The following is a 57,026-nucleotide window of genomic DNA, read 5'->3' on the forward strand; positions in this document are numbered from 1 at the left end:
CACTGTGTGACGGGTATGCTGCCATCTTACATCAGGTGATCCAATATTCTGCATCAGGTTATTTATCGGGTGAGTTGAAGGAAGTGGGTGAGTTGATGCTTTCAAAACGCAGTATTTATCATCTTATGGCGCGATATGATGCCATTATTGGGCTTAAGCAAAGTCTCAAACGGTCAAATCTAAATCCCGTTATGCAGCTCACATACGAATTAAATCAGTGGTAACAAATATATGTTGATCGACACTCATTGTCATTTAGATAAACTAGATCTCACTCCTTATGACGGAGAAGTACGCGGCGCCTTGGTTGCAGCGGCAAAAAACGATGTTAAACAAGTCTTAACGATTTCAGTGGATTTGGAATCGTTTGATACTGTGAATGAATTCACTCAAATACAGGGTGTGTTTTCAAGTTGTGGGGTACACCCCTTACATACTGAAGGCCTTTTAAGCGTACCAGATAAACTTATAGAGTTGGCCTCGCAAGATAAGGTTGTAGCAATCGGAGAGACTGGGCTTGATTATTTTTATGACAAAGATCAAGAGAACCATGCTAAACAGCAACGAAGCTTTGTTGCGCATCTTGAGAGTGCGTCTTTTCTTGGGTTGCCTGTAATTGTTCATACTCGTGACGCGAAAGAAGATACAATCGAGCTTATTCGTGAATATGGTGATCCGAACTTTGGTGGCGTTTTGCACTGTTTCACTGAAAGCTACGATATGGCAGTAAGAGCGATGGAGGAGAACTACCTAATCTCTATTTCAGGAATCGTAACGTTTAAAAATGCAGAGGCGCTTCGAGAAACGGTCAAGAGGTTACCGCTTGATCGGTTGCTCGTTGAGACAGATTCACCTTACTTAGCGCCTATTCCCCATAGAGGACAAAAAAACCAACCTAAATATGTAAAAGATGTTGCTCAGTTTGTCGCGGATATAAAAGGTATTCGTTATGAGGAGTTATTGGAAATTACAGCACAAAACTTCCACGATAAGTTTAAGAAAGTGATTCGTAATGAAACGTTGAGTGAATCTTATTGATTTACATGAATAAAACGAAAAAAGAAGCGATTTTGATAGGATTTTACTTAGTCATGCATTACGCTTCTTAATATAACTTAAACAAATTACCCCTCCTAATCTCTAGAGCGAGTAAATCCACCTAAAAAATTAAGCGTGTTTTGAAAGAATTTCGCACTGATATTAGGAGTTGCTAGTTGCATAGCGTTGCTTGTAACTGGTCTACATATAAGGACCTTCATGATGTCAAAAACGGTTCAGCCTCTTAAGAAGTCCGCGTTATACGCGACAGTCTCTCCCGACAATCTTCCTTTTAAAAAATTAAGCGATATAGAGCCGCTAAGTGGCATTCTAGGCCAGGAGCGAGCGGTGGAAGCGATTCAGTTTGGTGTCGCTATGCAGCGCCCAGGGTACAATATTTATGTTATGGGCGATTCTGGAACAGGCCGTTCTTCGTATGTAACAAACTATCTAAAAAGCGAAGCAAAGCGTAAAACAGCACCCAACGAGTGGGCCTATGTAAACAACTTTACAGATACACGCGCGCCTAAAGCGATCGAATTTACACCGGGTGAATCGTCTATTTTTGAGAAGGAAATTCGCTCTTTAATAGATGCAGTTATGGCGACTTTTCCAGCGGCATTTGAAAATCCAACTTACCAACAGTATAAGAGTGCGATTGATCGAGCTTTCAATGAAAAGTACGAGGGTGCGATTAATTTGGTCGAGCGAATGGCGCTGCGTATTAATGTCGCAATGTTCCGTGATGCTTCTTCCGTAAGCTTTGCTCCAATGCGCGATGGAAAGGCGCTAGAAGAGGCTGACTTCGCAGGTCTTACTGACGACGAGAGAGATGCATTTCAGGCGGCTGTATCTGAGCTTGAAACACAGCTAAACAATGAGCTGCTAGGGTTGCCTCAATGGAAGCGAGCCTCCTACGAGGAGCTAAGAGAGCTCAATCTCGAAACCATCAAAGAAGCACTTGATCCTCTCATGGCTCCTTTGTTTGAGAAGTATTCTGATAACGGAGCAATCACCTCGCATTTAAAAGAGATGCGTGAGGATTTAGATAAAGTACTCATTGATCAAATTTCAGACGAACGAGCGGCTGAAAGTCGAGATGAAGTTAGCCGACGTACCATGTACGAGGAGTTTTATCTTCCAAACATTGCGGTGACACATGAGCCAGATGGCGGAATGCCTGTAGTGTATGAGCCTCATCCAACATATCGAAATCTTTTCGGGCAAGTTGAGTACAGCAGCGATCAAGGGATGCTGATTACAAGTTATCGCTTAATCCGCTCGGGAAGTCTTCATGCTGCTAATGGCGGTTATTTGATTCTTGATGCTGAGAAGTTGCTTACTGATCATTACTTGTGGGAAGCGTTGAAGCGAGCACTGAAGAGCAAAACTTTGCGTATAGAGCATCCGTACGCGGATATGGGGATGATGAATACGACAACCTTGTCGCCGGAAGACCTTCCGTTACAGGTAAAAGTGATCTTAATTGGTTCTCGTGAAATTTATTACCTTCTTCAAGATGCTGATCCCGACTTTCAAGAAATGTTCAGAGTTTTGGTGGATTTTGATGACACACTAAAACGTGGGAAGGAATCTGAACACGCATTTGCACGACTGTTAAAGGATCGCGTTGATCAAGAAGGGTATGCAGATGTTACTCGCGACGGTGTCGCACGTCTAATTGAATACAGCAGTCGTTTGGCTGAGCATCAAAAAGAAATGGTTGCTCGAATCGGAGACGTATTTGAGTTGCTTAGTGAAGCAGACTTTGTTCGTGACATGGCGAAAGACGATGTTATTTCAGAAGAGCACGTCAAACGCGCGTTACTTGCGAAAAAGCATCGTACTGGGCGTGTAAGTGAAAAGATAATAGAAGAAATTCTTGAAGGTACTGTTCTGCTCGAAAGTGATGGACAGGCGATCGGTAAAATTAACGGCCTAACTGTCATGCAGATCGGCGATAGCAGCTTTGGTGCGCCAGCTCGTATTTCAACAACCGTGTATCCGGGTGGAAAGGGCATCATCGATATCGAGAGAGAGTCTAACCTTGGGCAAAATATTCACTCAAAAGGTGTATTGATTCTTTCGGGCTATTTAGGTAATAAATACGCACAGAAATACCCTCTAGACATCTCTGCATCCATTGCTATGGAGCAAAGTTACGGCTATGTCGACGGAGACAGTGCTTCGACAGCAGAGCTGTGTTGTCTTCTGTCTGCACTTATTCAAGTGCCTTTACGTCAGGACCTTGCGATCACTGGATCATTGAATCAATACGGTGAAGTTCAGGCGATCGGTGGTGTAAACGAAAAGATCGAAGGTTTCTTCAGTGTTTGTAAGGCGCGGGGCTTGACTGGAACTCAGGGTGTTCTCATTCCAAAATCGAATTCAAACAATTTGATGTTAAATGATGATGTTCTAGAAGCTGTCGAGAAAGGCGAGTTCCATATATATGCCATTGAGACAGCGGATCAAGCGCTAGAATTGCTCACAGGTAAAGAGGCTGGGCAAGCTGATAGTGATGGAAACTACCCAGAAGGGTCTTTGTCTTCGATGGTTATTTTGCGTTTGGAAGGGATTTCCAAGCTGGGTGATGAAGAAGAAAAAGACGATAGTAAAGAAGAAACGGCTGGAAAAGAAAATTAAGGTCTGATCGATGTGCACAGGCAGTAAAATGGTTTTCTATTGCCTGTGTGCTCTTTTGCTCAAATTGTATTAACTGTGTTCCCAAGAAACGTAGGTAGATCGGAAGTTTCTAGCGATAAAGATCAGTATTTCCCTTGAGTGCGTTTAATCATGTGAGCAGAACACTCATTACTCACGAGTGTATAAACCGTATAATATAAGTCTCCGGCTTTGATATGGCTGGCAACTTCCTTTCTTTTGCTTGGGTGATGACGTTTCAAAACCTTTGCTCGTTTAAATACCTCACCGTTCATCAGTGCTTCACTGTATTTATCGGACGCTTCCATTGAATCTCTATCTGAACATTCGGCCCCACTTACGGCATAGGCGTGCAATAAAAGTGCTGCTAGGCATGTTTTTACCAAGAGTTTCAATATCATATGTTAAAGGTCACCTGCAGAAAGTTACGGTAGCTCGTCTTATGTATTTTAGACAAATGTAATAGTGGTATCTACCGTTGATACAAATAAACGAAATAGGTAGTTCGTCTCGATTTTTATTTAGACATTTAAAGAGCTTGCAGCTTGAATTAAGCCCCGACATTTTATATAAACAGTTTTTATAATAACCGAAGTACGTAGTTTGGAAATGTAGATCACAAGCTTTACAATTTAGATAGTGTCACGAAAGATGATCTGGAATATCATTTATTCTTAAGCTAGGTTTTGTGGTAAGACCTAGAATTAATGTTGAAGCTCCAAAGAGGTGTCTATGAAGTTAGTAAATATGATTGCTGCAATGGGTATGATTGCTGTTTCTTCGGTAAGTTTTGCTCATGGGCATGGTGCTTGTTCTAAAACAGATCTTCATGGTCAGATGATGTCGATTAAAAAAGAGCTTAGGGCGCTTTCACAAGACGTTAAATCCGATAACCTAAAAGGGGCGGGTGAACACGTTGATAAACTGATTGGACTTTTTGAAGCCTCTAAAGCGGAAACGCCGTATTTGTTCCATGAACAAAATTTACAAGGCGATGCTCTGATGTCTGCTCGTACAGAGTATGAAGCCGTGTTTGATAGCGCTATCGAAAAACTACAAGTAATAGATGCTGAAATCGCTAACGGTAATTCCAGTAAGATTGGCTCTGCCGTACGAGAGTTGGGTAAATACCGTAAAATCGGACACAGTAAGTTTAAAGCGGATTGCTAGTATACGAATGTGTCTCAAGGAAAAGAGATTGGTACTAAGGGATCTGGTCTAACGCTTTGGGACATGGTTTCGCCATCAATGTTGCTTTTTTTTCAATGGTCGCATTTTTAAAAACTGGATAGATTGGCGTGTCAGTACCTTTTATTCGTCTTATTGGCCGCTTTCTTCAAAAATTGTCTTAGTCTTCTACTTGATGAAGTATTGTATGAAGATTGATACAATGGCGTATCAATTAGAGGTAGTTATGGCACGAGTTAAAAAATCCAGAAGTATGAAGAGCCGATTAGGGCGTGATGCAAAAACAGGCTCAAAAGAAATGCTCAAAGAGCAAAATAAAGCCCGCAAAGCTTCAAAGCCGAATAAGTTCCAAACTAAAAAGTCGAAAGAACGAAAAGAACAAGCGCATAAAAAGCTTGTGCGCCTAGGTTTAGCGCCAAAAGAAGAGGCCGCGTCACAAGCACCTCGTCCTCGTAGATTTACGATGCCGGTTCGTGAAGAAGACAAGGTTGCAAAGGTTGAAGTAGAGGTAAAGGAAGACAGCAACGAGCTTATCGCCAATGATTTGCTTGATGCGTTTACCGAAACAGACCAATAGAGTTCAATTAGAAATAACAAAAAGGCTGCATATGCAGCCTTTTTTGACGACAATAAAAATAAAGAACTAAAAGGGACTGTGTTATGAATGCAAAAGCATCTGTACCGATGTCGAGTGTGCGATTCCTATTGGAGGCAGTTAAAGCCAAAGGCCATTGCATCCCTACATTGCTTGAAAGTCTTGATATTGACCCTTCATTTATTGATAAAAATGACACATTCCCCGCTTATGAATATGGCATGCTTTATCAAAAAATCATATGGTTAGAGCAGGACGAATCCTTCGCTATGCTAAGTGGCGGTAAAATGCCAAATGGCACGTTTCGTATGATGTGCTTATGCATTATACATGCGCGCAGTCTTTCTAAGGCTCTCTATCGATGTAGCGATTTTTTTGAAGTGTGCCGAAGCCCGACCATTAAGCCAGTTCTCATAAAAAAAGGGCGTTATGCCTTGGTGACGTTTGCGCCAGTCGATATTATCGCCAATGATTTTACCGAAGACATGATGGCAAATGAGCCGATTGAAAAAATCAGAACGACCATGTCTATATGGCACCATTTTATCAGTTGGCTAATTGGGCGTCGGTTAGTGTTGAAAGCCGCGTATTTTATGGCTAACAGGCCGAGTGATGTAGAATATTACAAGACACTTTTCCAATCTGAAGTTAAATTTTCTCAGCATGCCAATGCGCTCGTATTTCCCGCAACTTATCTCGATATGCCAATTGTCCAAACAGAAGAAACCCTTAGAGGGTTCTTAAAAACAGCGCCGTACCAACTCCTCGTAATGGTTGAAAATGACAATAGCTTGAAGTCACAAGTAATGGCTCTGATCGGTAAGGACTTTTCTCGTGAATTACCGAGTGCCGATGAGGTTGCTTCAACACTCAACATGAGTGTGTCTACCTTGCGTCGTCGATTGAGCGATGAAAGTACGTCATATCAGCAAATTAAGGATGAATGTCGCAAAGAAGCTGCCATCACCTATATGAATGTTCCTCGGCTTTCGATCAATGATATCGCCTCACTGATGGGGTTTGATGAACCGAGTGCATTTTTTCGTTCGTTTAAAAAATGGACTGGAATGACGCCCGGAGAATATCGAAAAAGTGAGCAATATGTCCGATTCGAAAAGTCTCTGAACGAGCGAATTTCAAACTAGCTAAGTGACCGATGATTGGTTTTGTTATTAATTTAGCCTCCTAATGTTATTGCTGAAACAGGATCTGTTTACCATTCTATAACGATAGAATAACGCTCGAAAAAATCGTCGGAGAATAAGAATATGAGCGACTATCGTTATCCATATAAAGATGTATTGTTTTCATTAAACCAAGCGGGCATCTCAGATCGATTAAATGATTTTCTTGAAGAGCCTTTAACGGTGGATTTGGTTGAGGCCATTTTAACTGAATCCGCAAAGCTCAGTGAGCAGGTTATTGCTCCTCTTAATTGGAGTGGAGATCAAGAAGGCGCTAGACTTGAAAGCGGTGATGTCTACGAGGCTAAAGGGTTCAAAGACGCTTTCAGTGCCTATGTCGAAGGGGGGTGGCCATCTCTGGATGGGCATGTCGATCACGGCGGACAAGGTTTGCCATCAACATTAGCAACGGCGGTTAATGAAGGTATCCAGTCTGCAAACCTCGCTTTTTCATTATGCCCGTTACTTTCAAGTGGCGCGATCGAAGCGCTTGAACGATACGGTTCTCCCTCTTTAAAAAATACTTTTCTTAGTAAACTTGTAAGTGGCGAGTGGACTGGCACCATGAATCTAACGGAGCCAAACGCAGGCTCTGATTTGGCAGCAATTAGCGCCAAAGCGGTACCGGAAGGCGAGCATTTCCTAATACAAGGCCAGAAAATATTCATTACGTGGGGCGACCATCAGATGAGTGACAATATCATTCATTTAGTGCTTGCCCGTCTGCCTGATGCTCCAGAAGGAGTAAAGGGGATTTCTCTTTTTCTTGTGCCTAAATATCTTGTGGCTGAAAGCGGTGAGCTTGGTGCTCGAAATGATGTATGTGTTGCATCATTGGAACATAAGATGGGCATTCACGCATCACCAACTTGTGTCATGGCGTTTGGTGAAAATTACGGAGCAGTGGGTTACTTAGTTGGCGAGCCAAATCAAGGGCTCAAAGCGATGTTTGCTATGATGAACAATGCCAGACAAGGTGTTGGGCTACAAGGGCTTGCCATCGCAGAACGCGCTTATCAGCAGGCTACAGATTACGCAAAAGAGCGCAAACAAGGTTATGACGCTGCTAGAAAGAACCGAGTCGCCATAATAGAACATCCTGATGTAAAAAGGATGTTATTAACAATGAAGGCGCTGATCGATGCATCTCGCGCTTTGATATATACCGCAGCGGTAGAAAACGATGTGTCTAAGTTAGCAAACGGGGCAGAGGCGTCTGCGGCGTCCGCTCGTACTGCACTGTACACGCCTGTTGTTAAAGGATGGATCACCGAAATAGCGCAAGAAGTCACCTCGCTTGCTGTACAGGTGCATGGCGGCATGGGCTTCATAGAAGAAACAGGTGTTGCGCAGCATGCAAGAGATGCTCGAATTTTGCCGATATATGAAGGCACAAATGGCATTCAGGCGATCGATCTTATTGGGCGAAAGTTACAAGGAGATAACGGCATTGCTTTGAGTCGGTTGATTGACGAAATCATCAGTGATGTTGGTTTGTCCAAATCAAAATATGCAGAGCAAGTTAAGACTGAGACCGTGTTTTTTCAGCAAACAACGGACTTGTGCTTGTCTTCAATGAAAGAAGATCCTTTATTAGGAACTTATCATGCTTACGCCTATATGATGCAATTTGGTTATGTCGTTGGTGCTTGGTTGATGCTGAAAGCAGAAGATCAAATGAACGAAAATTCAGAGTTTGATGACCTTCGGTCTGCGTCGATTGAATTCTACTGCCGTCAAATTCTGCCAAGGGCGCGGATGTATGGTGACATGATAACCGCCGGCACGTCGACAGTAGACAGCGCAGTCTTTTTCGATAAATAAAATAAAAAATATACACATAAAAATCGAACCCGCTTCTAAGGGATATTCAATATGATAGAAAGAGAAATAATGGAGTTTGATGTCGTTGTCGTAGGGGGTGGACCATCCGGTCTTGCTGCGGCTTGCAGGTTAATGCAAAAAGCGAATGAGTCTAATCAAGAGCTTACAGTATGCGTTGTCGAAAAAGGCTCGGAAATCGGTGCTCATATTGTTTCTGGTGCTGTCGTTGACCCTAAGGCGCTAACTGAATTGTTTCCCAATTGGAAAGAAGACGGCGCCCCGTTGCTTTCTGAAGTTGGCCGAGACGAAGTGCATTGGCTAGAGAGCGAATCTAGCTCCAGAAAAATACCAAACTGGATGGTTCCCAAATCCCTGCATAATGATGGAAATTATGTCATAAGTTTAGGCAATCTTTGTCGTTGGTTAGCGGAACAAGCGGAATCGTTAGGCGTTGAGATTTTTCCGGGTTTTGCTGCCTATGATGTTGCCTACGACGATACTGGGCGAGTTGAAGGCATTAATACGGGTGATATGGGAGTCGCATCAGACGGTTCAGAAAAAGACGGTTATATGCAAGGGATGCTTTTGAAAGCGAAGCAGACTGTGTTTGCTGAAGGGTGTCGAGGTCACTTAGGGAAATCATTAATCGATCAGTTTGGTTTAAGTGAGGGTCGTTCACCACAGCATTATGGCCTTGGCATTAAGGAGCTATGGGATGTTCCTGACTCCGTTAGTGAGCCAGGTACTGTTATTCATACCGCAGGTTGGCCTCTTAATTCGGATGCGGGTGGAGGAGGATTTTTATATCATCTTGAAAACAATCAGGTCGTGGTGGGTTTAATTGTCGATTTAAACTATAAAAACCCCTATTTAAGCCCTTATGAAGAGTTTCAAAAATATAAACATCACCCACTCATTGCGGAGGTGCTTAAGCAAGGCAAGCGAGTGTCCTACGGTGCGAGGGCGATTGCAAAGGGTGGATTAAACTCGTTACCTCAGATGGCAGTAAATGGTGGGGTCTTGGTCGGATGCGATGCCGGCACACTCAATCCAGCAAAAATAAAAGGCACGCATACCGCAATGAAAAGCGGAATGATTGCGGCGGATTGTATCGTGGAACTGCTAGCAAACGACCCGTCATATGGACAAAAACTACACGAATTTGATCACCGTATTAAGCAATCTTGGCTTGGTGACGAACTCGCCCAATCGAAAAACTTTGTGCCAGTTATGCATTCTCTTGGAACGTTTTGGGGTGGAGCATTTAATTGGCTCGATCAGAATCTATTTAATGGGAAACTGCCGTTTACATTTAGGGATGAAATACCTGACAGCGCAGCGTTAGAGCTCGCGAAGCAACATACTAAAATCCAATATGATAAGCCAGATGGCGTGCTCAGTTTTGATCGACTTTCTTCAGTGTTTTTGTCGAATACAAACCATGAAGAAGATCAGCCATGTCATCTACAGCTATTGAATGATGAAGTACCAACCAAGCACAATTTACCCATGTATGATGAACCTGCTCAGCGGTACTGTCCTGCGGGTGTTTACGAAATGGTTGAAAATGAAATAGGTACGGCGCTGCAAATTAACGCTCAAAACTGCATTCATTGTAAAACGTGTGACATCAAGGATCCTTCGCAAAACATAAGATGGGTAACACCGGAAGGAGCAGGAGGGCCAAATTACCCAAATATGTAGCGCTTAGTCATCGTTAACTTTCTTGCCAATACACTCAATGTTGGGAGGCGTAACTTATTCCCGAATAAAGTAGCGTTATCTACATATAGAAGCGGGTGGACTTGTTAACACCTTCTCTAGGCTTTTATAGGGAAGATAACTGATTTTTATAAAGTTATGCTTGCAGGGCTTCCCTGTAACACTGTTTAATAATAGCCCTGATAATTAAAGGGGAATTATATGCGTATTTGGGTTGACGCTGATGCCTGTCCAAACGTCGTTAAACAAATATTGTTTCGAGCAGCAGAGCGTGTTCAAATCAAATGCATATTGGTAGCAAATCAGGCGATCAGTATGCCTCCTTCCAAATGGATAGAACGCAAAGTAGTACAATCTGGTTTTGATGAAGCGGATAACTACATTGTAGATAACCTTACTCCTGAAGATCTTGTGATAACGGCAGACATTCCTTTGGCTTCTGATTGTGTTGAAAAAGGAGCGATGGTGATTAACCCAAGGGGTGAAGAGTACACTCGAGAAAACATTCGACAACGATTGAATATGCGTGATTTTATGGAGCAAATGCGTTCCAGCGGTGTTCAAACGGACGGACCGCAAGCTTTTAATCAGCAAGACAGAATGGCTTTCGCAAACTCATTAGATAGAATCTTAGCGAGAAAGCTGGCTTAGTTATACGCAATCTCAGCTCGCTTCGTGCGAGCTTTCGTGTTCAGTTCTATATCAATGTTGAACGCTCAGACAGTGTGAATTATTCGCTAAGAGTTGATCTTTATGTAGCCAAAGGTCAGGGCTTAGCAAATAGTTTAAATTTGCGGGAACAATAATATGAAGAAAATTGTCGTTGTGGGCGGCGGAGCGGGTGGCTTAGAGTTAGTTACGAAGCTAGGGCACGCCTTTGGAAAAAAACGTCAAGCAGACATAACGTTAGTGGACCGTAGTCAAACGCACATATGGAAGCCTCTTTTACATGAAGTGGCAACGGGGTCGTTAGATATAAATACGGACGGTGTGAATTACCGCGCTCATGCCGCGAAGCACCATTACTCATTTCAGCTTGGTAATGTTACTGCTGTTGACCCGAATGCGAAGACAATTACTCTGGAACCTATTCAAGATGATAAAGGGCACGTTGTATTGCCTGAGCGAGATGTTGCCTTCGACATCTTGGTTATGGCTGTTGGCAGTGTCAGTAATGACTTCGGTACACCTGGTGTTTCGGATCATTGTTATTTTCTTGATTCTCATCGTCAAGCCGATCGCTTTCAACAGGCGTTGTTAAATCAGTTTTTGCGAATTCATCAAGCAGGCGATGATACCAAACTAAAAATCGCCATAGTCGGCGGTGGGGCGACAGGTGTTGAGTTGTCAGCAGAGCTATTCCATGTTGCAGACCTGCTTAAAGCCTACGGTATGCCCGAAATGTCAGGTCGTCGTGTGCAGGTTGAACTCATAGAGGCTGGCCCACGTATATTGCCAGCACTTCCCGAGCGAATCGCTGCGCTTGCATCAAAAGAACTTCAACGTTTAGGTGTTTCAATCAAAGAGAATACTCGCGTTACAGAAGCGTTCGATGGCGGTATGAAAACGTTTGAAGGCGACGATGTAAACGCAGATTTGATGATTTGGGCGGCTGGGGTGAAAGCACCTGAATTTATAAAAGGTATTGAGGGTTTTGAAACCACTCGTAACAACCAAATTAAAGTTCAGCGGACGTTGCAAGTTCCGAGCTTTGAAAATGTTTTTGTTATTGGCGATTGTTGTGCTTGTGAACAAGATGATGGCTCGCTTGTTCCACCGAGAGCTCAATCAGCGCATCAAATGGCATCACTGGTGTTTGATAACATTAAAGCGACGTTCCGTAGTGAAACTCTCAAAGAATATTCCTACAAAGATCATGGATCTTTGGTCAACTTGAGCCGTTACAGTACGGTTGGTAGTTTGATGGGGAATTTGGGCGGTGGCTCAATGTTCGTTGAAGGGCGGATCGCGAGATTTGTGTATATCTCGTTGTATCGACTGCATTTGATCGCGATTCACGGATGGTTGAAAGCTACGATTATTATGTCAGCACAAAAAATTGGCAAAGTGGTTAAGCCGAAGCTTAAGTTACATTGATTTTCGGGTAAGTAAGTGCAAATAAATTAGTTGAATCTGATTGGAAAAAAGGGCGTATTAACGCCCTTTTTTTATTGTTATACCTGTAATTTTGGGCTTACAGTGAATTCAAATGCTCACTTTACCAATATAAATCGAATAGGCCTGCAGCATGATTTTCCCTTCCTTTACGGTGCCTTTGTTAATGGATTTTGGAATCTCAATGTCTTCAAGCTTATTTTTGATGAGTGTTTTCGGTAGTTTGAGAACGGTTGTCTCAGCGCTGGTGTTCAAGGCAACAAGTAATTTCTCATCATCTGATTGGCGCGTAAAAATGAGTGAGTGCTCGTCGTCGTGAAAGAATTCGATAGCGCCTGACACAAGTGCGTTATGGTGTTTTCTAAATTGTAGAAAGGCTTTATAGGCGTGAAAAATCGAGTTTGGGTCGTCTTCCTGCAATTCAGCAGAGTAGGGCAGGTGCGAATCCACTACTGGAAGCCAAGGCTTTCCATCTGTGAATCCGCCATTGTCAGAATTTGACCATGGCATTGGGGTTCTGCATCCATCTCGACCTTTAAAATCGGGCCAAAACTCGATACCAAATGGGTCTACGAGCTGATCATAGGTTAATTCCGCTTCAGGAAGCCCTAACTCTTCTCCTTGATAGAGGCAGACGCTACCGCGCATGGATAACAGCATGGCCATGTGGATTTTACTGCGTTCATGGTTTATCAAGCCTTCTTTTTCTGTCCAACGAGAAGCAACCCTTTCTACATCATGATTCCCTATCGACCAGCATGGCCAGCCATCGCCTAAACCGTCTTCGATTTCTTCCATTGTGGTACGAATGTGCTTCATGCTGGAATCATGGGTAAGAAGGTCAAACGAGTAACACATGTGCAATTTGTCGCCACCTTGTGTGTACTTCGCCATTGTTTCTAACGCAAAATCACAGCCGACTTCGCCTACAGTGGTTGTTTGAGGGTACTCATCCATCAGAGCGCGTAGTTGTTTTAAGAACGGGATGTTTTCAGGTCGTGACTTATCAAACTCATGGAATTGATAGGCATATGGGTTGTCGGCGCGTACGCCAATACTGCCTTCTTCAACTTCTTCTTTTGGTGCGTTGTTGCGTAGCTCAATGTCATGAAAGAAGTAGTTCGCGGTATCGAAACGAAATCCATCTACTCCGCGATCTAGCCAGAATCGAACTGCATCTAAAACAGCCTCAATAACTTCTGGGTTATGGAAGTTTAAATCGGGTTGGCTGGATAAAAAATTATGTAAATAATATTGGCGACGACGGCTGTGCCATTGCCATGCAGGCCCACCAAAAACCGACAGCCAATTGTTTGGGATGGTACCGTCAGGGTTTGGATCGACCCAAACATACCAATCTGATTTTGGGTTGTCGAGGCTGCTTGATGATTCTTTGAACCAAGGGTGCTGATCTGATGTATGATTTAATACTTGGTCTATTAATATTTTTAGTCCGTGCTTATGCGCTATTTCAATTACGTTATCAAAATCGGATAATGTTCCAAAGATTGGATCAACATCACAGTAATCCGAGACATCATATCCAAAATCTTTCATGGGCGATGTGAAAAAAGGAGAAATCCATATGGCGTCAACGCCAAGAGAGGCTATATAAGGAATTTTGGCCGCCAATCCCGGTAGATCGCCAATGCCATCTCCATTTGAGTCAAAAAAGCTACGTGGGTATACCTGATAGATGACACAGCCTCGCCACCACGGTGAGTTTTGATTTTCGGACATTGGCAATTCCTTGTAAGTTTAAATTATCAGTTTTATTAGCGTTTGGTCGATGGATGCACATACGTATTTCACATATTTATATGTATTACTAATATCCGAAAGGACTAATTACAAGTATTTATTTAGTAGGAGCTAACTATTATGTTTGACAAGAGATCGCTTCCGGTTGCTGCTCCTTTGTTTGCATATTTCTTTTTTTATTGTGCGGCAATCGGCATTTTGATGCCTTATATGTCGATTTACTACAGCTCGATTGGTTTGAACGGATCACAAATTGGGCGACTCATGTCAACGTTCACCCTTGCGTCGATAGTCGTTCCTCATTTTTGGGGATGGTTAACAACAAAGTTCGGATTGCCAAAAAAAGTAATGCAAATCTGTATGTTGGGAACGTTATTGTCTTTTATTCCATTTAATTTTTCGACGACCTTCGATACGCTTTTTATCCTTACCTGCATACTGGCTTTGTTCTATTCAGCTTTAATGCCTCTTGCTGATGGGCTCGCGGTTATGAGTATTCAAAATACCCGCATACCCTATACGCGTATTCGTGTTGGAGGATCGCTCGGCTACATCGTTTCAGTCTCGTTAATTGGTTACGCCATAAAACTGCTGGGTGTAGGCGTCATTATTCCGTCTATTTGTGTCTGTCTTGCTCTGGCTTTTCTAACCAGTATGTTTATTAAAGAAAAGCCGTATAAAGCGTCTTCTTCTCATGTAGAGGGTAACTTCAAAGAGTTGCTGTTTCGCAAAGAAGTTGCGTTGTTTTTTGGTCTTGCGTTTTTGTCGTATATGGCTCACGCGCCTTTTAACATATTTTTCGCGGTTCACTTATCCAGTGCAGGCTATTCCGGCTCTGAAATAGGGCTTCTGCTTAGTTTTGGTGTTGTGATCGAAGTCCTGCTGTTTTTATACTGCGGGCATTTCGTACAGCGGTATTATGCGATCCATTTATTGTTACTTTGCTTTGCCTGCGGTGTCGTTCGGTGGGGGCTTTTAGCGTGGTTTTCGTCGTCGTTGCTGGTGGTGCTGTTCACACAGCTAATGCACTGCATTACGTTCGCATTATTTCATATGGTATCGATCGATCAGGTGAGAAGGCTCTTTCCGGGGCGATTTGGCAGTCAGGGGCAATCAACTTACAGTGCATTTTCTGTTGGGCTGGGAAGTGGCATAGGGATGATCTTAGCGGGTTACAGTTGGGACATCATAGGAGGAAACTGGACTTTTACCGTATCGTCTTTAATGTCCGTAGCGGCAATAATTTGCTTGGTTAAAAGTCAAAAACAGTGATTCCCGACCTTACTCATTAGATTAAGGTTGCCGCTTTCACTGTTTAGTTTAATAAAGAATTCTCTTTTTGGAGCATATCAATAAAAGTACGCGCCGCTCTGCTTAGCGTTCTTCGGTTGTGATGTATTACGCCAAGTTTTCGTTCTACATTAAAGGCGGGTAAGTCTAATACTTTCAATTGGCTATCGACTAAAGTGGAAGGTAGTAAAGACCAACCCCAACCAATGGTGACTAACATAGCGAGCGTTTCGAGATTATTGGTGTTCATCCTCACGTTTGGTTTTACCTGATGTGACGCGAACACGGTTTCTGCAATTTGCCGAGTGAACGTATTTTCATTTGGCAGAACACATTGGTGTTTTGACAGCTCTAGAATGTCCACTTGTGATTCGTGTGCTAAAGGGTGATCTCTGCTCACAACACACTTCAATGGATCTGACCATATTGGAATGGACATCATATGTTCATCAGGAGAGCTGTTGAGCGTAATGATTCCAAGCTCCACATCTCCTTGAATAACCTTTCGGTATGCTTCTTCGGATTGCGTGAATTCAATGTCAATTTGTGCGTTAGGGTAGGTGTGCTGAAACTGTTTTAACAGTTTGGGTAATCTATGTAATCCAATATGATGGCTTGTCGATATTCTCAAAAGGCCGCTAATGTCGTCCATCTGCAATGTCATACTTCGTTTAATATCGTCGAGGTCGTTTGATACTTTTCGTGCTTTAGGCAGTAGACGTTCTCCTGCTTCAGTAAGCTGAACTTTTCTTCCTATACGGTCAAACAATTTTACGCCTAGCGTCGACTCTAAAGAGGCAATTCTTTTGCTGATTGCAGGTTGAGTGAGAAAGAGCTTTTCGGCAGCCTCAGAAAACGATTCTAATTCCGCGACTCGTATAAAGGTAATCAGTTCGCCAATTTCCATGATTCCTGCCAGTAATCCAATTTATAAAAATTATGAATTTGAGTAATTTAAAGGAAGCGTATAGGATTGTCCACAAGTCAGCTTAGGAGAGAGAAAAATGGCAGGCAAAACCTTATACGATAAGTTGTGGAACAGTCACTTGGTTCAACAACGAAATGATGGCAGTGCGTTAATCTACATCGATTTACAACTTTTACATGAAGTCACTTCGCCTCAAGCATTTGAAGGCCTTCGTTTAGCAGGACGTAAGCCCTGGAGAACATCTGCAAGTTTGGCGACGCCAGATCATAACGTCCCTACGACAGCCGAAGAACGTAAAAGCGGTGTTAATGGTATCGAAGACCCCGTTTCTAAAATTCAGGTTACAACTCTGGATGAGAACTGTGATGAGTTCGGTATCACCGAATTTAACATGATGGATGTTCGTCAAGGCATCGTACACGTTGTTGGGCCAGAACAAGGTGCGACTCTTCCAGGAATGACAGTTGTATGCGGTGATTCTCATACATCGACACACGGTGCTTTTGGTGCATTAGCTCATGGCATCGGGACGTCGGAAGTTGAGCATGTATTAGCGACACAGTGTCTAGTGGCTAAAAAGATGCGCAATATGTTGGTTCGTGTAGACGGTCAATTGTCTCCATGGGTTACCGCGAAAGATGTTGTATTAGCGATCATTGGTAAAATTGGAACGGCAGGCGGTACAGGCTTTGCGATCGAATTCGGTGGTGAGGCGATTCAATCACTTTCCATGGAAGGGCGTATGACGGTTTGTAACATGGCAATTGAAGCGGGCGCACGCGTTGGCTTGATCGCTGTTGATGATACAACAATTGATTACGTTAAAGGGCGTCCATATGCTCCAAAACCAGAGCAATGGGATATGGCTGTTGAATCTTGGAAAGAGCTTGTATCTGATGACGACGCAGAATTTGATGAAGTTGTTGTTTTGCAAGCAAAAGATATAAAGCCACAAGTAACTTGGGGAACCTCTCCAGAGATGGTTATCCCTGTTGATGACTTTATTCCAAAGCCTGAAGATCAGCAAGATCCAGTTCAACGTGAAGGTTATGCCCGCGCATGGAAGTACATGGGGCTTGAAGGAAAAGAAAAGCTTTCCGACATTACCCTAGATAAGGTCTTTATCGGCTCATGTACTAACTCCCGTATAGAAGACCTAAGAGCTGCGGCTGACGTAGTAAAAGGCCGAAAAGTGGCGAATACCATCAAAGAAGCCATTGTTGTTCCAGGTTCTGGATTAGTAAAAGCCCAAGCGGAAGATGAAGGTTTGGATAAAATCTTTACTGAAGCAGGTTTGCAGTGGCGTGAGCCTGGTTGTTCTATGTGTCTTGCAATGAACGCTGACAAGCTGGGTGCCGGCGAGCATTGTGCTTCTACTTCGAACCGAAACTTTGAAGGTCGTCAAGGGTTCGGCGGACGTACTCATTTGGTAAGCCCTGCGATGGCGGCGGCTGCGGCTATTGCTGGTCATTTTATTGATGTTAACGAGTTGGTAAAACACTAAGGAGACAAAGATGCGTCCATTTACAGTACACACAGGTGTCGCGGCTCCTTTAGATTTAGCCAATGTCGACACTGACATGATTATTCCAAAGCAGTTTTTGAAGTCAATTAAGCGTACAGGGTTTGGTAAAAACCTATTTGACGAATTGCGTTATGAAGATGAAGGGCAGCCAGACCAAGACTGCGAAGGTCGTCCATTACGCGAAGATTTTGTTCTAAATCAAACGCGTTATCAAGGTACAAGCGTATTGCTTGCACGAAATAACTTTGGCTGTGGTTCAAGTCGAGAGCACGCTCCATGGGCATTGGACGACTACGGTATTCGTGCAGTGATCGCGCCAAGCTTTGCAGACATCTTTTTCAATAACTGTTTTAAAAATGGTCTTCTTCCAATTGTCTTGGATGAAGAAGAAGTCGACGAACTTTTCAAGGCCGTTGAAAGTACAGAAGGTTACGAGTTAACGGTTGATCTTGACGCTCAAATTGTCAAAACACCGGAAGGTAAAGAATATTCTTTCCTTGTTGACTCATTTCGTAAACATTGCTTGTTAAATGGTCTCGATGACATTGGCCTAACATTACAAGAAGCCGATAGCATTAAAGCATACGAAGAAAAGCGCATACAACAAGCTCCATGGTTGTTCGCTGAACGCACTCTTTAAGGAATATAACATGACTAAAAATGTATTGATTTTGCCTGGTGATGGCATCGGCCCTGAAATTGTAGAGCAAGCTGTTCGTGTATTGGATCAAGTTAATACGGCGTTTTCTTTAAACGTTGAGCATGAAAGCGCACTAGTGGGCGGTTCTGCATACGATGAAACAGGATCTCCATTGCCGGAAGTGACATTGGCTAAGGCAAAAGCAGCTGACGCTATTCTATTAGGCGCAGTAGGTGGCCCTAAGTGGGATGGACTTGATATGTCTGTTCGCCCTGAAAAAGGCTTGCTAGGACTGCGTTCTAACTTAGAGCTGTTTGCAAATCTACGTCCCGCTATTTTGTATCCTCAGCTTGCTGATGCATCAAGCTTAAAGCCTGAAATCGTCGCAGGTCTGGATATCTTGATTGTTCGCGAATTAACGGGCGGTATTTATTTTGGTCAGCCGCGCGGTATCCGCACGTTGGAGAACGGCGAACGCCAAGGTTATAATACGTATGTATATTCTGAATCTGAGATTCGTCGAATCGCTCGTTCTGCGTTTGAAGCGGCGCGTCAACGCGGTAAACGAGTATGCTCTATCGATAAATCCAATGTTTTGGAAGTGACCGTACTTTGGAAAGAAGTTATGGAAGAGGTCGCTAAAGAATATCCAGACGTTGAGCTTAGCCATATGCTTGTAGATAATGCGGCGATGCAGCTAGTACGAGCGCCTAAACAATTCGATGTTATGGTGACAGGCAACATGTTTGGCGATATTCTTTCCGATGCAGCTGCAATGCTTACAGGTTCTATCGGCATGTTACCTTCAGCATCACTAAATGCTGAAGGTCGTGGCATGTACGAGCCGTGCCATGGCTCTGCTCCTGATATTGCAGGTCAAGGTAAAGCAAACCCATTGGCTACGATCCTTTCTGTTGCTATGATGTTGCGTTATTCGCTTGATTCAAAAGAAGCAGCGGATGCAATTGAAGCGGCAGTAAGTAATGTTCTCGACCAAGGTCTAAGAACAGCTGATATCGCATCAGAAGGTTGTACAACAGTAAGCACTGCTCAAATGGGTGATGCAGTACTTGCTGCTTTAAAGGCCTAGTGAACTATAGAATGATAGTCACAGGTGATCATTAGGGATACTGCTCTTGGTATGAGTAGACCCACACTAAAAAAGGTATAAAGACCATGTCAAAACAAACTGTAGGTATAGTCGGATGGCGCGGAATGGTTGGTTCCGTGTTAATGCAACGTATGCGAGAAGAACGAGATTTTGATCACATTGATCCTGTCTTCTTCTCAACATCGCAAACGGGTCAGAAGGGCCCAGAGATAGGTAAAGAGATCCCTCTGCTTCAAGACGCAAATGATATTGAGTCTTTGAAGAAAATGGAGATCATTATTACCTGTCAAGGCGGTGATTATACAAAGGCGATTTATCCTAAGTTACGTGAGGCTGGTTGGAAAGGTTACTGGATCGACGCAGCATCTTCATTGCGTATGGATAAAGACGCAATCATTGTGCTTGATCCGGTTAACCAAAACGTCATCAAGCAAGGCTTGAAAGATGGCGTTAAAACCTTTGCTGGTGGTAACTGTACTGTATCACTTATGTTGCTTGCATTAGGCGGCCTATTTGAGAAAGGTTACGTCGAATGGATGACTTCAATGACCTATCAAGCTGCGTCTGGTGGCGGTGCCCGCCATATGCGCGAGCTTATAAATCAAATGGGTTTGTTAAACGGTACAGTCGCTTCAGAGTTGGCTGATCCTGCGAGTGCAATTCTTGATATCGACCGCAAGGTTGCTGAGAAAATGCGCTCATCGGATATGCCTGTCGACCAGTTTGGTGTACCTCTAGCTGGCTCATTGATCCCTTATATAGACAGTCAATTGGATAATGGTCAGAGCCGAGAAGAGTGGAAAGCGCAGGCTGAAACGAACAAAATTCTAGGAAACATGGGATCACCGATTCCAGTAGATGGATTATGTGTTCGCGTTGGCGCAATGCGTTGCCACAGTCAGGCATTCACGATCAAATTGAATAAAGACATTCCGGTTGCGGATATCGAAGGGCTTTTAGCTCAACATAACGATTGGGTTGATGTTGTGCCAAATGATAAGCAGGCATCTATGGAGCGACTGACTCCAACAGTTGCGACAGGTACTTTGAATATTCCTGTAGGTAGAATTCGTAAGCTGAACATGGGACCTGAATACATTAGCGCGTTTAGCGTAGGTGATCAGCTTCTATGGGGTGCTGCTGAGCCTCTACGTCGTATGTTGAGAATACTGCTCGACGACTGATTGTTGACTCAGATCTAACAAAACCGCCTAAGGGCGGTTTTTTCGTTTCTATTGATCTATGTAATGATTCGTATGGAAAAGTGATTTTAGGCTTGAATTTAATCGATAAACCCTTAAGTTATTAATTAAGGCTAACAACAAAGGAGATATAAAACAGAGTTTTCCATCAACCAAGAATAATAAGGAAAGTTTGCTTATGTATAAACTGAACATTAGCGGCCATCACGTTCACTCCGGTGAAGAAGTACAACAAACAGTTAAAGAAAAGCTAGATCACCTTGTAAGGGTGAATAATCATATTACGACCATCAATGTCATCTTAAATGCTGAAAAGCATAAAGCACACGAGCTTATTGTCGAGGCGAGTGTTCACATCCCAAATCACGATCTTTTCGCAACCGTAAAAACTGATAAACAACTTAAGCCTGCATTAGATATGTTGGTCGCCAAACTTGAAAAACAGTTACTCAAGTTCAAATCTAAACATGAAGGTAGAAAACACCATCCCGACTCACGTGATGTAGAAAGTAATCTAGAGCGTGAAAAGCAGGATGAATTCAACGAGCTAGCAGAGCGAAGTGTTCTATAGTCATGGACAAATAGGTCGAAGCTTAACGATGGCTTTTGCAGCCTAATTGTAAAATTCTAAATCAAAAATATGTTTGCCCTTGATTATCATCGAATTAAGTTCAAGGGCAAACTCAAAATTCTGTATTTAAAACCACTTTAACGCGCAAACGATTACGGGTACTGTATATCAATAGATTGGTTTACTGGGATTTAAGCTATGGATCTAAGGCGCGTATTCTTCATCGGTAATATCGTTTTGTTAGGTATTGCTCCTTCCTTTACTTACGCATTCTCTTCATCAAGTCTTGATGATTTTCTAGATCAACTTGATGAAGACATCCAAGATGAAGTCGATGATATAGAGCAGCAGATCGAAGATTTGGAGGAGGGGCAAACACCTTCTGAAGCACTTCAAGAGCAAATTGATCAAAATGCTCAAACCATAACCAGCCTCGCCAATAATGTTAGTCAAAACGCGGATAGTGAGTTAGAAAAGGAGCTGCTTGACGTTAATAATGAAGCAGACCGTGCGGTGCTATCACTTGAAGATGCGATTGGTCAATATGATGATAAGGCTGTCTACTACGCAAAGCTTGCTGCAGATGCGAAAGAGCAGGGGCTGACTTCGCTAGAAAATGCATATACAGCAATGTCAGAAGCTTGGCGTGAAATGATGAATAAATACGAGAGCGAACTTCAAGTGCAGTATGAGGATATTTTGTCAGATATCACGGCATCGGAAGATTCTAGTTTTGTTCTTGTTGGTCAAGAAGCTCAGTTTGAAAATGTTTCAGAATCCGATGAAACTGTCCCTGAGCTATTTCCTTCTTCTTCAATTGGGTTTAACTCTTCTTCAAAGGGGTTCTCTATCCCGTTAAGTTTTACCGTGTCTGACTGGAGCCGAGTCTCTGTCGTTACACCATATTCTAAAGGCAGTTTTAGAAGCCCTTTGCTGACATTAGGGCTGTTCACGAACGATGTTTTGTTCGACTATATTGGTATTCGTAGTCAATTATTGCTTGATGACGATTTACGCTACGGTTACGGCATAAAAGTAAAAGAGCGCATAGGTTCATTAGCCTTATTGGTTGATTATTCCTTAGGCCAAACGAATTATGACTACGATTACATGAGCTGGCATTATGGAGTTGGTTGGCAATTTGATGATGCAATGGTGTATGGAATTTACAACCAAACAGAAATTGAACCAGAGACCACATCAACAAGACTTTCTTCGAATGATATAACGTTTGGTGTTCAGTCAAAAATAACGTTATTTGGAATTTATCCTCCAGGGATTAACCTAAACGTAAGCGTAATTACACCTCAGAAAAATGAAATGCGTTTTAGAGAAGAAACAAAAGAGCTAGACGGAGAAGGGTGGCGTTATCAATTTGGGATGAGTGCCGCGTTTTAATTAGCCCGATTTTTTGTTTTATTTCTCTCATAAAAAAGCCCGCAAAATGCGGGCTTTTTACTATGTATCGCTTTTAAGTATGTATAAAGAGATAGTTAGTTGCTGCTAACAGCAATCAATTCTGGCTCAATTGTCATATCTTCTACTGGAGGCGCGAAGGATGTCAGGTCAATCCCTTCTACAGCTGACATGTATTCATCCATTGTTGGGAATCGTCCAAGAACGGTTGAAAGAACAACTAGAGGCGTTGAGCCTAATAGAGATTCACCTTTCTTCTCTGCAGAGTCGGCTACAACACGGCCTTGGAAAAGACGGGTTGATGTTGCAATAACAGTGTCGCCAGGTGCTGCTTTTTCTTGGTTACCCATACATAGGTTACACCCAGGGCGTTCTAAGTAGAGAATATTCTCATAAGAAGTACGCGCAGCATTTTTTGGATTAGTATCATCGAACTCGAAACCAGCGTATTTCGCTAGGATGTCCCAGTCGCCCTCTGCTTTCAATTCATCGACAATGTTGTAAGTAGGGGCTGCAACAACAAGAGGTGCCTTGAATGACACGCTACCTTGCTTAGATTCAATATTGCGTAGCATCTGAGCAATGATCTGAATGTCACCTTTGTGAACCATGCAAGATCCCACAAAGCCTAGGTCTACAGGTTTATCATTGTAGAATGAAACAGGACGAATGACGTCGTGAGTATAGCGTTTTGAAACATCGTCATTGTTAACGTCTGGATCGGCAACCATAGGTTCAGCAATTTCATCCAGGTCTACAACAACTTCCGCATGGTATTTGGCGTTGTTGTCTGGAGCTAGTGCAGGTTGTTCTCCAGACTTGATGCCAGCTATGCGCTTATCAGCAAGGTCGATTAACCCTTGTAGTGTTTTAGCTGTGTTTTCCATGCCTTTATTGATCATGATTTGAATGCGGCTTTTCGCCAATTCAAGCGATTCAATCAAGGTATCATCCGTCGAAATACAGATTGAGGCTTTTGCCTTCATTTCTGCAGTCCAGTCTGTAAAGGTGAAGGCTTGGTCAGCAAGCAATGTTCCAATGTGTACTTCGATGATACGACCTTGGAATACGTTTTCTCCGCCAAACTGTTTTAGCATCTGTGCTTGTGTTGCGTGAACAACATCGCGGAAGTCCATGTGGCTCTTCATGTTGCCTTTGAACGTGACTTTCACTGAATCAGGGATTGGCATTGCAGCCTCACCTGTTGCAAGTGCTAGAGCCACTGTGCCGGAGTCTGCACCGAATGCTACACCTTTAGACATACGTGTATGAGAGTCACCGCCAATGATAATTGCGCGGTCATCAATCGTAATGTCATTCAATACTTTGTGAATAACGTCGGTCATAGGTGGGTAAACACCTTTTGGATCACGAGCAGTGATAAGACCGAATTTGTTCATAAAGCTCATAAGCTTAGGGATGTTCGCTTTCGCTTTATTATCCCAAACAGAAGCGGTATGACAGCCTGATTGGTAAGCACCGTCTACAATCGGCGAAATAACAGAGGCTGCCATTGCTTCAAGTTCCTGAGCCGTCATTGGTCCAGTTGTATCTTGAGAGCCTACAATGTTGACTTTGACACGAACGTCAGAGCCTGCATGCAATGGTGTTTCAGAAGTAACGCCAACTGCATTATTGTTGAAGATTTTCTCAACAGCGGTTAGGCCTTGACCTTCAAGAGAGATTTCTTTTGAAGGTGCATACACTTGAGGAGCCGCAACACCCAGTGTTTCAGCTGCGAAAGTCTGTAGTTTTTTACCGAATACTACGGCATATGAGCCGCCAGCCTTCATGAATTCAACTTTTTGTGGACTAAAAGAATCAGAAACGTCCGCCAGCTCTTGATCACCGTTGTTAAGTGTTTTACGTTTTGTGTCGATTGTCAGAACAGTGCCTGTCGCGACAGAGTACGCTTCTTCTAGGACTGGGTCACCGTTTGCATCTAAAACGGCGTTGCCTTGTGCATCAACTTTCTTAACCCAGTTTTTAAGGTCGATACCAATACCGCCCGTAACACCAACAGTCGTCAAGAAAATAGGAGAGATACCATTCGTACCTGCAACAACAGGAGCGATGTTAATGAAAGGAACGTAAGGGCTAGCTTGCTTACCTGCCCATAGTGCAACGTTGTTAACGCCAGACATGCGTGAGGAGCCCACGCCCATAGTGCCTTTTTCTGCGATAAGCATGACTTTGGCATTTGGGTGCTTTTTCTGAAGCTCTACAATTTCTTGTTGTGCTTCTGGAGTGATCATGCATTTTCCGTGTAGTTCACGGTCTGCACGAGAGTGAGCTTGATTGCCTGGAGACAATAAGTCAGTTGAAATATCGCCTTCACCGGCAATATACGTAACAACTTCAATGCTTTCGTCGATTTCAGGAAGCTTAGTGAAAAACTCTGCTTTTGAATAACTTTCAAGAATGTCTTTAGCGATGCCGTTACCAGCGTTGTATGCATCCGCCAAACGAGCCATGTCTGCGTCGTACAAAAATACTTGTGTTTTTAAAACGTCAGCAGCAGAAGAAGCAACAGTGACATCATCAGCAAGTGCTAGGTCAATCAGCGCTTCTACAGATGGACCGCCTTTCATGTGTGAAAGGTACTCAAAAGCAAGCTCAGTAGAGATTTCGTTAACAGATGCTTCGCCTAAAATGATTTCTTTTAGGAATTGCGCTTTTACTGCAGCAGCAGATGTAGTGCCTGGTAGTGTGTTATAAACAAAAAAGTTTAAAGAATCTTCTCTGTGCTTGTGTTCAGTGTCTTTGATTTGTTCGATGATTTCAGAAAGTAACTCACCGCCATCGATTGGCTTAGGGTTTAGCCCTTCAGCTTTGCGGTCTTCAATTTCGTTTAAGTATTCTTGATACAGGCTCATTTAACACCTCTAAACTTTTAATAGCGAAAATAGTGCGGGTATAACAGGATCTGACAAGAGATCGACTTTTATAACGAAGGGAGCTTCCCTAAGGAAACATAGGGTACTAATGTGAAGCTCCCACGGCACTCTATATTTTTAACGTGAATATAGTATAGGAAAAAGCGGTCTAAAAGTGCATTCTCACCATAACAATATCGAATAGGGGACATTTAGCCAAATTATTCTACATTATCTAAAGTCTTGTTTTTGTTAATGATTCTCACTAACCTAAACCCCCAGTTACTTGCTCTCATCGAAGGTTCAGCGGGATATCGTGTCGCGCTTCTTCCCACCGTGGGTTCGTCGAACCATGATCCTCCGCGTAGAACACGTTGTTCGCATTGATTGGATAACCAAATACTGTTCGTGGACGGCGCATCGTTATAATTGTCATGGTAGCAATCTTCTACCCATTCTGCGACGTTACCGTGCATGTCAAATAGCCCGAAAGGGTTGCTTGCTTGTGAACCAACGGGGGCGCTGGAAACGCTGTCCCATTGTGTGCCGCACGTTTCACATACGCTGAATCCTTCTTGCAGGTTGTCGCCGTACCAATACGCCGTTTTGGAGCCAGAACGTGCAGAGTATTCCCACTCAATTTCAGTAGGCAGGCGATAAGTTTCGCCCGTTTGTTGTGAAACCCAAGCAGCATAAGCTTTTGCGTCATACCAAGATACATTCATTACCGGGCGATTGTTGCGCCCCCAGCCATTATCGGGAGGAAGAGCACGCCCGGTTGCGTTAGCGAAGCGATCATATTGAGCGAATGTCACTTCGTATTTACTCAAATAGAAACCAACCGGGATGTTAACTTCATGGACGGGGACTTCGTTTTCATAGCCGAGGCCGTTTAGGTCGCCCATTTCAAATATAGAAGGTTCGATTTTTTCGATTTTTGGTGCTGTCCCTCCATCTTTAAGCGGTTCTTCTAATGTTTGGGGTAACGATTCAAAGCTAGTTTGTTTGCTTTCAGTGTCTTGTTCATCGCTAGGGAAGCTAACCAGACCAAGAAACAACGGCAACGCAATGGCTGCCGTTGTTACAGAAACAGCGGGTATGCCGATTTTTAACCAACGAGTAATATTGCTATTACTTGGTCTAGGTTTGGCTTTCTTGGGTCTCACTGTTCCGTTAGATGCTGTGCTTTCGTACAAATCGGCACGCAAAATTCTCATGACTTCAATCAGAGATTTCGGTCGGTGTCTCAATGCGGGTCGGCACCACCCTTTAACTTTATTCCATGCGTCTATGCTGAGGGCATCGATTTCTTTCGGTAAGTTGTTAGTTGATCGGTCTAATATCGATTCGCCGAGTAACGCAGCAAGTAACAGCCTCATGAACATGTATCTGTCTATTGAAGGATTCAAAGACTGATGTCGTTTTTTATATTCGGGTGGGAAAAAGCGAACATCCAGCTCGTTTTTGGTTATTTTGTTCATCCAATTTAACGCGCCGAATCCGGTCATAACGCCGCTGCCGTTTACGACATGAACGCTATTAAGGTCGAGCATGCCATGAACAAGTTCTCGTTCGTGAACTTGATCCAAGGCTTTCGCCATGGAATCGAATACACTTAGAACAACATTGAGTGGAGCGCCATCTGGATATTTCCCTAAAAAACTAAATAAGCGTTCACCACCGCAGACGGCGGAACATGAGAACACCCATAAATTAGAATAAAATGGCGGGTAGTTCGGAGATATCGACGAATGTTTTATCTGCGTGTACTTTCTTGCGTTGGATAAAAAATCTTCTAGCTCGCCGCGTTGTTGTTCGTAAAAGCGTAATACGAACGAGCGGCCGCCTTGATCCGCAACCCAGGCGGTCTTGCTGTCATTCAGTGGGTAGTTGAGGGTATATGGATCTACCTCCATCCCAACATGTTGACCAATTCTTAAATTATTTGGGTCGTAATACTGCTTCATGTGTGACTTGATATCCAAATCAATATCTATGGAGCCTTAATGATGCCAAAGTTAGCTCACAAAGCTATGCATGAGATGCATTTTTCTTTGTAAAGACTGAAACTTAGGTCAACGATTTGCGGCTTCCATTAATGCGTGGTTGCTCATTCCAGAGTATAATCCCGTTTTTTAAAAGAAAAAGGTAGAGAAATGTTATCCGCGTATCCAGAGTTGGTTGAATTTCTTCCATGTACTTCTCCTGAAGCTTGGGTGAAATGGGCTGTAGAGAATGAGACCACACTGTTAGTTGATCACGCTCACTGTGAAAAAAAGGCCGCTTCAACTGCGATGAGCCTTATGTATCGCTATGTGGACCGTGACAATTTGCTGCATAAAATGTCGCAGTTGGCTCGTGAAGAGCTGTTGCATTTTGAGCAAGTTCATAAAATTATGCGTGATCGTGGTGTTGTTTATGAGCATATGACAGCCTCTCGTTACGCAGATGGCTTGCGCAAGCATATTCGTACCCATGAACCGGCTCGTTTAGTCGATACAATGATTATTGGGGCGTTTGTTGAAGCGCGTTCATGCGAGCGTTTTGCAGTGTTGATTCCCCACTTGGACGATACTTTAGCCAAATTTTATCGATCTTTATTGAAATCTGAGGCTCGTCATTTTAAAGATTATCTCTCACTTGCCGAAGAGTATGCAGGAGAGTCTATCGATGAGCGTGTACAGTTCTTTCGTGAGATCGAGCATCAGCTGATCATCGATCCTGATGATGAGTTTCGTGTACACAGTGGTCCACCGAAGGCTGCATAACGCCACATTACGTTACCTAAAGATTACAAGGCGTTGCAGTTTTTAGCTCGCGGCAACGGAAGATGCTGCTAGACTCTTCATTACTACTCATAAAACTGGGGAGGTTGTGATGAGCAAGCACACTACTGAACAGTTGCCAGAAGTGACCTATTGGTTGGCACTGCAAATAGCGAAAAGCAAGCCGTCAATCGATCTGGAGAAAGTCTATGAGGGAACGATAGAGCTTGATTATTTATACCAAGTTTTGACTAATAAGGCGCAACAGCACTGGTGGTCATCTTTCGGGGTTGAATTGAATCCTGTCACGGTAAACAATGCTTTTTTTAGGGCGATCGCAATTTTGCATGATCGTAATCTTGAATATAAACGGTCGAGAGGTGGTAAAGAAACCGTCTGGGTGAAAGAGCTTTTGCACCTTTAAAAACTAGCATCGTATGTTGTGACGCTAGTTTTCTATATGCACTCAAATAATCTTGTACGCCTGTGATCGACAGGTGTATGAGAATATTTTAGAGCTATGCAGAGTAAAAATCACAGGAATGCTGAACCGTTAGAGCGTTCATGCCTTCATTACAAAAAACGTCCACTTTTGCGCATGACTGCGTGAGGGAGTCGTTGTCATCAAGTTTTGCAATCCACACAAACTCATCCCAATCACCTAGCACTAGGCGTTTGCCAAATGGGTGTTGATGTAGTTTTGGACGGTGCGTGTGACCATGGATGAGTATTGATGCGTTTTGATCTGTTATTGCAGTTTCTATTGCGCTTGGATTGACATCCATTATGCTTATGTCTTTATCTGCAGACATTGATTTGCTGTCATTTCTAAGTTTTTGAGCAAATGCAATTCTTTGCTCTATTGGCATGGCCAGAATACTCTCTTGCCATTTCTCTGTGCGAGCGGTTGAGCGAAATGCTTGGTATTCAACGTCATCAATGCAAAATTCGTCGCCATGAGCTAACAGTAAGCATAAGTCGTTGTGCTCTAGAAGAGTGAGTTCATCAAGTAAATGAACGCCTGTCCGCTGGCTCCACATTTGTTTCACTAGGAAATCGCGGTTTCCATGAGTGAAGTTCACCTTGTGTCCAGATTGGATAAGTGAATGGAGGGCGTTTTCAATGGCCTTATTCCACTCAGGCTGATAATCATCCCCAATCCATGCTTCATAGAAATCTCCTAAAATATACAGCGTACTGGGAGGGGATTTCTTGATTTCATCAGTCAACACAATAAACGCCCGGATAAGATCCGGGCGTTTATCATACAGATGCAAGTCTGATATAAAAAAACAGGGCATGCTGAATTATTCTGCGATCAGCTCAGCTGACTCAATAACAACGTCTTCAGCAGGAACGTCTTGATGACCTGCTTTCATTGTTGTAGCGACTTCTTTGATCTTGTTTACGATGTCCATACCCGCTGTTACTTTACCAAATACCGCGTAACCCCAGCCATCTGGTGTTTTAGAGCGGTGGTTTAGGAAGCTGTTGTCTGCAACGTTAATGAAGAATTGAGCAGAGGCAGAGTGAGGATCCATAGTACGTGCCATAGCAAGGGTGCCAGTGACGTTCTCAAGTCCGTTGTCGGCTTCGTTTTCGATAGGTGCGCGCGTTTCTTTTTGTTTCATGTCAGCATCAAAACCGCCGCCTTGAACCATGAAACCATTGATTACACGGTGAAAAATAACACCATTGTAATGACCTGAAGTAACGTACTCTTCGAAGTTTTTAGCGGACTTAGGTGCTTTTTCGTAGTCTAGTTCAATCGTGATATCACCAAAGTTTGTATGTAGAACGATCATGATCAGGTCCTTATAATTTACGTTTTAATCTGTGTTTACGTTATATGTTTAGAGTAACTCTTAGTCGATGTTGAGCATTTTATGCGTTTGTAAGCTTAGACGCCACAAAGGATTTTCCAAGCAGTATTTCAACGTAGAGCTTTGTGTATCGCTTACGATGACATTACTTTGCGGCACGGCACTTAAATCCATTGGTTGGAGGTAGAAGTGCTCAAATTCAAGGTCTTCGTAATCTTTTGGATGTAAATTTATTTGCGGATACACAAATTTCAGCTCGTTACCTGAGTTTACGACAAGGGGCTCTGTTGTTTTTGGACTCACGCAGACCCAATCGATGCCGTTTGGTAATTCAAGTGTGCCGTTTGTTTCTATTGCAATCGTGAATCCACGATTTTTCATTGAAGTTATTAGTGCTTCATCAAGTTGCAGAGCGGGTTCGCCACCGGTAAAAACAACATATTTGTTGCCTTGGTTAGTCGGCCATTGCGCAGCGATGTGTTCGGCGAGTGCGTCTGCTGTTTGAAAGCGGCCACCATTTTGGCCATCAACGCCATTAAAATCCGTATCGCAAAATTGGCAGGATGCGCTCAGTCGATGTTTCTCTTTACCGCTCCAAAGATTGCATCCTGTAAAGCGACAAAAAATGGCAGGGCGGCCTGCATGGGCGCCTTCCCCTTGAAGGGAGTAGAAAGATTCTTTTATGTTATACATGGTTATTTATTCAATCACTCGAATACAGTCGAGGCTGGGTCATAACAACGGATACGCGATAACAAAGCGAGATCCAATTTTAATGTCGATCATCTGTGGAACAGAAGCCGATCTTTTAGCTTTTTATATTCTGGTCTTCACACTGTGGCGTTAAGTTTATTTACACTTCATACAACAATGGGTCTGTTGCTTGTTGCTCTGAGAATGCTTCTAAACGTTCAGTACAAGCACCGCATTTACCGCAAGCCTTTTCACGACCGTTATAACAAGTCCAAGTATTCTCGTAATTCAGCCCCATTTCCAAGCCTGCTTTGAGGATATCTCCTTTTGAGCTGCTCAAGAATGGCGTGACGATTTCTACAGACTGATAATTGGCAATTTTAGAAACATTGTTCATTGCGTTAACAAATTCAGGGCGGCAATCTGGGTATATATGATGGTCGCCAGAATGCGCGCCATAATACACTTCTGGCGCTTCCAAAGATACTGCGTAAGCGATCGCCATAGAAAGCAGTACCATGTTTCTATTAGGAACGACGGTTGATTTCATGCTGTCTTCAGCGTAGTGACCTTCAGGGATGTCGATAGCATCGGTTAAAGACGAACCTGCCATTAGCTCATTTATCGCGGAAATATCGACTACTTTATGAGGCACGCCTAAATCTTTGCAGACGCTGGCTGCAACAATGAGCTCTTTACTGTGCTTTTGCCCATAGTTAAAGGACAGTGCGTATACTTCTTTCCCTTCTCGAACAGCTTTGTTCAATACTGTGAAGGAATCCATACCTCCGGAGTAAACTACGACGGCTTTTGACGTCATTTACGATAACCTCATTTTCTGTTCTAAAAAATTTGAGAGATTGTAGCAGAAGCTGGGTTGTCCATACAGTCAGATTGCTACTTTGTCTAATCTTATTAACATCCTTGCTTCTTTCAAAAAAAGATTGCTTTAATCTTTGTATTATTTGATTGTGTAACCAGTTACGCAATTAAGTGAGGGAGAGGTATTGTGGAGCAGTTTGGTGTGTTGGCGCTTGGCAGTCGAATGAAGAGGCTAAGTGATTTTTTGTTTAGTGAGGTGCAGGCAGTATATAACCAAGCGAGTACCCAGATTTCGGCGACTTATTTTCCAATTCTTAGACTGCTTAATGGCAGTAGTGGGCTTGGTATCGTTGATATCTCTATGGAGCTGGGGCTAAGTCATCCTGCTATCAGTAAGCAGGTTAATAAAATGATAAAGGACGGGTTGTTGGTAAAAGTAGCTTCGGAAAAGGATCAAAGAAAATCTGTTGTATGTTTGTCAGAAGAAGCAATGCTAAGTATGTCCGAAGTTGAGCCAATTCTAAAAGCTATTGGTTCAGAAGTGACCTTGTTGCTAGAGGCGCAACCTATTAAAACAACGTTTATAGAATCGTTTTCAAATGTTGAGCGTGAGATATTGCATCTAGGGCTTACCAAGCAAGTCGTCACTCAATGTAAGTATGACAATCAGCTCTTTTTGGAACCCTATTCAAGCCGTCATGGAACCTGCTTTTATGATTTAAATATGGCGTGGCTAGAAAGTCATTTTATGAATCAGATTGAACCGCAAGATTTTCATAGTCTTGGAAATCCGGAAAAAGTTGTCGAAGAAGGTGGCGAAGTTTGGTGTGCCGTAGATCGAAGGAAAGGGCATGAGGATGCTCAGGTTATTGGAGTGTTTGCTTTAAAGCCCCGGGATAAATTAACGAAAGATTCTATTGAATTGTCCAAGATGACGGTGACACCCTCTGAACAAGGGAACGGAGTAGGGCGTTATATGTTGACTCATGCTTTTAGAAGAGCTAGAGCGTTAGACTATAAAACACTTTGTTTAGAAAGCGCTAGGAAACTTAAATCGGCCATTCATTTATATGACAGCTTTGGTTTCAAGGAAGTGAATGTCGATAAGTTCTCCTATCACCGAACAGATGTCTACATGGCTCTAGACATACAAAATCCACATAAAAGAGGTTTTCAATGAGAGCGTCGTTTCCCTTTATTAAAAAAGGCGTTGTTGCTTCAATTCCGATGATTGTGGGGGGAATGCCATTTGGTCTTTTGTTTGGCTCTCTTGTAGCAGCAAATGACTTGCCTATTTGGTTGGCGCTCATTATGTCATCGATGGTGTTTGCAGGTTCTGCTCAGTTTGTTGCTATAGGGCTGATTGCACTTGGCGCACCCATTTGGGTGATTGTGCTAACAACCTTTATTGTTAATTTGCGCCACCTCCTATACAGCGCAGATATGGTGAAATATGTAAAACATCTGCCTTTGAAAACTCGATTGATAATGGGTTTTGGTTTGATTGATGAGACATATGCGGCTGTTCGCCCACTCTATGAGCAAGATGGGTTTAAAGAGCATGGGCATAAAGCGTATTTTGGGTCTTTCTTTTCATTTTACCTAATGTGGAATGTTACTACGCTTGTGGGAGTTGTAGCGGGGGAGCTGATCCCTGGCATGAGTGACTGGGGGTTAGAGTTTGCGATGGTCGCGACTTTTATAGGGATTATCTCTCCTTATTTGACGTCTTTTCCGTACTTTTTTGCTTTTGCGGGTGCGGGCGTTACATCAGTGGTCTTAAATGGACTTCCGAATCAACTTGGTTTGATTGTCGCAGCGATTGTTGGTGTTATGTTGGGTGCTCTGGGAGAACGCAGGGAGAATAAATTAAAACGTATTGAAGAGGTGCAAAATGAGTTCATCTAGTTTGCTAGTAACCGTTTTGGGAATGTTTTGTGTGACATATTTCATCCGTGTCGGTTTGTTCATCACAGCACAAAAAGCCACTATGCCTGTTTGGCTTGAGTCCGCCTTAAAGTATGTTCCTGTTGCAGTGTTGACAGCCATTATCATGCCAATGATGGTACTTCAGTCTGGGCAGTTGGCTGTCTCGTTGGAAAACCCATGGCTGCTTGGAGGCCTAGTATCATTTTTCGTCGGATTAGTGATAAAGAATCAGCTGCTTACAATCGTTTTTGGCGTGTTTGCTTTTTTTGCTGCGAAGTTCCTGCTCGGTTAATGGAAAAGTCTTGATAGAAAAGTGCTGGATCAGTATCGCGCAGTGTATCAAATCAGATATACTAGCCGCTTAATTTGAAAGAACATAATCGGGACACTTACAAAATATGTCTGAGACGTCTAAGACTGGGAATTTCATTACCCAAATCATTGATAAAGATAACGAAACCGGAAAGCATGGTGGCAAGGTTTTAACACGTTTTCCACCTGAGCCAAATGGCTATCTTCACATAGGCCATGCTAAATCCATATGTTTGAATTTTGGTGTAGCGCAACGTTATCAGGGTCAATGTAACTTACGTTTCGATGATACTAATCCTGAAAAAGAAAGCGTTGAGTACATTGAATCCATCAAACGTGATGTAAGCTGGCTTGGCTTTGAATGGAAAGAAGAGCCGAAATTTGCATCTGACTATTTTGACGCATTATTTGACTTTGCCTGCGATTTAATTAACAAAGGCAAAGCGTATGTTTGTGATCTAACTCCAGACGAGATGAGAGAGTATCGCGGCACATTAAAAGAGCCAGGAAAAGACAGTCCTTATCGTAATCGCTCCGCAGAAGAGAACTTGACGCTGTTTAAAGAAATGCGTGACGGCAAGTACGCTGATGGCGAGAAAGTACTTCGTGCAAAGATTGATATGAGCAGTCCGAACATTAATCTACGTGATCCTATTATCTACCGTGTGCGCCATGTCCACCATCATCAAACGGGTGATAAATGGTGTGTTTACCCTATGTACGACTTTACGCATGGGTTGTCTGATGCAATTGAAGGTGTGACGCACTCGATTTGTACGCTAGAGTTCCAAGATCACCGTCCACTGTATGATTGGATGTTGGAAGCGCTGGAAACCTTCCACCCTCAACAAATCGAATTCGCTCGACTTAATCTTAATTACACCGTTACAAGTAAGCGTAAGTTGAAGCAGTTGGTGGATGAACAGCATGTGAATGGCTGGGATGACCCTCGTATGCCAACCATTTCGGGAATGCGTCGTCGCGGATATACAGCTCAATCGATTAGAAACTTCTGTGAGCGCATAGGTGTTACTAAGTCGGACAGTATCGTAGATGTTGGTATGTTAGAGCATGCAGTTCGCGAAGATTTGGATGCTAATGCCAATCGCGCGATGGTGGTTCTGAACCCAATCAAAGTGACGCTAACAAACTACCCAGAAGGTAAAGAAGAAATCTTCACGGTTTCGAATCATCCTAAGAATGAAGCAGTAGGTACGCGTGAAGTACCTTTTGGTAAACATCTTTACGTTGATCAAGCTGATTTTGCAGAGGTGCCTCCTCGTAAATGGAAACGTATGACGCCAGGTGCCGCAGTAAGATTGCGAGGCGGATATGTGATTACTTGTGATGAAGCCATTAAAGATGAAGAAGGTAACGTTGTTGAGCTTCTTTGTCGTTATGATGAAAATACACTCGGCGTAAACCCTGAAGGGTATAAACCTAAAGGTGTTATTCATTGGGTTAGTGCTGAACACGCACTAAGTGCTGAGGTGAATTTATACGATCGTTTGTTCAGCCATGAATCACCGGATGCGAAGCACGAAGACAAAACCTTCTTGGACTTTATTAACCCTGAGGCGTTGACTGTCGCGCAAAATGCAAAATTAGAACCGTCACTTTTAAATGCAGAGCCGGGTGTTGGCTATCAGTTTGAAAGGGAAGGGTACTTCTGTCGCGATTTAACCACTGATAAATTGGTGTTTAATCGTACCGTAACCCTAAGAGACTCTTGGGCAAAAATTGAAGCAAAAGGAAAATAGTGAGCGCGCAATGCTAAAAATCTACAATACGTTAAGCGGCCAAAAAGAAGTTTTTAAACCTATTGTCGAAGGAAAAATCGGCATGTATGTGTGTGGTAACACGGTTTATGATTTCTGTCATATTGGTCACGCGCGTGCCATGATTTCCTTTGATGTAATCAGTCGTGTTTTGCGAAATTTAGGTTACGATTTGACCTATGTTCGCAATATTACCGATGTTGACGATAAAATTATTAAACGCGCAGCTGAAAATAATGAGCTGCCGAGCGATTTGACCGAGCGCATGATTGCAGCGCAGCAAGAAGATGAGAAAGCGTTAGGGAATCTATCTCCAGATCGTGAGCCGAAGGCGACCGAGTTTATGCAAGAAATTATCGACATGATACAAAGTCTTGTTGATAAAGGTTATGCATATCAAGGAGATAATGGCGATGTTTATTATCGAGCTTCCAAGTTTGCGGATTACGGTAAATTAAATAATCGTAAACTCGAAGAAATGCTTGCGGGTGCGCGTATCGAGGTTACTGAATCTAAAGAGCATCCCGCGGATTTCGTGCTTTGGAAGCCCGTTAAAGCAGGTGAGGTTCATTGGGATTCCCCTTGGGGTAAAGGTCGACCAGGTTGGCACATTGAGTGTTCTGCAATGTCTACAAACTGCCTAGGGGATCATTTTGATATTCATGGTGGTGGCCCTGATCTTAAGTTCCCTCATCATGAAAATGAAATAGCTCAATCAGAAGCGGCAACAGGCAAAGAGTACGTGAACTACTGGATGCATTGTGGTGCGGTTCGCGTTAATAATGAAAAAATGTCTAAATCACTGGGCAATTTTTTCACAATACGCGAAGTGTTGAAGCTTTATAATCCCGAAGTATTGCGTTACTTGATGGTGTCTAGCCATTATCGTAGTCCAATTGACTATTCTGATCAGAGCTTGAACGACGCTAAAGTAGCGCTTGAGCGCTTATATAACGCTTTACGTGGTCAGGCTTTGTCAACGGCTCCTGAGAGTAGCGATTATCGTGTTCGCTTCGAAAAAGCGCTTCGTGATGATTTTAATACTCCTGTTGCACTGTCGGTTTTGTTTGATTTAGTGCGAGATCTAAATAAAGCAAAAACAGAGTCACCGGAATTGGCTGAGTCATTGGCTGCTGAGTTATCTGCGCTGGCCTCTGTGTTAGGACTTTTGTATCAAGATGCGGATTATTTTCTTAAAAATAGTCTGGTAAGCAGTGAAGGGATGAATTCGGACGACATCGAGGCGCTGATTGAAGAGCGAACGCTTGCACGTAAGAATAAAGACTTTGCTCGAAGCGATGAAATTCGTGATTTGCTCGCTGACAATGGTATTGAACTATTGGATAGTCGTGAGGGTACGAGTTGGACTAGAAAATAAGAAAATTTCATTTCTTATTTTTGTTGTTGATTGACGTTGAAACGCAAAAAAAGGGAAGCAAACGCTTCCCTTTTTATCGAGCTAAAGCTATTTGTCTTTGTTTGTTACTTTGACCGCCAATACATCACACGGTGAGCCGTGTAAGACGCCATTTGATGTTGAGCCCAAAAGCAGTGCTAATCCATGCTTGCAATGACTGCCAACAACGATTAAATCAGCATTTTTCTCCTCGGCGATTCGATGTATTTCGCTTTCAATGCCGCCCTGAGTGATTTGATAACTTTTATTAGGTGTATCGAGTTGATCCAAAAGAAGTGACATTTTGTCTTCTGCTGTTTGTCTAAGCTGATTTTGAATGTCTGTGATATCAATTGGAACATCACCACCATAAGCGTAATTTAATGACTCAATCACATGTACAACATGTAATTCAGCGCTAAAGCCGTTGCACAGAGCAACAGCTTTGTTTGCAACTTTGATGCTTTCGTCAGTAAGGTCGACAGCTAGAATGATACTCTTATACAGTATAAATAACTCCTAATCTGGCTCCATATGTACCAGTTTAGTTTACTTTTAAAAAGAGGCACTATATGACAGCTTTAATTGTGATCTTAATCACAGTCTCTCTCATGGGGTCGGCACTTTGGGTTATGCCGTCCAAGCGAGAACGGCAAAAAATGGCACTGCGTATGCACGCTCGCAAGTGTCAACTTACCGTTCAGCTTACCTCATTAGATCTTCCTGACAAGTGGGATAAAGTAACAAACAGTCAAAAAACATGTGCTTATCGTTATATTCGCCCGAAAAAACTGAAGAATTTTGGGGATACTATTCTTATAACACCCTATGAAGTGTGGAAATATGTATCGATAAACCCAAGCTGGTGGGTTTCCAGAAATATTCCAATGACTGATGCTGTTTTGAATGGGCTCGACGTTATTGATGGTGCGGCTATCGCAGTGGAGGTGACGGATTCAGTGGTAAGTGTTTATTGGAATGAGAAAGGCGATGAAAAGACCGTTGAATCTATATCAGAGCTATTACGGTCTTTAAGTACTATCCAATAAATTTCAAGCCGGTAAGTAGAAAACGAACCGGCTTGAAATTTTGAATTTAATTTTTGCTTTCAGGGCTTTCGCCTAATAGCTCGTCGTCAGGCGTTTCGCCTAGTTCAAGAAACAGTTCTTCTATTACCTCTTCAGGGTTTTCAGCATTTTGTAGTGCCATGATTTGCGGTGCTACAATTTCTTTCATTCTGTCTTGAATGAATGCCTCTAGCTGATGTTTTTCTGCGCGATCTATCGTGTTGGATTTAAGGTTTGATAAAATTACGCCGTAAAGGGTTTGGGCGACGCGCATATCTCCGCCGTGGTAATTTTTATTGGCCTGTACAAGTTGGCGATTCAGTTGTAGCCAAAGATTTAGCCAGCGTAAATAATCGTAACAAAGCTTATAGTGGGTGTGGCTAATACGACCTTTTCTACGCATATACAGCAGCATTTTTGCGGTTTTCGTTAGGCGTTCTTTATAGGTTGATTTTTCTTGAAAGCTCAGTTCTTCAGGCTCTCCGGTAAAAGGTTGTGGGTCTGCTGCGCGCTCTTCTTCTGCCTTGGCAATTGACTCTTCTATCTTTTCAGGACTGTCAGAATAGTCTATAAGTTCTTTCAAACAATCGATATAAAAACTATACAAAGCATCAGTTGCTATGTTATCGGTGTTAATAGGAAGAATTCCTCTAACATGTTGTTCAACACGTTCAGCTCTATTGGATAGCTGAAGCTGTTTGAACTTCCGTTCGGTTGCTTCTCTTTCTTTTTGTTGGGCTCTTGTTCCAACCACGACAGAAACAATGACAATGATAAAAAGGATCGTAATTGTTAAGATTTGGAGCGTTGCCATGATTGTCCTTGCGTTACTAATTCAGTATGGTAAACGAAATTAACATACTTATTGTGATAAATATGCGAAACAATACCTTGATAGCTTGTCATATAAAAGGTGTTTGCTTAATATCTGCGACCCGAAACACTAATCTGCATACATGCGCAGCTTTTTCGACGTTTTAATATAAGGCTCATACAGTTCAATGGGAAAATCACTGGTTATCGTGGAGTCGCCTGCAAAGGCCAAAACCATCAACAAATACTTGGGTAATGATTATGTTGTTAAATCAAGTGTAGGTCATATTCGAGACCTTCCGACAGGTACAACATCTACATCAACGCCACAGGAACGTGCAAAACAGGCTGCGCTAACGCGTAAAATGAGTCCTGACGAAAAAGCCGTATACAAAAGTAAAAAAGCACGCCAACAGCTTATCTCAAGAATGGGGGTGAACCCGGAAAGCAATTGGGAAGCCCACTATGAAGTGCTACCAGGTAAAGAGAAAGTCGTTGATGAACTGAAACGTCTTGCTAAAAATGCCGACACTATTTATCTCGCGACCGATTTGGACCGCGAAGGGGAAGCAATAGCTTGGCACCTTAGAGAATCAATAGGTGGTGATGAAAGCCGCTATAAACGTGTAGTTTTCAATGAGATCACGAAAAACGCTATCAAGTCGGCGTTTGATGAGCCATCTGATCTAGACATGAATCGCGTTAATGCTCAACAAGCAAGACGATTTCTTGATCGTGTGGTTGGTTTCATGGTTTCGCCGTTACTTTGGTCAAAAGTAGCGCGAGGTTTGTCTGCCGGACGTGTTCAGTCCGTTGCAGTGAGATTAATTGTTGAGCGCGAAAAAGATATTCGAGCGTTTATCCCAGAAGAATTTTGGGAGTTGGATGCACTGTTGTCTACGTCGACGAAAGAGCAGATTAAGTTCGAGGCCTTAAAGTATTTGGGTAACGAATATCGTCCCTCTTCTCAAGAAGAGTCCGACGGCCATGTTTCCCGTATTCAACAGTCTGATTTTATTGTCAGCAATCGAGAAGACAAACCAACTCGATCTAAGCCGTCGGCACCTTTTATAACGTCCACTTTACAGCAAGCTGCAAGTACTCGTCTTAGCTACGGCGTTAAGAAAACAATGATGTTGGCCCAACGCTTGTACGAAGGTGGCTACATCACGTATATGCGAACAGACTCTACGAATTTGAGTGCTGAAGCGGTTGAAACATTGCGTGGTTTCATAGAAGAAAATTACGGTGAAGCGTATTTGCCGAAAGAAGCCATTCGTTATTCCAGCAAAGAAGGTGCTCAGGAGGCGCACGAAGCGATTCGTCCTTCCGATGTAACGATAACGCAGGATATGTTGCAAGGCATGGACAAGGACGCTCACAAGCTTTACGACTTGATCCGTAATCAGTTTATTGCGTGTCAGATGACCCCAGCAGAGTATACGTCTACCAGTGTGACGATCACTGCCGGTGATTACGAGCTCAAAGCACGTGGCCGCATACTGCGCTTTGATGGTTATACGAGAGTCATCACTCCTGTCGGTAAAAAAGCTGAAGACACGATTTTGCCAGACATTCAAAAAGGCGACGCACTTGCCTTGAATGAATTATTGCCTGAGCAACATTTTACTAAGCCATCAGCTCGTTACAGCGAAGCAAGTTTAGTAAAAGAGTTGGAAAAGCGCGGTATTGGTCGTCCGTCGACGTACGCTTCGATTATTTCAACCATTCAGGATCGTGGTTACGTTCGTGTTGAGAATCGTCGATTCTACGCAGAAAAAATGGGCGATATTGTAACCGAGCGTCTTGTAGGTAGTTTTGCGCAGTTGATGAACTTTAGTTTTACCGCGCAAATGGAAGAGCAGCTTGATGAGATTGCACAAGGCGAGGAAGATTGGATTCAAACGTTGAATGCTTTCTACGCTGATTTTAGCGATACGCTAACAAAAGCAGAAGATCCTGAAGAGGGCATGTCTCAAAACCAGCCAACGCCAACAGACGTAGAATGCCCAACATGCAGTCGACCAATGCAAATCCGTACGGCCGCGACAGGAGTGTTTTTATCTTGTTCTGGTTACGCACTGCCTCCCAAAGAGCGTTGCAAAGCAACCATTAATTTGGTGAGCGGTGATGAAGCCGTTGCTATTGACGATGATGAAGGCGAATCAAAAGCATTAATTAACAAGAAACGCTGTACTATTTGTGGTTCAGCGATGGACAGTTACTTAATGGATGAGAGTCGTAAGCTGCATGTGTGTGGTAATAACCCGTCATGTGCAGGTTTTGAAATCGAAAAGGGCGCGTTTAAAATTAAAGGCTATGATGGCCCTGTCATTGAATGCGACAAGTGTTCTTCAGAAATGCAGCTTAAAACAGGTCGATTTGGCAAATATTTTGGCTGTACCAGTGAAGAGTGTAAGAATACGCGCAAATTGCTAAAAAGCGGCGAAGCAGCTCCTCCAAAAATGGATCCTGTGCCTATGCCTGATCTTGCGTGTCAAAAAGTGGAAGACCACTATGTGCTAAGAGACGGAGCGACTGGCTTATTCCTTGCGGCTAGCCAATTTCCTCGTAAGCGGGAAACGCGAGCTCCATTAGTTGCAGAATTGCTGCCGTACATGGACCAAATTGATCCGAAGTATCATTTCTTTTCTGATGCGCCTGTAATGGACAATGAAGGTCGCCCTACAGTGATTCGGTACAGTCGTAAAACAAAAGAGCAGTATGTTATGACTGAAGAGAATGCTAAGCCTACTGGCTGGAAAGCGTTCTATCAAAATGGAAAATGGGTTGTAGAAGAAGGCAAGAAAAAGAAATGAGCTCATTGAATCCAGCAAGTATCACGAATCAGCGTCTTGATAGTGCAAGGCGTTTGATCAATGAAATTAAGCTATCTGACGGGGATTGGTTTACCAAAGGGCATGAGCCAACGGTTACTTTTCTTCTTCAGAGCGCGTTTAATGGCTTGCTGCAAGAAGTGAAAATTGCCTACGGTCTAAAGTCTGATGTGACTTTAGACCAGCTCATTTTAGACGCATCTAAAAATGGTCTTTCTGTTCCTGTGTTGAAAGAATTAGAGCTATTGAACGCAGATGATAATTCATGGTTCAGACAACTCCAGCTATCATTCAATGCCTATTTTGAATGTAGGCCTAATCCTGTTTCTACTTCCACCCATGACGCTCAAATGATAGGAACGTCAGGAAACGACCTTGGCGGATCCGTTAAATCGTATTTGGATGCGTTGGTTGAATTGGTGTTGAGATTTAGAGAAGAATCCTCAGAGTATTAAATAATGAAAGATGCTTATCTCGAAATAGTCGAGTTAGATAATGGTGATATTGTGCTTCGCCCGGTTGCTGAAGAAGGTTCCGAAGAAGCGGAAAAACCCCTTGCGGTTTTGCAAATTCCAGAAGACACTCGATCGCTGTTAAATGATCGCTACTTTGAGTTGGCAAAACGTATGTTTCATGCGGGTATTGATTACGTTTATTCAGATGATTTTACGGATCCAATGGACATGGATATGGCTGATGAAATGGAAGCGCTGCCGAAAGTGTTGCATTAACACGTTCGCCTGAAACAGTTAGGCGTGTTGCCTGAGTGTGTTTTTTGATTGGATTTGGCTAAAACTGGTGTTTTAAATGTTATCTAAAAAAGCTTCCATAATATTATGGAAGCTTTTTTTGAAAGATCGGTGGGAGGGAATTCGTTCTACGGGCGTTAAATTCCTTGGCGAATAACGCCGACAGATAAGCCTTCAATGGCGAACTCTTCGCTTTCAAGATCCACTAATATGTCATCAAACTCGGTGTTCTCTGCAATGAGTCTAACTTTGCTGCCTTTTTTCTCGAATCGCTTAACGGTAACTTCTTCACCGATGCGAGCGACAACAATTTGCCCATTCCTGACGGCATGAGTTTTATGTACAGCCAGCAGGTCACCGTCCATAATACCGACGTCTTTCATGCTCATTCCGCTAACGGACAGTAAATAGTCCGCCTTGGGCGAAAACATACTCGGAGGGATAGATATGTGGGTCGCAACGTTTTCTTGCGCTAGAATAGGTGCGCCAGCTGCGACTTTACCGACAACGGGTAGGCCAAGATCCGAATCATTTGCGCCTGCAGGCGTTTCATCGATAAGGCGAATGCCACGTGAAGCCCCGGAGAGCATCTCTATCGCACCTTTTTTGTTTAACGCTTTTAAGTGTTCTTCAGCAGCGTTTGGAGAGCGAAAGCCTAGTCGCGCAGCAATCTCAGCACGAGTAGGAGGAAAGCCTGTTTCGCTAATGTGTTGGCGAATCGTTTCCAATACGTCAGATTGTCTTTTGGTTAATTTAATCATAATTCATCTGTTTGTTTATACAGTTACTGTTATTATATACAGTCTATTTAAAAATACTCAACAAAATTAATGCTTTCCGACAAAATAAAGAATGAAATTCAGTCTGCCTATCGCGCCTCTTTAGAATCAAAAGGGCACAAGCCACGGGTAGGGCAACGACAAATGATTGCAACCATTGCAAGGACGCTTGGTGGGATCAAGCAAGGTACTGAAGGCGAGCGTCTTGGGGAGAAGCACGTTGCAGTGGTAGAAGCAGGTACAGGTACAGGTAAAACGCTATCGTATTGTTTATCGGCCATCCCTATAGCCAAAGCAAAAGGCGTTAAACTCGTTATCTCGACAGCGACCGTAGCGCTCCAAGAACAAATTTTGTTCAAAGAATTACCTGATTTGCTCAAGCATACCGAAATTAACTTTCGGTATGCGCTTGCAAAAGGCCGCGGTCGGTATTTGTGTCTGAATAAGCTTGAAGACTTCATGAGCAGTGAAGAGCTGGCGACTGATGATATGTTTGCCGGTTTGTTTGAGCAGCATTTGCAACCAGATGATGTGAACACCGCGCTGTACCAAGAAATGGATGAAGCGCTGAAAAGTGACGATTGGGATGGTGACAAAGACAACTGGAAGGGGGTTCTACGAGATCAGGATTGGCGTCGATTGACGACTGATCATCAGCAATGTACGAACCGAAATTGCGCCAATTTTAGTGCATGTCCGTTCTTCAAAGCGCGAGCTGAAATAGAGACCTCCGATGTTATTATCGCAAACCATGATTTGGTTCTGGCGGATTTGTCATTGGGCGGTGGAGCAATACTCACGGCGCCGGATGAAACCATTTATGTGTTTGACGAGGGGCATCACTTACCGGATAAAGCCATTGGTCATTTCCGACACGAAAGTCGCCTGCAAAACAGCATCAATTGGTTGCGTCAACTGGAGAAAAACTTGCTCTCTCTTAAACAGGAGTTGACTCAGGAAGTGAGTTTAACAGGGCAACTCCTTCTAAAAATTCCTCAACAAATTCAAACGATTGTTAATTTTGTTCAATATGTACAACAGGGGCTTGCTCCGTATATACAAGAGCTTGGTTTGGATTTGGAAAACAATCAGCATCGCTTCGAATTTGGCGTCGTACCTGAGGAGCTGCGGCAGCTGGCGTACAGTTTGTCGACATCCTACCAAAAATTGGTTGGGCAAATTGAAAGTATTCAGGATGAGTGCAAAAAAGTAAAACAAAATGAAGGGATGGGGCTGACACCCGAAACGGCTGAAAATTGGCAACCGATATTAGGTGTTATATTAGGGCGTTTAGAACAATCTGTTGAGCTTTGGCGACTATATTGTCATCAGGATGATCTCAATTACCCGCCAAACGCGCGATGGCTTGAACTTGTAGGTCAAGGGTTGGAGCAAGATATTGAGCTCGGAGCATCGCCTATTTTGGCCGCCCACACATTACGAATGCAGCTCTGGGATAAGTGCTTCGGAGCGGTTGTTACTTCGGCAACACTTACCGCTTTGAATCAGTTTAATCGATTTAATATGCGTTCCGGTGTGCCGAGAGAGTCCGAATACTTACGCGTTTTAAGTCCGTTCGACTTTGCGAATAAAGCGTCTCTCATAGTGCCTGACTTTAACAGCGAACCTAATAAAGCAGACGACCACACGAAAGAAATTGTTCAGTATCTCAACAAGCAAGTTGATTTGTCTCGTGGAAGTTTGGTTCTGTTCTCTTCTCGAAAGCAAATGGAATCTGTCGCTGAACGCATCAGTGACACGTTAAAAGGAATTTTGCTCATTCAAGGCGAGCAGTCTAAAAGAATTATATTGGACAGCCATAAAGAGCGAATTGATCAGGACAAAGGCAGTCTCCTGTTTGGCTTGGCAAGTTTCGCAGAAGGTGTTGATTTACCAGGCAAATATTTAACACGAGTGTACATTGCAAAAATACCTTTTTCGGTGCCAGACGATCCAGTAGAAGCAACATTAGCGGAATGGATTCAAAAGCGCGGCGGAAATCCGTTTATGGAAATATCCATTCCTGATGCGTCTTTAAAACTTGTGCAGGCGACAGGGCGTCTATTGAGAAGCGAGAGCGACGAAGGGGAGATTCATATAATGGATAAACGGCTAAAAACGAAGCGATATGGTTCTCAACTTATTTCCAGTTTGCCTCCATATCGAATGCTATAAGGATTTTTAGTGAATATATGCTCAAATATCATGGACAACAAAACCTATTCGCTAATTACTAATGATAAAATTCGGCTATTTAGGTAAACTCTGTACCCAAATTTAACCATCAACCTCTAAAAGGTCACGTAGACTAAAAAATGGATACTAAAAACGAAGACATTGGCAAAGAGCAGAACTCAAAACCCAGTCGCCCCCGACGCTCGCGCAAGCGTAATCGCGCTCCAGCAAATAAAGCCGCTAGTGACTCTGCTACTCAAGTGACTTCAGAAAAAATCTGGTCTATCGATGACTTTCAAGTGCCAGAAGTTGAAGGGAAAGTTCGCTTTCATGATTTAAACCTGCCTGACCGTGTACTGAAATCGGTTTCTGAAATGGGCTTCGAATATTGCAGTGAAATTCAGGCTGCGACATTACCGGCAACGCTCGAAGGTTATGATCTAATAGGTCAAGCGCAAACAGGAACCGGTAAAACTGCCGCGTTTTTGTTAGCGATGGTCAGTGATTTTATGGATTATCCTATTGAAGAAGATCGTGCGCGCAATATGGCACGTGGTCTAATTATCGCGCCGACGCGCGAATTGGCGCTTCAAATTGCAGACGAAGCTGAAAAAATCACAAAAAACTGTACGCTTAACGTTATTTCACTTGTCGGTGGAATGAGCTATGAGAAGCAAAAACGAGCATTAGAAACGGAACAAGTTGATATTCTTGTTGCTACACCGGGTCGCTTGCTTGATTTCGCTCGCTCTAAGAAAGCCATGCTAAACAAAGTCGAAGTACTTGTTCTTGATGAAGCGGACCGAATGTTATCAATGGGCTTCATTCCAGACGTGAAGAGCATTATCCGCATGACGCCACATAAAGAACGACGTCAAACTATGTTGTTCAGTGCGACATTCCCTAAAGATATTCAAAACCTTGCTCGCCAATGGACATTCTTTCCAAAAGAAGTATCTGTCGTTCCAAAAGAAGCCACCAATAAAAATATTGATCAGGTGATCTATACCGTTGAAGTAGAGCAAAAGTGGCCAGTGCTTCGACACCTTATCGAAGACAATGGTAATCAGCGCACGATCATCTTCGCGAACCGCCGTGATGAAACTCGTGAACTGTATGAGTTGCTGAAAGAAGCAAAAATTAATTGTGCTATTTTGTCTGGCGAAGTGAGTCAGGACAAGCGTGTAAAAACGCTAAAGAACTTCAAAGAAGGCCATATTCAGGTATTGGTTGCAACGGATGTTGCTGGTCGTGGTATTCATGTTGATAACATTGAGTTGGTCGTAAACTATACTCTACCAGAAGATCCCGAAGATTACGTTCACCGTATCGGACGTACTGGTCGCGGTGGTGAAACGGGCAAATCTGTGAGCTTTGCCAGTGAAGACGACGCGTTCATGGTTCCAGAAATAGAAGCGGTTGTTGGCGAAAAAATTCGCTGTGAATATATGGTAGGCACAGTCGTAGAGTAAGTCCGTTTATTACAACATAACTCTGTATGGCAGGGTGCGATTTAATATTTGCACTTTGCCACAGTTCACCTGCCGTGTGTTTTTAAATATTGATTAAGACTAATCGTCCATTGGAGCTTAGATGTTTTTGCATCATCGTTTTTACGAGTTAGGGTCTGCCTTTTATTCTGTAGAACGTATTAAACCTCTAAATGAACAGCGTTTAGTTGAAATAAACCTTCCTCTCGCTCAATTTCTTAGTGTTGATTTTAAAGATCAGCAAACGCTCGACACCCTCAATGGTGAAATCTCCGTACCTAAATCCCTTAGCATGGTGTATGCCGGGCATCAATTTGGTGGTTTTTCACCACAATTAGGCGATGGTCGCGGAATTTTATTAGGAGAGCTAGAAGGGCAAGACGGTTGCTTTTATGACTTGCATATAAAAGGGGTGGGGTTTACGCCTTTCTCTAGAATGGGAGACGGTCGCGCTGTTCTTCGTTCTTCAATCCGCGAATACCTTGTCAGTGAATACATGAATGCATTGGGCGTACCAAGTAGTCGCGCTTTGGCTTTATATGATTCAAATCAGGCGGTGTATCGTGAACGTCCGGAACCCGGCGCTATGCTTGCTAGGGTCGCTAAAACTCATATACGTTTCGGTCATTTTGAATACTTCTTCTACACCAAAAAAACCGAAGAACTCGATGCACTAATCCAATACAGTTTGAACCAATACTTTCCGACGTGTCTAAAAGAAGAGAACCCCATTCTGGCTATGTTTAAAGATATTGTGCTAAGAACAGCCGATATGATTGCGCACTGGCAAGCGATTGGTTTTCAGCATGGCGTCATGAACACCGATAATTTCAGTATATTGGGCGAGACGATTGATTACGGCCCGTACGGTTTTATGGAAGAGTATGACCCAAGCTGGGTATGCAATCATTCTGATCATGAAGGCCGTTATGCTTTTGGACGTCAACCCAGTGTTGGGCTATGGAATCTAAATTGCCTTGCGAGAAGTTTTTCTCATCACCTTACGAAAGAGCAACTTGTTGAAGCGTTGACGCTGTATGAAACTCAATTGGAAGAGCGCTTTTCGTCAATAATGTCCAATAAAATGGGTGTGTCGAAAGAAGCGCTCACAGATTCACTGATGAGTGAATGGTTGTCGATAATAAAGAAAGAACGCTTGGATTATACAACGGCGTTTAGGTTGCTGAGCCATGTATCAAAAGAAACACCATCTGTTTTACTTGATGAAGTAATTGATCGAGAGGCTGCTCGGGAATTTCTTGAGCGCTACTGGGAAAAACGCGAAGACAGACGCGATCAGGCGGCAGTTTCTGATCTAATGTTAAAAACAAATCCTAAATTTGTGCTAAGAAATTACCTAGCGCATCAGGTGATTGAAAGTGCCGAGCAGGGCAATTACTTACCGTTTAGAAAGTTGTTAAATGTGTTATCTAGCCCTTTTTCAGAACACGAAGAAAGTCATGATTTGGCAATGCCTTCTCCGGAATGGGGAAAACAACTCGAAGTAAGCTGCTCGTCTTAATCAATTTAAATATTAAAGAGATAATGTATGAATAAGCAATCGGTGTGTGTACTTGGCGGTGGCAGTTTTGGTACCGCAATGGCGAACATCATGGCGCAAAATGGACATCAAGTCAGCCAATGGATGCGCAATGAGCAGCAAGTTGAAGAAATAAACTTAACAGGCTTAAATAGTCGCTACCTTCCTAATGCACCTTTACACCAAGAGCTTCTAGCCACGAATAATCTGGAAGAGGCAATTAGAGCCAGTGACACCATATTTGTCTCTATCCCTTCAAAATCTTTTGAGGATGTCGTTCAACGAATCGATGGCCTATTAACGCCAGATAAACTGCTTATTAGTACGACAAAAGGTTTTAACCCGAAGCGTTTTGAACTTATGAGCGACATACTTAAGCGCAACTCTGCAACCCAACAAATTGGCGTCTTAAGTGGGCCAAACTTGGCAAAAGAGATTGCTGCTGGGCACCTGACTGGGTCTGTCATCGCGAGTGATCACGCCGGGTTGCGAGAAACGGTTATTGAGTTACTAAAATCACCTACCTTTCGAGTATATGAAAATACAGATATCACTGGCGTCGAGCTGGCAGGTGCATTAAAAAATATATACGCAATCGTCTGTGGTTTAGCGAAAGCGCTTAAAGTAGGCGAAAATACAATGGCGATGATCATGACACGAAGCCTCGCTGAAATGAGTCGTTTCGCCGTTCATTTTGGAGCCAACCCAATGACGTTTTTGGGACTGGCCGGAATGGGAGACTTGATTGCAACGTGTACGTCCCCATTAAGTAGAAACTATCGAGTTGGTCACGCATTAGGGTCCGGACAGTCGCTCGACGATGCAGTTCAGGCTATTGGAGAAGTTGCGGAAGGTGTTAATACATTACGAATGGTGCGTGAAGAAGCGAATAAGCACCAATTATACATGCCTTTAGCTGAGGGGCTTTATCAACTTATATTTGAAAAAGCAAAGCTTGAAACTTTGGTCGGTAGCATGATGACGGGCGGACAAAAGTGGGATGTTGAGTTTGCCACTTACGAAAAATAAATTTAGGAGAATAAAAATGAATAAAGCAGGGTACCAAAATCAATCGTTCTGGATCCGACTTATTTTTATGCTAATTTATTGGGGGGTGTTGAATATTGCTTTGACGCTTTTTGGTCTACTCTTATTCATTGTCACCATAGTGAAACTTGGATCGAAGCATGAACCTACTACGCTTAATAAATGGCTTGCTTGCTTGAGTTCGTTTATTAGAGACACAATAAAATTCCTCTCATTCGATGTTGAAGATAAACCATATCCTTTTAAGCCTTGGTAGTTTCGGCATGTGAACACCGTTTTTTATTGAGACGGTGTTCTTTAAATGTGTACAGAAAAGAGTGATTAAAAGTTATGAAAAAGCTTTATGTAATGCGGCATGGGAACGCTGAAGCCTATGGATACCAGAATGATGCAGAAAGAAACCTAACAGAAATAGGCCGAGTTGAAGCGCGGCAATCTGCACAACAGTTTCTGGAGCGAGTTCAACAAATTGATGCAGTTTTTGTCAGTCCCTATGTAAGAGCTCAGCAGACGGCAGAAGAGTTTCTGGATGTTTATGAGTTTAATGGCCCAGTATCCACAGAGGGTGGAATAACGCCAAGTGGCAAAGAGCTTGATGTTGCGCTTTGGCTTCATGAGCAACCCTACGATTCCATATTGCTTATTACTCATCAACCATTTGCCCATCAATTGGTTGAACTACTGTCACAAGAGGCTCTACCTGCCAACTTTGGCATGACAACAGCGACGATAGCGGCACTTGAGGGCGAGTTGTTCGCAACAGCCTGTTGTCATTTTCAATGGGCGATTCATCCCAGCAATCAGTAATTTTGGTGAAGTGAAGGAATATGCCAAACGAAATCTTTTATACCCTAAGACATACACGCCTTGCGGCAAAGCAATGGCGATCACCTAACCCTAATGCACTTCGTGTTCTTGGTCTTCATGGTTGGATGGACAATGCAGCGACGTTTGACCATCTGGCGCCGTATTTAAACGAGTTTAATTTTACCGCTCTGGATATGGCCGGGCATGGTTTGTCAGATCATCGACCAGACGGCGCATTTTATAATCTGTGGGATCATGCCCTAGATGTGATTAGCGTATTACAGTTGAGTAGCGAAAGTACTTGGCTTGTTGGCCACAGCATGGGCGGAGGTGTGGCCATGCTTGTCGCTGCACTTGCTCCTGAAAAAGTAAGAGGTCTTATTATTTTAGACAGCATCGGCCCTGCGACTTCAGATGGGAAGGAGCGTGTGTCTACAATGCAGCGCGCTGTTCAGAAAATGGTTAAGCTAAATTTGAACCGATCTCCTATGTATCCAAGTATTGAAGATATGGCTTACGCCCGCGCGAATGGGTTTACTCAATTGAGCGAAGCCAGTGCCCGCATTTTGGTTAAGCGCGGTGCGATTCAAAAAGAGGGCGAATGGTATTGGCGTCACGACAGTAAATTAGCGTTCCCTTCTCCTTATCGTATGGATGAAGAGTCCGTTGCTTCCTTTGCACATGAAGTGAAGTGTCCGACGTTGGCATTGCTCGCCAATGAAGGTCTATATGTTGATAAGAAAAATCTGGTCGATAAGCGTGCGAATGAGTTCTCATGGATTAAAATGCATTGGCTAGATGGAAATCATCATTTTCATCTAGAAACAGAAAGTGTTTTATCCGTTGCGGAGCACATAGGACATTTTATTGATAAAAATTGATTCATTACGTTACCAAATTATACGTTCGATAGAAGGGTGAAGGTAAATGAATAGACATTATGTAGCAAAGCTCGTCGTAGGATGTGGTTTGGTTTGGTCGTCACTTGCGCATGCCCTTATCAGTGATATCGAACCTTACCGAGGTGCCAAGCTGATCAAAAGTGTTCCAATGGTAGAGGTGGATACAGAAATACCGCTTTCTAAAATTCAGCGCGTTGGAAGAGGTTGGGAGCCAAAAGAAGTTTTTCGTCTTACAGGGAATGTTCAAGAAAACCTATATAAAATTGGGCGAAACGTACCGCTAGAAGATGTAATCGAACACTATCGCTCTGCGTTACTCGCTCTAGCGGGTGTGAAAGTTGAGTTCCAGTGCCAGTCTCGCGATTGCGGTAGCTCAAATGCTTGGGCAAATGATTTCTTCAAAGATTACTTACTTTATGGGCCGGACGGTAAGCAGTTTCTAATGGCTGTGTCTGAAGAGTCTGGTGCTTACCAAGTTCTATACATTAATAGGCGTGGTGCAGGCGACATTATGGTTCGGTTAGATGAAATCGTACCGAACCAAGAAAAGCAGCTTGATCTCGAAATTGTTGCGCAAATGTCCGCCAGCGATCAGCCGAGAATTAGGCGCTTTCTTACTGAGCTTTCAGCGGGTGATCAGGTCATCGGTTTTGTGACGAGTGCCGCGACTACGGATAAAACGGCATTGTCGGTGGGCGATGATACGATCGAAAGTATTCTTGCAGGGCTGAATGAGCGTCAAAAGGAAAAAGTAACGTTTGTTAATATTGCAAATTTAGGACGAGTGACATTAGGTGATAACCGAGTCGTGTTTATATATTCACGCTAGACGTACATTGACATAAAACTAAAATAGAAAAGCACCTCTTGGTGCTTTTTTTGTGAGTCAATAAAAGCCCTTAGCGATACTGTCTATTTTGATAATATAGGAATATAATTTACTTATATTATTATATTTATTCTAAGGGATGAATTATGGCTCGCAAAGCAAATATTTCCAGAGAAGAGATTATTTCGGCCTGTTGGCATCTTCTCGAACAAAACCACTTCCCAAACATTCCTAGGTTAGCGGCACACTTTTTCGCACTAGACGGCCGTAAATGCTCCAACACCACTTTGTTGAATGGTGTAACAGAATGGGAAGAGCTATATCATGAGCATAAGAAAAATGAGCTCTCGGAATTAGACTCGCTGATCGATCCTGCTCTAAAGCGCTTTTCAAGAGACATCACACAAACGCTTGCGATTTTATTCGATGAGAAAACAGCCGATATTGAAGAACACTTTTCATTAAAAGAAGGGTCTCTTTCTGGGCAATACCTTTCGCTTTCTAATGTTGTTGCAGAGCAAGAAAAGGAAATTGAAAAGCTCTCAAGCGAAAATATTGAACTGAACACTGAAAATCGTCTATTAAAGCAAGAGTTGTCACAAACAAGCGCACAACTGGACAATCAACTGTCTCAGTCACGCGTCTTTCAAAGTTTGATTTCAAAGCAAGAAGCTGAGCTAAAAGAGCAAAGCCTAAATGTTGCACAGCGCGAAGTGGATTTAGCCAAACAAGACGCAAAAATTCAAAGCTTGCTAGAAGACAATCAAAAATTGGCCTCACAGTTAGAGCGACAACAACAGTCATCTCAGCATAATCATCAACAAATGTTATTGATTGAGCAGCTTATAAGCAAAGTAGGCGGACTTGAGCAATCAATGATAGAGCTTGATAATAAGGGCGCAGCGAAAAATTAAACGGATAAAAAATGAGTCTCTATGGGCGCAGAAATCAAAACACGCTATAATCTCGCCGCTTAAAACGGTTATACACACAATACAAAAGAGAGAACATGAGTCGACATCAGTCTGCTATTAAAGACCTTCATTCCATAAAAGATTTTATTCGTTGGACCTACAGCCGTTTTCAAGGCGCTGAACTTTTCTATGGGCATGGTACAGACAATCCGTGGGATGAGGCTGTTCATCTTGTTATGGGGGCGTTGCGCCTCCCGCTTGATTTCGACAAAGACATGTTAGATGCACGCTTAACCGTCGACGAAAAAAAGCGTATTTTAACGTTTGTGCATCTAAGAATATCGAAACGAGAGCCTTTGCCCTATTTATTAGGTAAAGCTTGGTTTATGGGATTGGATTTCAAAGTCAGTCGCGAAACACTGATTCCGCGCTCTCCCATCATGGCGCTCATCGAAAACGAATTTCAACCTTGGTTAAGTCACTATCCTTTGCATATACTGGATATGTGTACAGGGAGCGGTTGTATCGGCATCGCAACTGCACTGACATTTGAAGACGCTCAAGTGGATTTGTCGGACATTAGTTCCGCGGCATTACGCATCGCGTCAGAGAATGTGTCCGATTATGATCTGGATGATCGTGTCACCGTTATAGAGTCGGACATGTTCGAAGGATTAGCGGATAAAAAATACGACCTGATCGTGTGTAATCCGCCATATGTCGATGCTAACGACTACAACAGCGCTCCAGCTGAGTTTCATAATGAGCCGCAGATCGCGCTGACATCAGGCGAAGATGGTCTGGACTTTACGCGAAAATTTTTGAGTCAAGCTGCGAATTATCTGCACGATGGCGGTATAGTCGTGTATGAAGTAGGAAACAGCGAAACCGCATTACAAGCCGCTTACCCAGATACTGAGTTCATGTGGGTAGAGCTTGAACAAGGCGGCAATGGCGTATTTGTATTAGCAAAAGAACAATTAAACATTTTTTTATAAGATTATTTAGAGAGTACTTAGCACTATGTCTGGCAATACGTTTGGTACATTATTTAAAGTGACTACGTTTGGTGAGAGTCACGGTTTAGCGCTTGGCGCCATTGTTGATGGGTGTCCGCCGGGCGTTGAAATTTGCGAAGAGGATCTTCAGCGAGATCTTGATTTACGCAAGCCTGGCACATCTCGTTACACGACACAGAGACGTGAACCCGATCAAGTCAAAATTTTGTCAGGCGTTTTTGAAGGTAAGACGACAGGCACGCCAATCGGCCTTTTGATCGAAAACACCGACCAAAGGTCACGCGATTACGGAAACATCAAAGATACATTTCGTCCGGCTCATGCGGATTATACATACAATCAAAAATACGGTTTTCGCGATTATCGCGGTGGCGGTCGCTCGTCTGCCCGTGAAACAGCAATGCGGGTTGCAGCTGGAGCAATCGCTAAAAAATACCTTAAGCAGCGGTTTGGTATTGAAATTCAAGGTTTTTTATCACAACTTGGCCCAATCAAGCTAGAAATGAAAGATTTAAGCCAAGTTTACGAGAATCCGTTCTTTAGCCCTGATCCGGATGCGATCCCTCAACTTGAAGAATACATGACGGAGCTACGTCGTGAAGGTGATTCAGTCGGCGCTAAAATTACCGTATTAGCGAAAAACGTGATGCCCGGATTAGGCGCGCCAGTATTTGATCGTTTGGACGCGGATATAGCAAAAGCGATGATGGGAATTAACGCAGTAAAAGGCGTGGAAATTGGCGATGGCTTTGATGTTATTGAACAAAAGGGGAGCCAACACCGTGATGAGATGTCTGCCAATGGGTTTTTAAGTAACCACGCGGGTGGCGTTTTAGGTGGAATTTCTTCTGGCCAAGACATTGTTGTTCATATGGCGCTCAAGCCTACTAGCAGTATAACTGTTCCGGGTAAGAGCATTGACAGTAATGGTAATGAAATCGATGTGATCACAAAAGGTCGCCATGATCCATGTGTTGGTATCCGTGCAACGCCGATTGCAGAAGCAATGTTAGCACTGACATTGATCGATCACTTGCTGCGCCATCGCGGGCAGAACGCCGATGTCACATGTGAGACGCCAATAATCAATGGATTAGTTGATTAACTCAGTAATTGTGCGCCATACCGCTAAGCGGTAAAAGTACGAAGATACTGTAAATTCTGACGAATTAGACAAAAAAGCCGATGCAACTACATGCATCGGCTTTTTTTGTTTGATAACATTCTGACAAACACTCTCACATTGGTTTTGCGATTACACTAAGGAGATAATGTGTCCGTCGTTTTACGTATTTTAGTGGGTTCTAACAACCCCGTAAAAATTGGGGCAGCACATAAAGCGTTTTCAACCGCTTTCCCCGATTATTCTATTCACAGTGAAGGAATGAACGCTCCGTCAAATGTACCCGATCAGCCAATGACCGAATTGGATACTCGTTTAGGTGCTGAAAATCGAACGGCGTATTGTGAGCAGTCAGATAAAGAGCGCAGCTACGACTACTATGTCGCTATGGAAGGAGGGGTGGACAAGTTTTCAGAAGGCCCAGCCACCTTTGCTTACATATCCATTCGTGGACAGCATAACGAACAGCAAGCGCGTCGTCATTCTGTCGGGCGATCTGCGAATCTACCATTACCTAAACGCATTTACGAACGCTTGCAAGCGGGGGAAGAGTTAGGGCATGTGATGGATGATGTGTTCAATCAAACCAATATTAAACAAAAGGGTGGTGCAATTGGTTTGTTAACGAATCATCTGGCGACACGAGAAAGCATTTATATTGATGCAATCACTCTCGCACTGGCACCTTACTTTCATCCTGAACACTATCTCTAAGAAGAGAACACAATGCCTCGTAAATACGATTATATAATTTTTGATGCCGATGAAACCTTATTTCACTTCGATGCGTTTGCAGGATTACAAAATCAGTTCAAACAATTTAATGTAGAATTCAGCGAAGAAGACTTTAAAGAATACCAACGGGTGAATAAACCGCTTTGGGTGCAATATCAAAACGGTGATATCGACGCCAAAACACTTCAAGTAACCCGTTTCGAAGCGTGGGCGAACAGGCTTAATGTATCGGCCGAAATGCTTAACGATGGATTCCTTGAATCGATGGCAGACATTTGCAAACCGTTACCCGGTGCGAAAATAATGATAGAAAGCTTACTTGAACGCTCTGTAAAGCTCGCCATCATTACCAATGGCTTTACTGGCCTACAACAAAAGCGATTGCAACGTACAGGCTTTTTACCTCATTTCGAACACATTGTTATTTCAGAGCAATATGGAATTGCTAAACCTCACGTATCCATATTTGAACACACGCTTTCATTACTCGGTTGTGAAGACAAGCGTAAAGCCCTCATGGTTGGAGACACGCTCGCGTCTGACATTCAAGGTGGAAACAACGCTGGAATCGACACATGTTGGATAAATCATCACAACGACCACGCACCGAGCGAATTAATGCCCACTAAAGAAGTAACAGACCTTCATCAACTGACGCAATGGCTTATAAACCTTAAATAGACTGTTTATTTTATTTTTTCAAAACTTTTGCACGTATTTATAATGTGAGTGAAATTCACTTTCTCGTTTTGACTATTACGTCTACTAAAAGTGTATTAATATCAGGTGCATAGTGAATGGGTGGTCGAAATAGTGTGCCATACCTATAAATACATATGCGCATGCTCGTTTTCAATGCTCGCTTTTTCGGGAGGGTTGAAAAGCTATTTTTATTCAAAGGGTTAGGTGGAAGTGTGAAATAACCCGACTGGATAAATGAGCATGCCTATTAATAAAATGTTATGTGAAATGAGAATTATCGAAGCTTCGGAATCTGATAAAGATTCAATGTTGTCATTATCGAAAATGCAA

Annotated in this window: 53 protein-coding genes (1 of these 53 running past the window's edge); 41 read left to right on the plus strand and 12 right to left on the minus strand. The window is 43.1% G+C overall.

Annotation, left to right across the window (positions count from 1 at the left end):
• From holB to DFP79_RS04940, 3 genes are all read left to right on the plus strand, one after another.
• Positions 1-224: the final stretch of a DNA polymerase III subunit delta' gene (gene holB, locus DFP79_RS04930; RefSeq protein WP_166637638.1), read on the plus strand. 688 nt of this gene lie to the left of the window's left edge; 224 of the gene's 912 nt are visible here — the last part of the coding sequence; the start codon falls outside the window, past its left edge; the stop codon is at positions 222-224.
• A gap of 7 nt (positions 225-231) precedes the next feature.
• Positions 232-1,038, plus strand: a complete 807-nt coding sequence (locus tag DFP79_RS04935) for a TatD family hydrolase (RefSeq protein WP_133502807.1) — start codon at positions 232-234, stop codon at positions 1,036-1,038.
• Between the two features lie 219 nt (positions 1,039-1,257).
• Positions 1,258-3,684: a Lon protease family protein gene (locus DFP79_RS04940; protein WP_133502808.1), complete on the plus strand. Its 2,427-nt coding sequence runs from the start codon at positions 1,258-1,260 to the stop codon at positions 3,682-3,684.
• A 122-nt stretch (positions 3,685-3,806) separates the two neighbouring features.
• On the opposite strand, the gene DFP79_RS04945 is transcribed toward DFP79_RS04940, so the two are convergent.
• Complete coding sequence (locus tag DFP79_RS04945; protein ID WP_243730194.1) at positions 3,807-4,103, minus strand: hypothetical protein; 297 nt, start codon at positions 4,101-4,103, stop codon at positions 3,807-3,809.
• 331 nt (positions 4,104-4,434) lie between these two features.
• On the opposite strand from DFP79_RS04945, the gene DFP79_RS04950 reads away from it, so the two are divergent.
• The 7 genes from DFP79_RS04950 (at position 4,435) to DFP79_RS04980 (ending at position 12,312) form a co-directional block, all read left to right on the plus strand.
• A complete protein-coding gene (locus tag DFP79_RS04950; protein WP_133502809.1) occupies positions 4,435-4,872 on the plus strand; it encodes a cytochrome b562 in 438 nt (145 codons plus the stop codon).
• A gap of 205 nt (positions 4,873-5,077) precedes the next feature.
• A complete protein-coding gene (locus tag DFP79_RS04955) occupies positions 5,078-5,467 on the plus strand; it encodes a hypothetical protein (RefSeq protein WP_243730195.1) in 390 nt (129 codons plus the stop codon).
• A gap of 83 nt (positions 5,468-5,550) precedes the next feature.
• A complete protein-coding gene (locus DFP79_RS04960) occupies positions 5,551-6,630 on the plus strand; it encodes an AraC family transcriptional regulator (RefSeq protein ID WP_133502810.1) in 1,080 nt (359 codons plus the stop codon).
• Positions 6,631-6,753: 123 nt separating this feature from the next.
• The gene (locus tag DFP79_RS04965; RefSeq protein WP_133502811.1) at positions 6,754-8,493 is read left to right on the plus strand and encodes an acyl-CoA dehydrogenase family protein; all 1,740 of its coding nucleotides are present in this window, start codon (positions 6,754-6,756) and stop codon (positions 8,491-8,493) included.
• 51 nt (positions 8,494-8,544) lie between these two features.
• Complete coding sequence (locus DFP79_RS04970; protein WP_243730196.1) at positions 8,545-10,197, plus strand: electron transfer flavoprotein-ubiquinone oxidoreductase; 1,653 nt, start codon at positions 8,545-8,547, stop codon at positions 10,195-10,197.
• Between the two features lie 219 nt (positions 10,198-10,416).
• On the plus strand, positions 10,417-10,866 hold the full coding sequence (locus tag DFP79_RS04975; RefSeq protein ID WP_133502812.1) for a YaiI/YqxD family protein: 450 nt from the start codon (positions 10,417-10,419) through the stop codon (positions 10,864-10,866).
• Between the two features lie 156 nt (positions 10,867-11,022).
• Positions 11,023-12,312, plus strand: coding sequence for an NAD(P)/FAD-dependent oxidoreductase (locus DFP79_RS04980; RefSeq protein WP_133502813.1), 1,290 nt, complete (start codon positions 11,023-11,025; stop codon positions 12,310-12,312).
• A gap of 108 nt (positions 12,313-12,420) precedes the next feature.
• Here the strand turns inward: DFP79_RS04980 and DFP79_RS04985 are convergent, their stop codons facing one another.
• A complete protein-coding gene (locus DFP79_RS04985) occupies positions 12,421-14,070 on the minus strand; it encodes an alpha-glucosidase (protein WP_133502814.1) in 1,650 nt (549 codons plus the stop codon).
• Between the two features lie 141 nt (positions 14,071-14,211).
• Here DFP79_RS04985 and DFP79_RS04990 point away from each other — a divergent pair, with 141 nt between their 5' ends.
• On the plus strand, positions 14,212-15,363 hold the full coding sequence (locus tag DFP79_RS04990; protein ID WP_133502815.1) for an MFS transporter: 1,152 nt from the start codon (positions 14,212-14,214) through the stop codon (positions 15,361-15,363).
• A 43-nt stretch (positions 15,364-15,406) separates the two neighbouring features.
• Here the strand turns inward: DFP79_RS04990 and DFP79_RS04995 are convergent, their stop codons facing one another.
• The gene (locus tag DFP79_RS04995; protein WP_133502816.1) at positions 15,407-16,288 is read right to left on the minus strand and encodes a LysR family transcriptional regulator; all 882 of its coding nucleotides are present in this window, start codon (positions 16,286-16,288) and stop codon (positions 15,407-15,409) included.
• Between the two features lie 97 nt (positions 16,289-16,385).
• Between DFP79_RS04995 and leuC the strand changes: the two genes are divergently transcribed.
• The 6 genes from leuC to DFP79_RS05025 all read left to right on the plus strand — a co-directional run bounded on the left by leuC (position 16,386) and on the right by DFP79_RS05025 (position 22,756).
• Complete coding sequence (leuC, locus tag DFP79_RS05000; protein WP_133502817.1) at positions 16,386-17,813, plus strand: 3-isopropylmalate dehydratase large subunit; 1,428 nt, start codon at positions 16,386-16,388, stop codon at positions 17,811-17,813.
• Between the two features lie 10 nt (positions 17,814-17,823).
• Positions 17,824-18,474, plus strand: coding sequence for a 3-isopropylmalate dehydratase small subunit (gene leuD, locus DFP79_RS05005; protein WP_133502818.1), 651 nt, complete (start codon positions 17,824-17,826; stop codon positions 18,472-18,474).
• Positions 18,475-18,484: 10 nt separating this feature from the next.
• On the plus strand, positions 18,485-19,564 hold the full coding sequence (leuB, locus tag DFP79_RS05010; protein ID WP_133502819.1) for a 3-isopropylmalate dehydrogenase: 1,080 nt from the start codon (positions 18,485-18,487) through the stop codon (positions 19,562-19,564).
• A gap of 86 nt (positions 19,565-19,650) precedes the next feature.
• Positions 19,651-20,769 (plus strand): aspartate-semialdehyde dehydrogenase, encoded by a 1,119-nt coding sequence (gene asd / locus DFP79_RS05015; RefSeq protein WP_133502820.1) that lies wholly within the window; start codon positions 19,651-19,653, stop codon positions 20,767-20,769.
• A 196-nt stretch (positions 20,770-20,965) separates the two neighbouring features.
• Entirely contained in the window at positions 20,966-21,358 is a 393-nt protein-coding gene (gene hpf / locus DFP79_RS05020) for a ribosome hibernation-promoting factor, HPF/YfiA family (RefSeq protein WP_133502821.1), read from the plus strand.
• 198 nt (positions 21,359-21,556) lie between these two features.
• Positions 21,557-22,756 (plus strand): hypothetical protein, encoded by a 1,200-nt coding sequence (locus tag DFP79_RS05025; protein ID WP_133502822.1) that lies wholly within the window; start codon positions 21,557-21,559, stop codon positions 22,754-22,756.
• 95 nt (positions 22,757-22,851) lie between these two features.
• Here DFP79_RS05025 and DFP79_RS05030 read toward each other — a convergent pair whose 3' ends face one another.
• Both DFP79_RS05030 and DFP79_RS05035 read right to left on the minus strand, forming a co-directional pair.
• Positions 22,852-25,650 carry a bifunctional aconitate hydratase 2/2-methylisocitrate dehydratase gene (locus tag DFP79_RS05030; RefSeq protein ID WP_133502823.1) on the minus strand — a complete coding sequence of 933 codons (2,799 nt, stop codon included), beginning with the start codon at positions 25,648-25,650 and terminating at the stop codon, positions 22,852-22,854.
• Positions 25,651-25,871: 221 nt separating this feature from the next.
• A complete protein-coding gene (locus tag DFP79_RS05035; protein ID WP_133502824.1) occupies positions 25,872-27,617 on the minus strand; it encodes a formylglycine-generating enzyme family protein in 1,746 nt (581 codons plus the stop codon).
• A gap of 189 nt (positions 27,618-27,806) precedes the next feature.
• Between DFP79_RS05035 and DFP79_RS05040 the strand changes: the two genes are divergently transcribed.
• Together DFP79_RS05040 and DFP79_RS05045 are read left to right on the plus strand one after the other, a co-directional pair.
• Positions 27,807-28,418, plus strand: coding sequence for a MiaE family protein (locus tag DFP79_RS05040; protein ID WP_133502825.1), 612 nt, complete (start codon positions 27,807-27,809; stop codon positions 28,416-28,418).
• 109 nt (positions 28,419-28,527) lie between these two features.
• Positions 28,528-28,839 (plus strand): hypothetical protein, encoded by a 312-nt coding sequence (locus DFP79_RS05045; RefSeq protein ID WP_133502826.1) that lies wholly within the window; start codon positions 28,528-28,530, stop codon positions 28,837-28,839.
• A 94-nt stretch (positions 28,840-28,933) separates the two neighbouring features.
• On the opposite strand, the gene DFP79_RS05050 is transcribed toward DFP79_RS05045, so the two are convergent.
• The 4 genes from DFP79_RS05050 to queC form a co-directional block, all read right to left on the minus strand.
• On the minus strand, positions 28,934-29,716 hold the full coding sequence (locus DFP79_RS05050; RefSeq protein WP_133502827.1) for a UDP-2,3-diacylglucosamine diphosphatase: 783 nt from the start codon (positions 29,714-29,716) through the stop codon (positions 28,934-28,936).
• Between the two features lie 6 nt (positions 29,717-29,722).
• On the minus strand, positions 29,723-30,220 hold the full coding sequence (locus DFP79_RS05055; protein ID WP_133502828.1) for a peptidylprolyl isomerase: 498 nt from the start codon (positions 30,218-30,220) through the stop codon (positions 29,723-29,725).
• A gap of 60 nt (positions 30,221-30,280) precedes the next feature.
• Positions 30,281-30,931: a 7-carboxy-7-deazaguanine synthase gene (gene queE / locus DFP79_RS05060; RefSeq protein ID WP_133502829.1), complete on the minus strand. Its 651-nt coding sequence runs from the start codon at positions 30,929-30,931 to the stop codon at positions 30,281-30,283.
• A 160-nt stretch (positions 30,932-31,091) separates the two neighbouring features.
• Positions 31,092-31,751: a 7-cyano-7-deazaguanine synthase QueC gene (gene queC, locus DFP79_RS05065; RefSeq protein WP_133502830.1), complete on the minus strand. Its 660-nt coding sequence runs from the start codon at positions 31,749-31,751 to the stop codon at positions 31,092-31,094.
• 189 nt (positions 31,752-31,940) lie between these two features.
• On the opposite strand from queC, the gene DFP79_RS05070 reads away from it, so the two are divergent.
• The 5 genes from DFP79_RS05070 to cysS all read left to right on the plus strand — a co-directional run bounded on the left by DFP79_RS05070 (position 31,941) and on the right by cysS (position 37,150).
• The gene (locus DFP79_RS05070) at positions 31,941-32,933 is read left to right on the plus strand and encodes a bifunctional helix-turn-helix transcriptional regulator/GNAT family N-acetyltransferase (protein WP_133502831.1); all 993 of its coding nucleotides are present in this window, start codon (positions 31,941-31,943) and stop codon (positions 32,931-32,933) included.
• Entirely contained in the window at positions 32,930-33,661 is a 732-nt protein-coding gene (locus tag DFP79_RS05075) for an AzlC family ABC transporter permease (RefSeq protein WP_133502832.1), read from the plus strand. Before DFP79_RS05070 ends, DFP79_RS05075 begins: the two co-directional genes overlap by 4 nt.
• Positions 33,648-33,974: an AzlD domain-containing protein gene (locus tag DFP79_RS05080; RefSeq protein ID WP_133502833.1), complete on the plus strand. Its 327-nt coding sequence runs from the start codon at positions 33,648-33,650 to the stop codon at positions 33,972-33,974. Before DFP79_RS05075 ends, DFP79_RS05080 begins: the two co-directional genes overlap by 14 nt.
• 106 nt (positions 33,975-34,080) lie before the next feature.
• Complete coding sequence (locus DFP79_RS05085; RefSeq protein WP_133502834.1) at positions 34,081-35,754, plus strand: glutamine--tRNA ligase/YqeY domain fusion protein; 1,674 nt, start codon at positions 34,081-34,083, stop codon at positions 35,752-35,754.
• A 10-nt stretch (positions 35,755-35,764) separates the two neighbouring features.
• Positions 35,765-37,150: a cysteine--tRNA ligase gene (gene cysS, locus DFP79_RS05090; protein WP_133502835.1), complete on the plus strand. Its 1,386-nt coding sequence runs from the start codon at positions 35,765-35,767 to the stop codon at positions 37,148-37,150.
• Positions 37,151-37,237: 87 nt separating this feature from the next.
• Here the strand turns inward: cysS and DFP79_RS05095 are convergent, their stop codons facing one another.
• Positions 37,238-37,678: a universal stress protein gene (locus tag DFP79_RS05095; protein ID WP_133502836.1), complete on the minus strand. Its 441-nt coding sequence runs from the start codon at positions 37,676-37,678 to the stop codon at positions 37,238-37,240.
• 62 nt (positions 37,679-37,740) lie between these two features.
• Between DFP79_RS05095 and DFP79_RS05100 the strand changes: the two genes are divergently transcribed.
• The gene (locus DFP79_RS05100; protein ID WP_133502837.1) at positions 37,741-38,217 is read left to right on the plus strand and encodes a hypothetical protein; all 477 of its coding nucleotides are present in this window, start codon (positions 37,741-37,743) and stop codon (positions 38,215-38,217) included.
• Positions 38,218-38,263: 46 nt separating this feature from the next.
• On the opposite strand, the gene DFP79_RS05105 is transcribed toward DFP79_RS05100, so the two are convergent.
• Complete coding sequence (locus DFP79_RS05105; RefSeq protein ID WP_133502838.1) at positions 38,264-39,049, minus strand: DNA topoisomerase I; 786 nt, start codon at positions 39,047-39,049, stop codon at positions 38,264-38,266.
• Between the two features lie 187 nt (positions 39,050-39,236).
• On the opposite strand from DFP79_RS05105, the gene topA reads away from it, so the two are divergent.
• From topA to DFP79_RS05120, 3 genes are read left to right on the plus strand one after another with little or no spacing between them, the layout of a single operon-like run.
• A complete protein-coding gene (topA, locus tag DFP79_RS05110; RefSeq protein WP_133502839.1) occupies positions 39,237-41,867 on the plus strand; it encodes a type I DNA topoisomerase in 2,631 nt (876 codons plus the stop codon).
• On the plus strand, positions 41,864-42,340 hold the full coding sequence (locus tag DFP79_RS05115; protein WP_133502840.1) for a DUF6586 family protein: 477 nt from the start codon (positions 41,864-41,866) through the stop codon (positions 42,338-42,340). Before topA ends, DFP79_RS05115 begins: the two co-directional genes overlap by 4 nt.
• A gap of 3 nt (positions 42,341-42,343) precedes the next feature.
• Positions 42,344-42,616, plus strand: coding sequence for a hypothetical protein (locus DFP79_RS05120; protein WP_133502841.1), 273 nt, complete (start codon positions 42,344-42,346; stop codon positions 42,614-42,616).
• A 155-nt stretch (positions 42,617-42,771) separates the two neighbouring features.
• Here the strand turns inward: DFP79_RS05120 and lexA are convergent, their stop codons facing one another.
• Positions 42,772-43,395 carry a transcriptional repressor LexA gene (lexA, locus tag DFP79_RS05125; RefSeq protein WP_133502842.1) on the minus strand — a complete coding sequence of 208 codons (624 nt, stop codon included), beginning with the start codon at positions 43,393-43,395 and terminating at the stop codon, positions 42,772-42,774.
• Positions 43,396-43,464: 69 nt separating this feature from the next.
• On the opposite strand from lexA, the gene dinG reads away from it, so the two are divergent.
• From dinG to yjjG, 13 genes are all read left to right on the plus strand, one after another.
• Positions 43,465-45,588: an ATP-dependent DNA helicase DinG gene (gene dinG, locus DFP79_RS05130; protein ID WP_133502843.1), complete on the plus strand. Its 2,124-nt coding sequence runs from the start codon at positions 43,465-43,467 to the stop codon at positions 45,586-45,588.
• Positions 45,589-45,728: 140 nt separating this feature from the next.
• On the plus strand, positions 45,729-47,060 hold the full coding sequence (locus DFP79_RS05135) for a DEAD/DEAH box helicase (RefSeq protein ID WP_133502844.1): 1,332 nt from the start codon (positions 45,729-45,731) through the stop codon (positions 47,058-47,060).
• Positions 47,061-47,181: 121 nt separating this feature from the next.
• Positions 47,182-48,600 carry a protein adenylyltransferase SelO gene (locus DFP79_RS05140; RefSeq protein ID WP_133502845.1) on the plus strand — a complete coding sequence of 473 codons (1,419 nt, stop codon included), beginning with the start codon at positions 47,182-47,184 and terminating at the stop codon, positions 48,598-48,600.
• A gap of 27 nt (positions 48,601-48,627) precedes the next feature.
• Positions 48,628-49,647, plus strand: coding sequence for an NAD(P)H-dependent glycerol-3-phosphate dehydrogenase (locus tag DFP79_RS05145; protein ID WP_133502846.1), 1,020 nt, complete (start codon positions 48,628-48,630; stop codon positions 49,645-49,647).
• A 16-nt stretch (positions 49,648-49,663) separates the two neighbouring features.
• Positions 49,664-49,921, plus strand: coding sequence for a DUF4389 domain-containing protein (locus tag DFP79_RS05150; RefSeq protein WP_133502847.1), 258 nt, complete (start codon positions 49,664-49,666; stop codon positions 49,919-49,921).
• A 74-nt stretch (positions 49,922-49,995) separates the two neighbouring features.
• Positions 49,996-50,472: a phosphohistidine phosphatase SixA gene (gene sixA, locus DFP79_RS05155; protein ID WP_133502848.1), complete on the plus strand. Its 477-nt coding sequence runs from the start codon at positions 49,996-49,998 to the stop codon at positions 50,470-50,472.
• A 20-nt stretch (positions 50,473-50,492) separates the two neighbouring features.
• Positions 50,493-51,353, plus strand: coding sequence for an alpha/beta hydrolase (locus tag DFP79_RS05160; protein ID WP_133502849.1), 861 nt, complete (start codon positions 50,493-50,495; stop codon positions 51,351-51,353).
• A 46-nt stretch (positions 51,354-51,399) separates the two neighbouring features.
• Positions 51,400-52,203: a DUF4892 domain-containing protein gene (locus tag DFP79_RS05165; protein WP_133502850.1), complete on the plus strand. Its 804-nt coding sequence runs from the start codon at positions 51,400-51,402 to the stop codon at positions 52,201-52,203.
• Between the two features lie 146 nt (positions 52,204-52,349).
• Positions 52,350-53,117: a hypothetical protein gene (locus tag DFP79_RS05170; RefSeq protein WP_133502851.1), complete on the plus strand. Its 768-nt coding sequence runs from the start codon at positions 52,350-52,352 to the stop codon at positions 53,115-53,117.
• Between the two features lie 95 nt (positions 53,118-53,212).
• Entirely contained in the window at positions 53,213-54,115 is a 903-nt protein-coding gene (gene prmB, locus DFP79_RS05175; protein WP_133502852.1) for a 50S ribosomal protein L3 N(5)-glutamine methyltransferase, read from the plus strand.
• A gap of 25 nt (positions 54,116-54,140) precedes the next feature.
• Positions 54,141-55,241: a chorismate synthase gene (aroC, locus tag DFP79_RS05180; protein WP_133502853.1), complete on the plus strand. Its 1,101-nt coding sequence runs from the start codon at positions 54,141-54,143 to the stop codon at positions 55,239-55,241.
• 168 nt (positions 55,242-55,409) lie between these two features.
• Positions 55,410-55,973 carry an inosine/xanthosine triphosphatase gene (gene yjjX / locus DFP79_RS05185; RefSeq protein WP_133502854.1) on the plus strand — a complete coding sequence of 188 codons (564 nt, stop codon included), beginning with the start codon at positions 55,410-55,412 and terminating at the stop codon, positions 55,971-55,973.
• A gap of 12 nt (positions 55,974-55,985) precedes the next feature.
• Positions 55,986-56,675: a pyrimidine 5'-nucleotidase gene (gene yjjG, locus DFP79_RS05190; RefSeq protein WP_133502855.1), complete on the plus strand. Its 690-nt coding sequence runs from the start codon at positions 55,986-55,988 to the stop codon at positions 56,673-56,675.
• Positions 56,676-57,026: the final 351 nt, after the last annotated feature.

Source organism: Marinomonas balearica (genome assembly GCF_004362145.1).
Lineage (GTDB): Bacteria > Pseudomonadota > Gammaproteobacteria > Pseudomonadales > Marinomonadaceae > Marinomonas > Marinomonas balearica.

Bases quoted from the DNA above. Each gene is read 5' to 3' on its own strand.
- DFP79_RS04935 (WP_133502807.1), top strand. From the start codon at position 232: ATGTTGATCGACACTCATTGTCATTTAGATAAACTAGATCTCACTCCT.
- DFP79_RS04940 (WP_133502808.1), top strand. From the start codon at position 1,258: ATGATGTCAAAAACGGTTCAGCCTCTTAAGAAGTCCGCGTTATACGCG.
- DFP79_RS04945 (WP_243730194.1), bottom strand. From the start codon at position 4,103: ATGATATTGAAACTCTTGGTAAAAACATGCCTAGCAGCACTTTTATTG.
- DFP79_RS04950 (WP_133502809.1), top strand. From the start codon at position 4,435: ATGAAGTTAGTAAATATGATTGCTGCAATGGGTATGATTGCTGTTTCT.
- DFP79_RS04955 (WP_243730195.1), top strand. From the start codon at position 5,078: ATGAAGATTGATACAATGGCGTATCAATTAGAGGTAGTTATGGCACGA.
- DFP79_RS04960 (WP_133502810.1), top strand. From the start codon at position 5,551: ATGAATGCAAAAGCATCTGTACCGATGTCGAGTGTGCGATTCCTATTG.
- DFP79_RS04965 (WP_133502811.1), top strand. From the start codon at position 6,754: ATGAGCGACTATCGTTATCCATATAAAGATGTATTGTTTTCATTAAAC.
- DFP79_RS04970 (WP_243730196.1), top strand. From the start codon at position 8,545: ATGATAGAAAGAGAAATAATGGAGTTTGATGTCGTTGTCGTAGGGGGT.
- DFP79_RS04975 (WP_133502812.1), top strand. From the start codon at position 10,417: ATGCGTATTTGGGTTGACGCTGATGCCTGTCCAAACGTCGTTAAACAA.
- DFP79_RS04980 (WP_133502813.1), top strand. From the start codon at position 11,023: ATGAAGAAAATTGTCGTTGTGGGCGGCGGAGCGGGTGGCTTAGAGTTA.
- DFP79_RS04985 (WP_133502814.1), bottom strand. From the start codon at position 14,070: ATGTCCGAAAATCAAAACTCACCGTGGTGGCGAGGCTGTGTCATCTAT.
- DFP79_RS04990 (WP_133502815.1), top strand. From the start codon at position 14,212: ATGTTTGACAAGAGATCGCTTCCGGTTGCTGCTCCTTTGTTTGCATAT.
- DFP79_RS04995 (WP_133502816.1), bottom strand. From the start codon at position 16,288: ATGGAAATTGGCGAACTGATTACCTTTATACGAGTCGCGGAATTAGAA.
- leuC (WP_133502817.1), top strand. From the start codon at position 16,386: ATGGCAGGCAAAACCTTATACGATAAGTTGTGGAACAGTCACTTGGTT.
- leuD (WP_133502818.1), top strand. From the start codon at position 17,824: ATGCGTCCATTTACAGTACACACAGGTGTCGCGGCTCCTTTAGATTTA.
- leuB (WP_133502819.1), top strand. From the start codon at position 18,485: ATGACTAAAAATGTATTGATTTTGCCTGGTGATGGCATCGGCCCTGAA.
- asd (WP_133502820.1), top strand. From the start codon at position 19,651: ATGTCAAAACAAACTGTAGGTATAGTCGGATGGCGCGGAATGGTTGGT.
- hpf (WP_133502821.1), top strand. From the start codon at position 20,966: ATGTATAAACTGAACATTAGCGGCCATCACGTTCACTCCGGTGAAGAA.
- DFP79_RS05025 (WP_133502822.1), top strand. From the start codon at position 21,557: ATGGATCTAAGGCGCGTATTCTTCATCGGTAATATCGTTTTGTTAGGT.
- DFP79_RS05030 (WP_133502823.1), bottom strand. From the start codon at position 25,650: ATGAGCCTGTATCAAGAATACTTAAACGAAATTGAAGACCGCAAAGCT.
- DFP79_RS05035 (WP_133502824.1), bottom strand. From the start codon at position 27,617: ATGAAGCAGTATTACGACCCAAATAATTTAAGAATTGGTCAACATGTT.
- DFP79_RS05040 (WP_133502825.1), top strand. From the start codon at position 27,807: ATGTTATCCGCGTATCCAGAGTTGGTTGAATTTCTTCCATGTACTTCT.
- DFP79_RS05045 (WP_133502826.1), top strand. From the start codon at position 28,528: ATGAGCAAGCACACTACTGAACAGTTGCCAGAAGTGACCTATTGGTTG.
- DFP79_RS05050 (WP_133502827.1), bottom strand. From the start codon at position 29,716: ATGCCCTGTTTTTTTATATCAGACTTGCATCTGTATGATAAACGCCCG.
- DFP79_RS05055 (WP_133502828.1), bottom strand. From the start codon at position 30,220: ATGATCGTTCTACATACAAACTTTGGTGATATCACGATTGAACTAGAC.
- queE (WP_133502829.1), bottom strand. From the start codon at position 30,931: ATGTATAACATAAAAGAATCTTTCTACTCCCTTCAAGGGGAAGGCGCC.
- queC (WP_133502830.1), bottom strand. From the start codon at position 31,751: ATGACGTCAAAAGCCGTCGTAGTTTACTCCGGAGGTATGGATTCCTTC.
- DFP79_RS05075 (WP_133502832.1), top strand. From the start codon at position 32,930: ATGAGAGCGTCGTTTCCCTTTATTAAAAAAGGCGTTGTTGCTTCAATT.
- DFP79_RS05080 (WP_133502833.1), top strand. From the start codon at position 33,648: ATGAGTTCATCTAGTTTGCTAGTAACCGTTTTGGGAATGTTTTGTGTG.
- DFP79_RS05085 (WP_133502834.1), top strand. From the start codon at position 34,081: ATGTCTGAGACGTCTAAGACTGGGAATTTCATTACCCAAATCATTGAT.
- cysS (WP_133502835.1), top strand. From the start codon at position 35,765: ATGCTAAAAATCTACAATACGTTAAGCGGCCAAAAAGAAGTTTTTAAA.
- DFP79_RS05100 (WP_133502837.1), top strand. From the start codon at position 37,741: ATGACAGCTTTAATTGTGATCTTAATCACAGTCTCTCTCATGGGGTCG.
- DFP79_RS05105 (WP_133502838.1), bottom strand. From the start codon at position 39,049: ATGGCAACGCTCCAAATCTTAACAATTACGATCCTTTTTATCATTGTC.
- topA (WP_133502839.1), top strand. From the start codon at position 39,237: ATGGGAAAATCACTGGTTATCGTGGAGTCGCCTGCAAAGGCCAAAACC.
- DFP79_RS05115 (WP_133502840.1), top strand. From the start codon at position 41,864: ATGAGCTCATTGAATCCAGCAAGTATCACGAATCAGCGTCTTGATAGT.
- DFP79_RS05120 (WP_133502841.1), top strand. From the start codon at position 42,344: ATGAAAGATGCTTATCTCGAAATAGTCGAGTTAGATAATGGTGATATT.
- lexA (WP_133502842.1), bottom strand. From the start codon at position 43,395: ATGATTAAATTAACCAAAAGACAATCTGACGTATTGGAAACGATTCGC.
- dinG (WP_133502843.1), top strand. From the start codon at position 43,465: ATGCTTTCCGACAAAATAAAGAATGAAATTCAGTCTGCCTATCGCGCC.
- DFP79_RS05135 (WP_133502844.1), top strand. From the start codon at position 45,729: ATGGATACTAAAAACGAAGACATTGGCAAAGAGCAGAACTCAAAACCC.
- DFP79_RS05140 (WP_133502845.1), top strand. From the start codon at position 47,182: ATGTTTTTGCATCATCGTTTTTACGAGTTAGGGTCTGCCTTTTATTCT.
- DFP79_RS05145 (WP_133502846.1), top strand. From the start codon at position 48,628: ATGAATAAGCAATCGGTGTGTGTACTTGGCGGTGGCAGTTTTGGTACC.
- DFP79_RS05150 (WP_133502847.1), top strand. From the start codon at position 49,664: ATGAATAAAGCAGGGTACCAAAATCAATCGTTCTGGATCCGACTTATT.
- sixA (WP_133502848.1), top strand. From the start codon at position 49,996: ATGAAAAAGCTTTATGTAATGCGGCATGGGAACGCTGAAGCCTATGGA.
- DFP79_RS05160 (WP_133502849.1), top strand. From the start codon at position 50,493: ATGCCAAACGAAATCTTTTATACCCTAAGACATACACGCCTTGCGGCA.
- DFP79_RS05165 (WP_133502850.1), top strand. From the start codon at position 51,400: ATGAATAGACATTATGTAGCAAAGCTCGTCGTAGGATGTGGTTTGGTT.
- DFP79_RS05170 (WP_133502851.1), top strand. From the start codon at position 52,350: ATGGCTCGCAAAGCAAATATTTCCAGAGAAGAGATTATTTCGGCCTGT.
- prmB (WP_133502852.1), top strand. From the start codon at position 53,213: ATGAGTCGACATCAGTCTGCTATTAAAGACCTTCATTCCATAAAAGAT.
- aroC (WP_133502853.1), top strand. From the start codon at position 54,141: ATGTCTGGCAATACGTTTGGTACATTATTTAAAGTGACTACGTTTGGT.
- yjjG (WP_133502855.1), top strand. From the start codon at position 55,986: ATGCCTCGTAAATACGATTATATAATTTTTGATGCCGATGAAACCTTA.